The following is a 57,671-nucleotide window of genomic DNA, read 5'->3' as shown; positions in this document are numbered from 1 at the left end:
AGTTTGGACAAATTCATCGGTCCGTTCGACAGGAGTCGATTTAAGTTCCGGCAGGGAGGAGTAGAACTTAGCGACGATCGATGAAGCGTCGCGCCCCCCGGGAGGACTATCTTGCTCTTTGCCGTCCACTGTCTCGACCATGCCGATGCGCTTGCGCGCCGGCTTGCCAATTACGATGCCCACAAGGCCTATCTTGCCGCCGGATCGGTCGCGACCGTAATCTCCGGGCCGCTGGTCGCTGCGGACGGTGCGACCATGATCGGCTCGCTCTTCGTGTTTTTCGCGGACAGCATCGAAGATGTGAAGGCGTTCAACGCCGCCGACCCGTTCAATGCCGCCAATGTCTGGCAAAGCGTCAGCATCAATCCCTTCCTGCTGCGTGTCGACAATCGCGGCTGACGGGGAGAGGCTCGATGAAAAGCTTCGTCTATAATGGCCAGCCAGCGCGCGTCGTCTTCGGATCTGGCACCATTGCAAGGCTGCCGGAGGAGATCGACCGTCTGGGGCTGAAGCGTGTGCTCGTGTTGGCAACGCCGCCGCAGGAGGCGGACGCGCGGCGTCTGGCCGGATCGCTTGGCGGCACCGCGGCCGGGGTCTATGCCGGGGCGACGATGCATACGCCCGTGTCCGTGACCGAGGACGCGCTGCGGGTCGTGGCGGAACTCGAGGCCGACGGGCTGGTCGCGGTCGGCGGCGGCTCCACGACGGGCCTCGCCAAGGCGATCGCGCTGCGCACCGACCTGCCGCAGATCGTGATGCCGACGACCTATGCCGGCTCGGAAATGACACCCATCCTCGGCGAGACGAAGGATGGCGCGAAGGTCACCCAATCGAGCCCGCGCGTGCTGCCGGAAGTGGTCATCTACGACGTCGACCTGACGATGACGCTTCCTGCCGCGTTGTCGGGGACAAGCGGCATGAACGCCATCGCCCATGCGGTCGAGGCGCTCTACGCGAGGGAAAGCAATCCGGTGATAGATCTGATGGCGGCCGAGGCCATCGGCGCATTGGTGAGCGCGTTGCCGGTCATCGCCGAGAAGCCGCATGACCGCGATGCGCGCTCCAAGGCGCTTTACGGCGCCTGGCTCTGCGGCATCTGCCTCGGCTCGGTCGGCATGGCGCTGCACCACAAACTTTGCCACACGCTGGGCGGCAGTTTCGATCTGCCGCATGCGGAGACCCATACGATCGCGCTGCCGCATGCGCTGGCCTATAACGCCCCCGCCGTTCCGGCCGTCATGGAAACCCTGCGGGCCGTGCTGAAGACGAACGACCCGGCGACGGCCCTCTACGATCTTGCGGGCCGGATAGGCGCAAGGCGCGCCCTGTCTGAGATAGGCATGCCGCCCGACGGGATCGACACCGCGACGGACCGCGCGCTGGCCAATCCCTACTGGAACCCGCGGGCGCTGGAGCGGGAACCGATCCGGGCTCTTATCGCGCGCGCCTATGCCGGCGAGCCGCCGCAGGCCTGAGAACCCGAACGTCCCTCGAGGAGTTATCGCCATGACAGGCACCGCAGACGCCGCTCGACCGAAATATCCCTATTTCGAGGAAGAGACCTCGGTCGACGTGGTCAACGCGCGCATGGGGCCGGATGTCGACCCGCGCCTGCGGCAGGTGATGGGCGTGCTGGTGAAGCACCTGCACGCCGCCATCAAGGAGATCGAGCCGACGCATGAGGAGTGGCTGCAAGGCATCAAGTTCCTCACCGATGTCGGCAGGATGTGCTCCGACTGGCGGCAGGAATTCATCCTTCTTTCCGATACGCTCGGCGTTTCGATGCTTGTCGACGCGATCAATCACCGGCGTCCGAACGGCGCCACGGAAAACACCATCCTCGGCCCGTTCTATGTGCCGGAGGCCCCGCGCTACGAGCACGGCGCTAACATCTGCCTCGACGGCAAAGGCGAGCCGATGGTGGTGCGCGGTCGCGTGCTCGACACGCAAGGCAAGCCGATCGCCGGCGCGCTGATCGACGTCTGGCAGACCAATGACGACGGCTTCTACGACGTCCAGCAGAAGGACGTCCAGCCCGACTGGAATCTGCGCGGGGTCTTCACCGCCGACGAGAAGGGCGAGTACTGGTATCGTTCGGTCAAGCCGCGCTACTATCCGATCCCGGACGACGGACCGGTCGGAAAGATGCTCGCCGCGCTCGGGCGTCATCCGAACCGCGCGGCGCATGTGCACTACATCGTCAGCGCGCCGGGTTACGATCCCGTCATCACCCACATCTTCGCGCCCGATTGCCGCTACCTCGCCGAGGACGCCGTCTTTGGCGTGAAGGATTCGCTGATCGCGGATTTCACCAAAGTCACCAACCCGGAAAAGGCGCGCGAGCTCGGTTTCGACGCTCCGTTCTGGTCCGTCGAATGGGATTTCGTCCTGGCTCCCAAGACCGCCGGAACTTGAGGCTGGGCAGTTTCGTCCAAATTGGACAAAAGCTGGCGTCGAGCCGCCTGATCGGCTTATCCTTCCGCGCTGGAAGGAGAATGTTGGGATGAACGATCACGAGTTCCTGCGCGTCTATGATTTCGTGGATCGCCTGCGCAGGCCTTTCCTCGGCGTCACGGATGTCGAGGACGAGGCCGCCTGGCGCATCATCCACTACCTCATGCGCTCGGAGCTCGAGGGCTATCCGGTGACGATCAGCAAGCTCGCGCTGGTCTCCAATCTCCCTCACGGCACCGCGATCCGGCGCATCCAGGGCATGATCGACGGCGGATTGATCGAAAGGCGGGCGGCTTCCGAAACGGCCAAGCGCTTCACGCTTCACCCGACGGCACGCCTCTCGAACCTCGCCATCAATTATGCGGCGGAGACAAAAGCCCTGATCGCCGAGATCGTCGGCGGCCGCAACAATGAGGAGCACGAGGCTGACTATTATTTCGGCGCGCCGCAGCGCGGCAGTCCGATCATCCCGCCGATCAACCTTTTGACCCACAGGATCACGAAAGGCGTCGAGCTGCAGTTCCTGCTGAACGACGACAATTACTTCGCCGCCATGCGCAACACGTGGTCGGACTTCCGCAACAATCTGGCGAGCGCCAAGAGCTTCAAGCTGGTGCACCAGAACGATCTTTACCGGGAGGGCCTGGCGAACGGCGCGCGCACCATCTCGGCCTACGACATGATCGCGATCGACATGCCTTGGCTCGGAGAATTCGCGAGCAAGGGACTTGTCCTGCCGATCGGCGAGACGATCCGCGAATCCGGCATCAACCCGATGGATTTCCATCCGTCGATCTGGTCGACGACGACCTGGCAGCGCGTCGAATACGGTGTGCCGATCTATTGCACGATAGAGGTGCTGGCCTGCCGGTCGGATCTCTTCGAAAGCGAGGGGCTGTCGCTGCCGCGCACCTTCGACGACGTCATCAGCGCCGGGCGCGCATTCCACAATCCGGCCGCGGAACGCTACGGCATCGCCTGGAACGCGGCGCACCGGCCGCTGGCATCGAGCTTCATGTTCTTCCTCGGCTGCTGCGGCCAGACCGTGCTGTCGATCCGCCGCACGCCGACGGGCTATTCCACCGAAAACCTCGATGCGCAGCATATGCGGCCGCAGATCGACAGCGAAGCCGGCCTGCTGGCGCTCGACTACATGCATCGCATGCTGGAGATCGCCCAGCCCGGCGCGCTCGAGGCGCATTGGGACGATTCCTGCGCGGTTTTCCTGCGCGGCCAGAGCGCGATGGGCTATGTCTGGACGATGCGCGCCGCCCAGTTCGAGGCCGAAGTCCGCTCCGCCGTCAAGCGCCGCGTGGCCTACGTTCCGCAGCCTTCAGGACCGGGCGGCACCAACACCTCGCCGATCGGCGGGTTCCTGTTGTGCATTCCTTCCAACATCGACCCGAAGCGTCTGCCGCTGGCGGCCGAAGCGCTGGCCTGGATGGCATCGCGCGAGGCCATGAAGGAGCATGTGAAGAACGGTTTTCCCGTCGCGCCGCGTTTCTCGGTCAGCGCGGATCCGGAGGCGATCGGCAGCTCGCAGCTCGTGCGCTTCGTCGGAAGCCTCGCCAACCGCAATCTGCTGCGCAACTGGCAGCGCCCGCCGGTGCCGTTCTACACCGGCATGGAGCGCATCATCGGCGAGGAGGTTCACGACGCGCTTTCCGGCCGCAAATCCGACCGAGCGGCCCTGAAGGACGCCCAGGACCGCATCGAGCGGATCGTCGACCGCGTCGGCTGAATCCGTTTCCTTGCGGCGCGCCTTGAAGCAGTTCAGCGTTTGATGGAATCGCCTGCTGCAACTCCTTGTTTTTGCGCAATTCCAAAGGAAAACCGCAGTGCGGTGCTCCTGAAATCTCTTGTTTTGACGCAATTCCGGACGGAAAACCGCTCACACTTTTCCGGGAATTGCTTTAGGCGATCGCTCGTATCGAGCCGCCATCCACGCCCCAGACGGAGGAGGTGACGAAGGAGGCAAGATCGGAGGCCAGGAAGACGATGACGTTGGCCACTTCCTCCGGCTTGCCGAGGCGGCCGAGCGGCAGCTGGCGCAGCGACATCTCATGCTCGACGGCCTTCTGCGGCTCCATATTGTGGAACTTGCCCATGGTTTCGGCAAAGCCGCCGGGCTGGGTCCAGAACGGCGTCCAGATCGGGCCGGGAGCCACGGCGTTGATGCGGACGTTGTTGGCGCCTTCGGTGCGCGCCAGCCCCTTGGTCAGGGCGAGCACCGCCGCCTTGGACGCCGAGTAATCGATCGGAACGCCTTCCGGTTGGCGCGCAAGATCCGAGCCGTTGTTGACGATCGCGCCGTGTCCCTGCTTGCGCATGACCGGCAGGACGACGCGCGTCGTGCGGACATAGCTCATGAAGTTGAGCGAGAAGGTCTTGTCCCACTCGGCGTCGGTCAGTTGGTCGAACGTCCGCACCGCGCCGGCGCCGACATTGTTGACGAGGACGTCGACCGTGCCGCCGAAATGGGCGATCGCGGCGGTGACCTTCTTCTCGATATCATCTGCCGAGGAAAGGTCGGCCTTGAACGTCGCGGCCGTGCCGCCGGCAGCCGTGACCGCGGCCGACGTCTCGGCGAGGGCCGCTTCGTCGATGTCGAAAAGCGCCACGCGGCTTGCCTCGCGGCCGAACGCTATCGCCGTTTCGCGGCCGATGCCCTTCGCCGCCCCGGTGATCAGCACCACCTTGCCCTTGAGATTGGTTTCCATTTTTGATCCTCCCTATCTTGCGGCGAATTGCGCCATGGTTGTTTCGAACGAGCGTCGCGCCGCCTCTTCGAGCGGCAGCACGCGATGCCTCTTTGAGATCACTTCGACCGAGTAGAAGCCGTCGAAGCCGGTCTTGCGGATCGCGTCGATGAAGGCGGGGGGATTGAGCACGCCCTCGCCACAGAGCCGGCGTTCGTAGATCGTGTCTTCCCAAAGCGTGCCGACGACCTTCTCATCCGCGTCGTCGAGCTCGACCGAGACGACATATTGCTTCGGCACGGCGGCCACGGCTTCGTAGGGGATGCCGCCGCGGCCGATATGCCAGATGTCGAGCAGCAGGCCGCCATTGGCCTTCGCCGCGCCTTCGACGATGGCGCGCGCGGTTTCCAGGGTGCGCACGTTGGAGAACGGCATCACCTCCAGCGCGATCCTGGTTCCGTAACGGGCGGCGTCGTCGCAGATCGCGGCGAAGCTGTCCGTGACCTGCCCAAGGTCGATCGTGTCGGCATCGAATTCCGGCGCGATCTTGACGTCGCGGGCGCCGAGCGCCTCCGCTGCCTCGAAGAGCTCGCGCCGAACCTTGTCCGATGCGGCGCGCAGGGCGCCGGACGCGAACCAGTGGGTGATGAACTCCAGCTCGACATGCGGCATGCCATTGGCCTCGAGGATGCGGCGCATCTCCTTCAGGCCGATCTTCTCGCGCGTCGCCTGCAGATCGGCATGGATCAGGCCGACGCCCTTGTACCCGGCCCGGGCCGCCGCCTCGACACGCCGGGCGAACGGAAAGGGGCTGATCTCGTTCGGCGCGAACGGATAGACGTCGCCGGAGATGGTCCAATAGGCGGCGACGAGTTCAATGGGTTTGCTCATCATCTTCTCCTCAGACCGAAGCGCCTTCCGACCCGGTGCGGAAATCGAAGCTGGTCGTCAGGCCGCCGTCGGCGATGATCTCGGCGCCATTGAGCGCAGTGGAGGCATCGGAAAGCAGGAAGAGGCCGGCGCGGGCGACCTCGGCCGGATCGAGGATGCGGCCGGCCGGCTGGCGGTTGGCGCGCGCGGCGAGGAAGCGGTCCGGATCGTTGGCGGATTTCATGTGCCGCTCGAAGAGGCCGGCGAGCATCGGCCCGGGGCTCAGCACGTTCGCGCGTATGCCCTGGCGCGCATGGTCCATCGCAACGGTGCGGGTAAGCTGGCGGACCGCGCCCTTCGAGGCGGCGTAGACGGCAAGCTGCTGCTCGGCGAAGGTCGCGTCGATGCTGGCGACCGCCACGATCGGGCCGCCGCCGCGCGCGGTCATCAACGGCAGCATGGCGCGAAAGGCGAGCGCCGTGCCGATGAAATTGACCGACATGGTCCTTTCCATCGCCGCTTTGTCGAATTCGAGGATGGTGCCGACATTCAGCATGGCCGCCGACGTCACGAGGCCAAGCGTTCCAGGATTTTCCCTGGTGATCATGTCCGTGATGCCGGCCCAGGTCGCCTCGTCGGTAACGTCGCCCCGGACATGCGAATAGCGTTCGCTTGCAAGGCTCTCGGGCGCCGGCGCGAGATCGACGCCGATCGTGCGCACGCCGCTTTCGGTCAGCAGCCGGGCAATGTTAGTACCAAGACCAGAAGCCGTTCCGGAGACCACGACAAGGTCCGGCAAGGCGTTGCTAAAGACTGGCTCCGTGGCCATGGGGTATTCCTCTTTTCTGACGTCGGGAAGGGTGAGGCACGGCGGCGGGCCGCCGTGCCTCGGATGCGGATAATCAGCGGCCGAGCGCGGCGTTGCAGTCGGCGACGTTGGCCTTGGTGATGATCTCGTGCGGCAGGAAGATCTGCTTCTCCACATTCTTGCCGTCGAGGAGATCGGCGACGGCCTGCGCGGCATATTTGCCGTCGTCGATCGGTGACTGCAGGACGGTGGCGTATTGCGTGCCGTCATTGATCTGGTTGACGCCTTCGATCGAACAGTTGGAGCCGACCAGGACCAGGCTTGCCGGATCGATGCCGGCGCGCTTGGCGGCGACGATCACGCCGGACATCATGTTGTCGGCCTGCGCATAGACTCCCTTCACGCTTGAGCCGAGTTGGGTGAAGAGGGCGGCGGCGGCATCCGTCGCCTTGGTCTGGTCCCAGTTGCCATTCTGCTTGCCGGCCACCTGAATGCCGCTCGCCTTCTTGCCCAGGACATCCTCGAAGCCCTGCGAGCGCTGGATCTGAGGCGGTGTTCCGGGAACGCCCTCGACGATGAAGACCTTGCCGTCGCTGCCGAGCTTCTTGTCGGCGAAACCCTTGATCATGGCCTCGCCGGCGGACTCGCCGTTGCCGATGTCCGACGGGCCGGTGAAGACGTCCCAGAATTGCGAATATTTCTCGTCCGGCCGCGAGTTGGTGATCACCAGCGGGATGCCGGCCTGCTTGATCTTGCGCAGCGACGGCACGATGGCGCTTGCATCCGCGGGCCAGAGCACGATCGCGTCCGGCTTCTGGGCAATCGCCTGGTCGACCTGCGAGGCCTGCTCGGCGGCGTCGTAGTTGTTGATCTTGACCTCGAGATCGATGCCCGCGGCGGCCGCGACCTCCTTGAAGGCGCGCTGATGGAGCGCGCAATATTCGCATTCTTCCGTGACCGTCAGCAGGATCACCTTCGCGCCCTTGGCCGCGGCGAAGGCCATTCCCGGCGCCATCAGTCCTCCGACGACCGTGGTCGCCAGCAAAAGTTTGGTGAGTTTTGCGAAGTTCATTTTGGTTACTCCTCCCGTTTCAAGGTTGCACGTTCCCCCGCACCGCCGATCGGCTCGGCGGCGTTGCAAGGATCCGTCGGTTGTTTCCGCTAGGCGGAATGCACAGCCCGCGACATTGCGAGCCGTTCGCTCATCCATGCGCCCAACTGTCCGTCGAGCAGCACGATCCCCATCAGCACGAGGCCGTTGGCGAAGAGAATCCCCGTCGCCCCCATGCCGATCAGACTCAGTCCATTGTTCATCACCGTCAGGATCAGCGATCCGAGCAGGACATGCGCGGGTGTGCCGGAGCCGCCGCTGAGGGCGACGCCGCCGACGATCGCGGCCGAGACGGCCTGCAGCATCAGCGTGCTGCCGGTGGTCGCCGCGGCGCTGGCGAGGCTCATCGACAGCAGGCTTCCCGCGAGCGCGGCCGTGGCGGCGGAAAGCACGAAGACGATCACCAGCGAGCGGCCGACCCTGGCGCCGCTCGCCGCCGCGACCTGGGGCTTGCTGCCGACGACGCGGATGTCGCGTCCCATCAGCGTGTAGTGCATGAACAGGCCGACGAGCAGGAAGGCGGCAAGCGTCACGACGCTGCGCCAGGAAAGGATGGTCAGCAGCGGATCGTCCAGGGCCATGCCGAGGTCGAAATTGTCGGTGCTGATGACCTTGCCGCCGGCGAGCCAGAAGGCGAAGCCGGAGAGCGCCATCATCGAGCCGACCGAGACGACGAGCGACGACACCTTGAAGCGGCTGATCACGAAGGCATTGGCCAAGCCGACAAGCACGGCGAACGCCAGCGCGGCGAACATGCCATGGACGAGATTGCCGGCGCCGATGACGAGCGTGATCAGGCCGCCCACAGCGACCATCGAGCCGACGCTCAGATCGAACTCGCCGGCAATCATCGTCAACGACAGGCCAAGCGCGACCATGCCGAGCAGCGCGAAGGATTGCATGAGGGCATAGAGATTGCGGCCGCTGATAAAAGCCGGATTCCAGATCGCGAAGGCGGCGACGAGAGCGGCGAGAAGGACAAGGCGCAGCAGCGTCGCGCCGGAGATCATCTTCGACTTGCGGATCGCGGCCATGGTCTTACCTCCTGAAGCCGAGCGCCAGCGCGCCGAGGATCACCGAGCCGATCACCACCAGGCCCTTGACGATGAGCTGGATCTCCAGCGACAGGCCCTTGAGCAAAAGGATGTTGGAGATCATCGCCAGGAACACGGCGCCGATCGCCGCGTCGAGGATCCGGCCCTGGCCGCCCTTGATCGCCACGCCACCGACCAGCACGGCGGCGATCGCGTCGAAGTCCAGCCCCGCGCCGAGCTTGAGGTTGCCCTGCGCCGCCTGCGAGCCATAGAGCGCGCCGGCAAAGGCCGCAGCCATGGCTGCAAACATGTAGGCGAGCACCAAAGTACGCCCGACGCGCAGGCCGGTGAAGCTGGCGGCCTTCGGGTTCAGCCCGATCAGGCGAAGCTCCCGACCGAAGCGGGTCCGCTCGACGATGAAGCTCAGCACGATCGCCGCCAACAGGAAGAGCAGGATCTGATTGGGCAGGCCGAGGGTCCGTCCGACCCCGAGCCAGCTCGCGTCTCCCTGGCCCACGACCGTCAGGCCGCCGGAATAGAACGAGCCGGCGCCGGTGATGATCGAAGCCATCGCTATCGTGGTGATGATCGGATTGGTGCGGAACAGGCCGACGGCGATACCCTGGGCCAACCCGAACAGCCCGCCGATCAGGACCACCAGGATCACGCTCGCGAAGAGGCCGAAATGCAGGAAGGATGCAAAAAGAATGGTGGAGACGGCGGCCGTCGCGCCCATCGACAGCATGAAGAGATTGCCGGAAAGCGTGATCAGAGCCATGCCGACCGCGGCGATGCCGACCGCGGCCGTGGAGTACATGATCGCCGACACATTGGCGCCCGTGGAAAAGCCGGGAATGGTGAATGTTGCCCACAAGGCGAACAGCACCGTGGCTGCCCACACTGCGGTGGACTGGATGCGCTCCGGCCGCATCAGGCTGGCGCCGAGCGCCGCCGCGTCGAATCCGACCAAGGCCCTGCCTCCGCTCCTTATATTGCCGTTGATGCTCATGCCGCCCTCCCGATGTCCGGACCGCGAACGACATCGCCCAGGATGGAATCCATGGTCGTCTCCTCGACCGGCAGGTCGCGGACGATCTCGCCGCGGAAGACTGTGATCACGCGCTGCGACAGTTCCCGGATCTCTTCCAGGTCCGTCGAAAAGAACAGGACGACCAACCCCTCGCGGGCGAGCGCCTGGATTTCGCGATAGATCTCGGTGCGGGCGCCGACATCGACGCCGCGTGTCGGCTCGTTGAGCACCAGGATCCTGGGCGAGAGCGCGACCGACTTGGCGATCGCCACTTTCTGCTGGTTGCCACCCGAAAGCGTCGACGCCGCAGCCGGCAGCCGGCGGGCGTCGATCTGGAACCGGCGGGCAAGCTCGCTCGCCTGCCTGCGCGCATCGGCAAGCGTCAGCACGCCGAAGCGGTTGAGGCGGTCGAGGATCGCCGCTGTGAGGTTGACCTCGATGGGGGCTCCGAGGAAGAGGCTCTTGCCGGCGCGGTCCTCAGAGACATAGGCGATACCGGCACGGCTCGCCGCCGCAATCGAGGTGACCTCGACCGGAGAGCCGCCGACCCTGATCGTGCCGGCGTAGTGTCGCTCCAGGCCCGCCAGCGTTTCGACCAGCGCACTGGCGCCCGAGCCCAGCTGACCGATGACGCCGACGATCTCGCCGGCGCGGAAGGCAAGATCGACAGGGCGGTATTTTCCCGCGACGCCAAGTCCCGCAAGCTCGATCACCGTCGCCGCCGCAGGCCCGGCCCGATCGCGCGTTGCATGCGCCGAGGTCACCCCGCGGCCGATCATCTCGGCGACGAGTTCGTCATTGGTCCGTTGCGCGGTCGGTTTCGTCAGGATGCGCTGTCCGTTGCGGAACACGGTCGTGCGATCGGTGAGGGCGAAGATCTCCGGCAGGCGATGGCTGATATAGACGACGGCCGTTCCCTTGGCGCGCAGCCAGCGCACCGTCGCGAAGACCCGCTGGATCTCGGCGTCGGAAAGGCTTGCGGTCGGTTCGTCGAGGATGAGCACGCGCGCTCCGCGCATCACGGCGCGGCAGATTTCGAGGAGCTGCTGCTCGGCGATCGACAGGATTCCGGCCTCGAGGTTGAGCGGAATATCGGACAGCCCGAGCTGATCCAGCGTCTCGCGTGCACGCGCCCTGTAGCGGGCGCGGATGTAGAGCTGGGAGATATCGGGATCGCCGAGAAGCACATTGTCCAGCACGGACAGATGCGGAATGATCGACAGCTCCTGATAGACGACGGAAACGAGCTTCGGGTTGGTAAGCTCGCCGGGCCGCAGCAAATGCCCGCCGACGCGGATCTCGCCCTCGTCAGGCGGCATGAGGCCGGCAATCATACGCACCAACGTGCTCTTGCCGGCGCCGTTCTCGCCGCAAAGAGCATGGATCTCGCCGGCGTGAAGATCGAAGTCGATGCCTTTCAGCGCATGGATCCCGCCGAACGACTTGCGCAAGTTCGTGACCGTGAGAACGGCTTGCATAGCTCGTGAAACCTCCCAACACCGCGCCTCCGAGCGGTGCCAAAAGGCTTAAACGACAAGTTCGCCGGGGGTCGGGGGTAAATGGTCCATATTGGACTTTCTGTCCTGCCGGCGCATCGTTACCGCGCGGGCTATGTGCAGCACTCCTTCTCGGAGCAACTGATGAACCTGATCCGCACCAATCTGCGCGAGCTGGCGAGCAGGTTTACGGAGCGTCTTCTTTAGTCGGTCTGGATCCAGACCGCTTTCGTTTCGAGATACTCGTGCAGATGCTCGACGCCGCCCTCGCGCCCGTAGCCGGACATCTTCATGCCGCCGAACGGCACGGCCGGGTCGATGGCGTGATACATGTTGACCCAGACCGAGCCGGCCTTGACGCGGCGCGCGAGCTTGTGCGCGGTGCCGAGATTGGTGGTGAATATGCCGGCCGCGAGACCGTAAGGCGTCGCGTTGGCGCGTACGACAACCTCATCCAGCGTGTCGAAGGGCATCGCCGAGATGACCGGTCCGAAGATTTCTTCCCGCGCGATGGTCATCTTGTCCGACACCGCGCCGAAGACGGTCGGCGCGATGAAGTTGCCGCCGTCATAGAGCTCGCCCGTCAGCCTTGAGCCGCCGGCGACCAGCCGGGCGCCTTCGTCGTTGCCGGCCTTGATGTAGCCTTCGACCTTGCCTGCCTGCCTCGCATTGATCAGCGGCCCGATCTCGGTTTCCGCCTCGATGCCGTGGCCGATGCGCAGCTTGCCGGCGAACTCGGCGACCCGGCGCACGAATTCGTCATGGATCTCGCGCGCCACGAACAGGCGCGAGCCGGCAATGCAGATCTGGCCGGAATGCACGAACACCGCCATCGCCGCGACCGGCACGGCCTTGTCGATATCGGCGTCGCGGCAGACGATGATCGGCGACTTGCCGCCAAGCTCCAGCGAAACCCGCTTGAGGTTGGCGACGCCGGCGCGGGCGATGGCCTGGCCGGTCAGCGTCGAGCCGGTGAAGACGATCTTGTTGACGTCGGGATGTTCGGCAAGCCGCGCGCCGGCCTCGGCGCCGGTTCCGGTGACGATGTTGACGACACCGTCGGGCACGCCGGCTTCCTGCATCAACCGTGCGATCAGGAGCGGCGTCAGCGATGCATCCTCCGACGGCTTCAGCACGATGGTGCAGCCGGTCGCCAGGGCCGGCGCGATCTTCCAGATCGAGGCGGCGGTCGGGGCATTCCAGGGGATGATCGCGCCGACGACGCCGACCGGCTCGCGCCGGGTGAAGGTGACGATCTCGCCGGGGATCGAATTGTCGATCGCCTCGCCATGCAGGGCGGTCGCCATGCCGCCATAGAAGCGCAGCATGCCGATGACCCGGCGCCGGTTGGCCAGCGTGCGGGTGATCGGCAACCCCATGTCGAGCGTGTCGGAGACGCTGAGCTCTTCCCAATGTTTCTCGAACAGGTCGGCGATCCGCAAAAGCACGCATTGCCGCTCGTAAGGCGAGAATTTCGACCAGGGACCTTCGAAGGCCGCGCGCGCCGCGGCCACCGCCGCGTCGATGTCGGCGGCCGACCCGCGCGGCACGGTTGCCAGCACTTCGCCCGTCGCCGGGTTCAGCGCCTGCATCTCCTCACCGGATTGCGCCGCGACCCATTTGCCGCCAATGAACATCGGCCGGAATTCGCCATGGTAGAGCGTGGTGGCCTTCGCCCTCGGGTCGAAGTTCAGGGTCATCGTCTCCTCCTCACGAATTCCGACGCGACTATTACTCCGGCTGCCGGCGACCTCAAACAAGGAAAGCTAAAGGGCGTTCAGATAATCGGACAACGCGCGTCTTCTCCGTCGGCAATGCATCACAATGGAGAGCTTTGCGGCGAAGCCCGATCTGGCCCCAGTCGGTATTGGGCGGCTGCCGGTGGCACAGGCCGGCAGGCTAACCGGCGCCGGCCTCTTCCATCGCCCGACAGTTTTGCAAGGTGCAAGGTTGCGCCAGGCCCGGCCGGCGGTTATGCCGGTCGATATTTCCAGACGAAAGGCAGAACCGATGAAGGTCGTTTCCACCTCCAAATCGCATGGCGGCATCCAGGGCGTCTATTCCCACGCTTCCGAGGTCTGCGCCTGCGACATGACCTTCGCCGTCTTCGTGCCGCCCCAGGCCAAGGACGGGCCGCTCCCGGTCCTGTGGTACCTGTCGGGCCTCACCTGCACGCATGCCAACGTCATGGACAAGGGCGAGTACCGGCGGATGGCATCCGAGCTTGGGCTCGTCGTCGTGTGTCCCGACACCAGCCCGCGTGGACCTGACGTTCCCGACGAGAAGGACAATTGGCAGTTCGGCTGCGGCGCCGGTTTCTACCTCGATGCAACGCAGGAGCCCTATGCGAAGAACTATCGCATGTATTCCTACATCACCGAGGAACTGCCGGCGCTGATTGCCGCCAACTTCTCGGTCGACATGGCACGCCAGGCCATCTTCGGCCATTCGATGGGCGGACATGGCGCGCTGACGATCGCGCTCAAGAATCCGCAACGCTACCGGAGCTGCTCGGCTTTCGCGCCGATCGTGCAACCGTCGACGGCCGGCTGGTCGCGGCCGGCCTTCGAAAAATATCTCGGGCCGGGCGAGAAGAGCTGGCGCGCCTACGACATGACGCTTCTGATCGAGGACGGCAAGCGCTATCCTGAGTTTCTCGTCGACCAGGGCACGACCGACGGCTTCCTTGAGGATGGTCTTCGGCCATGGCTGCTCGACGAAGCGTGCAAGAAGGCAGGGATCGACCTCACCCTGCGCATGCAGGACGGCTACGACCATTCCTACAATTTCATCTCGACTTTCATGGACGATCACCTGAAGTGGCATGCCGCGCGGCTTGCGTGATTGTCGTCCGTAAAATGCGCGCCCGGCCGCCCTGGAACGGTCTATTCCGCCTCAGCCATGGCTGACAATCGGGCATTCACCTTCTGGTGAGCGCAAGAATTTCCGGCGGAACATTCGTCTTTTCGCGCTGTTACATCCAAGCAGCAGCGCGGAAAGGAGCTTCCGCTATGGACAACCCGCGATCCACGGCAAGCATAGCCGGTCATCCCATCCACCCCATGCTCGTCACCATCCCGATCGCCTGTTTCGTCGGGACCTTGCTCACCGATATCGTCTATTGGCAGACAGCCGAAATGACCTGGGCCAATTTTTCGGCCTGGCTTGTAACCGTCGGTGTCATCGTCGGTATTCTGGCCGCCATCGCGGGGCTTACCGACTTTCTTGGCGACCGCAAGATACGTGCTCAGCCGACGGCATGGCTGCATATGGCCGGCAATCTCGTCGCGCTTGTCTTGTCTTTCTTCAACATGCTCATCCACACCCGCGATGCCTGGACGTCCGTCGTGCCAACCGGGCTGATCCTGTCGGCGCTGGTGGTGATCATCCTGATCTTCACCGGCTGGCTCGGCTGGGGGCTGGTCTATCGCCATCATGTAGGAGTGGCCGATGAGACGGTCTGACAGCGCGATCAAATGGACGACCGCGGCGCTTTGCTGCGCAATGGCCGTGGGCGTTGCCGGCTGCAGCGACGACAACACCGACCCGAACACGCAGATCGGCCCGAATCCGAAACTGCCGGAGATAAACCAGTACCTGTTCCCGCCGATGCATCTGGCCTCGGTGGTCGGGTGGAAAAACGACGAAAAGCCGACCGTCGCGCAGGGCCTGCAGATCGAGGCGATGGCTAAGGGACTTCAGCATCCGCGCTCGCTTTACGTGCTGCCAAATGGCGACATATTGGTGGTGGAATCGACGGCGCCGACCGAAGCATCGGTCAAGCGGCCCAAGGACATCGTCATGGGCTGGGTCGAGAACTGGGTCACTTCCGGCGGCGACACCGGGCCGAGCAACCGCATCACGCTGTTGCGCGACACCAATGGCGACGGTAAGCCGGACTACCAGGGCGTGTTCCTCGACCATCTCAACTCGCCCTTCGGCGTGGCGCTGGTCGGCAACGACCTTTATGTCGCCAATACGGACGCGATCGTGCGCTATCCCTATCAGCCGGGCGACACCAAGATCACGGCGCCGGGCAAGGTGCTGACGCAACTGCCGGGCGGGCCGATCGATCACCACTGGACGAAGAGCCTGGTGGCGAGTCCCGACGGTGCGCTGCTCTATGTCGGCGTCGGCTCGAACTCCAACATTACCGAGAACGGCATCCAGGCCGAGAAGGACCGCGCCGCGATCTGGGAGGTCGACCGCGCCACCGGCCGCTCCCGCATCTTCGCCAGCGGGCTGCGCAATCCCAACGGGCTGTCGTTCGAACCTGAAAGCAAGGCGCTTTGGACGGTGGTCAACGAGCGCGACGAACTCGGGCCCAACCTCGTGCCAGACTACATGACGTCGGTGAAGGACGGCGCCTTTTATGGCTGGCCATACAGCTATTACGGCCAGCACGTCGATCCGCGCGTGATGCCGCAGCGGCCGGACATGGTGGCGAAGGCCATCCCACCGGACTACGCGCTGAGCTCGCATGTCGCGCCGCTCGGGCTTGCCTTCTACACCGCAAGCAACCTGCCGCAATCCTATCGCGGCGGTGCCTTTGTCGGCGAGCATGGCAGTTGGGACCGCTCCCGCTTCAACGGCTACAAGGTCGTCTTCGTGCCGTTCAGCGGCGGGCATCCTAACGGCATGGCGCAGGACGTAGTCACCGGCTTCCTCAACGACAAGGGCGAGGCGAGGGGTCGTCCGGTCGGCGTTGCCGTCGACAAATCCGGCGCCCTGCTGATTGCCGACGATGTCGGCAACACGGTGTGGCGGGTCACCGCCGCGGCGCCCGGATCCACGTAGGAACCAGGCTCAATCCCCCGACATCGAGCGGGCCATGTCGAGGAAGGCGCGCACGAGCTTGCCGCCGCTGCGCTCGCGCAGGCAGATCAGCGCTTCGTCCATCAGCGTCTCCGGCGCGTCGATTGTGATCGGCACCAGCCGCGAGTCGTGGCCGAACTCGGCCGCCGAGACGAAACCGACGCCGGCTCCGGAGGCGACGATCTCGCGCACGGCCTCACGGCCTTCCGCTTCGATGGCGGGCTTCAGCTCGACATTCGAAGCCGCGGCAAGATCTTCCAGCTTCTTGCGCGTTTTCGAGCCGCGTTCGCGCATCACGAGCGGTTCCTGTGCGAGCTGTTCCAGTGTCAGCGATTTCCTGTCCGACAACGGGTGTTCGGCGGAGACGAAGGCGGTGATCGGCGTCGAGTTGAGTTTGAGCATCTCGAAATCGCGTCCCGCCGGCATTTCGCCGAGAACGCCTATATCGGCTTCATAACTGTAAAGGCTGCTGATCACGGTTTCCGTGTTGCCGGAGCGCACGGACACCTGGACGCCGGGGTAGCGGGCGCGAAAGGCGCCAAGGATATGCAGCAGATGGTGCGCCGCGTCGGCAACGATGCGCAACGTGCCGGAGCGCAACGCGCGCGATTCGGTCAAAAGTTCGAGCGCCTGCTGCTCGGTCTCGAACATGCGGTGGGTGATCTCGAGCAGCCTCTGGCCCTGAGTGGTCAGCGTGACCTGCTTCTTGTTCCGGTTGAACAGGAGCACGTCATATTCTTCCTCCAGCTTGCGCACCTGGTCCGAAATCGCCGGCTGGGTCAGGAAAAGCGCCTCCGCCGCACGCGAGAAGCCGCCGGAAATGGCCACCTGATGAAATGCTCTGAGTTGGACATAACGCATCCGCGTGGTTCCCGTATTGGCGCCTGAGCGTCAGGCTGTTATCATCAATCAGATCGATACATCAATACAAAATAACGATTTTACAAATATGTCCTACCCGCCGAGAATGACTGTCATATTCCGATGACAGGATCGAAGTGGGAGGGCAGCATGCTCGCTGGGATGAAACTTGCGGCGGCCAAGCCGCTGGATGGGCCGGCACTGGGCGAACCTTATCTGCTGACGCCCGGCCCGCTCACCACGGCTTACGCGGTCAAGCAGGCGATGCTGCGCGACTGGGGCTCCTGGGACGGCGATTTCCGCGCCATGACCGCCGAGCTTCGCCGCCGCCTGCTGGCGCTCACCGGCGACAGCCGTGACGAGTTCGACTGTGTGCCGATGCAGGGCAGCGGATCGTTCTGCGTCGAAGCCATGCTCGGTTCATTCGTTCCCAGGGATGGCAAGGTCCTGGTTTTAGCCAACGGCGCCTACGGTCTGCGCGCGGCGCAAACCATGCAGTATATCGGCCGCGCCTACACGCTGATCGACAAGGGCGACTATCTGCCGCCGCGCGGCGAAGAGGTCGCGGCGGCTCTCGAGGCCGACCCCGCCATCACCCATGTCATCGCCATCCATTGCGAAACCAGTTCCGGCATCCTCAACCCGGTCGCCGAGATATCGGAGGCTGTCTATGCCAACGGCCGCAAGCTGCTGGTCGATTCCATGAGCGCGTTCGGCGCCATCCCGCTCGACGTCAACGAGATCCGATACGAGGCGATGGTGTCGTCGGCCAACAAATGCATCGAGGGCGTGCCGGGTTTCGGCTTCGTCATCGCCCGCAAGGGCGAGCTCGAGGCCGCGAAGGGACGCAGCCATTCGCTGTCGCTCGACGTCCATGCGCAATGGGCGAACATGAACAAGACCGGGCAGTGGCGCTACACGCCGCCGACGCATGTCGTCGCGGCCTTCCTCGAGGCGCTGCGCCTGCACGAGGCGGAAGGCGGCGTCGCCGGCCGCGGCGCGCGCTATACGCTGAACCGCGACGTCATGGTGGCCGGCATGCGCGCGCTCGGCTTCGAGACGTTGCTCAAGGATCGCTGGCTGTCGCCGATCATCGTCACCTTCTTCAACCCTGCGCATCCGAACTTCGCCTTCGACAGGTTCTACGAACTGATGAAGGACAAGGGCTTCATCATCTATCCGGGCAAGCTCACGGTCGTGGACTCCTTCCGCATCGGCTGCATCGGCCAGATGGACGAGCATGTCATGCGCCGTGTGGTCGAAGCAGCCTCGCAATCGCTGAACGAAATGGGCGTCGACACCGCCGCCCCGTCCCCCGCCGCTATCGCCGAGCGCGCCAAGCTCGCCGCCTGAAGGTCTTTTGAGGATTTCCGATGAACCAGATGTCTCCCGTCAACGTCACGGCCAACGGCCGTTCCTATGCCTGGCCGCGCGTGCCGGCCATCGCCATCTGCCTCGACGGCTGCGAGCCGGCCTATCTCGACGAGGCTATTCATGCCGGACTGATGCCAGCGCTCGAAAAGATCAAGAAGAAGGGCACGGTGCGCTTCGCCCATTCGGTGATCCCGAGCTTCACCAACCCCAACAATCTGTCGATCGCCACCGGCCGGCCGCCAGCTGTGCACGGCATCTGCGGCAACTACCTCTACAACCCGGAGACGGGCGAGGAGGTGATGATGAACGACCCGAAGTTCCTGCGCGCGCCGACGGTGTTCCAGGCCTTCTACGATGCAGGCGCCAAGGTGGCGGTGGTGACGGCCAAGGACAAGCTCAGGGCGCTGCTCGGCAAGGGACTGAAGTTCGACGACGGCCGGGCGATGTGCTTCTCGGCCGAGAGGTCCGACACCACGACGAAAATCGAGCACGGCATCGACAACGCGTCGAAGCATTTCGGCCTGCCCGTGCCCGAGGTCTATTCCGCGGAGCTTTCGGAATTCGTCTTCGCCGCCGGCGTGCAACTCCTGAAGGAGTTCCGGCCGGACGTGATGTATCTCACCACCACCGACTACGTGCAGCACAAATACGCGCCGGGCGTGCCCCAGGCCAACGCCTTCTACGAGATGTTCGACAAATATCTGGCGCAGTTGGATGCGCTGGGCGCGGCGATCGTCGTCACGGCCGACCACGGCATGAAGCCGAAGCACCATGCCGACGGCTCGCCCAACGTGGTCTATGTGCAAGACCTTCTCGACGAATGGCTGGGCAAGGACGCCGCCCGTGTCATCCTGCCGATCACCGACCCCTATGTCGTGCATCATGGGGCGCTGGGCTCCTTCGCCACTGCCTACCTTCCCAAAGGCGCGGACCGCGAGGCGGTGATGGAAAAGCTGCGTAAGGTCGAGAATATCATCCTGGTGCTCGGCCGCGAGGAAGGCTGCGCCCGCTTCGAACTGCCCGAGGACCGCATGGGCGACATCATCCTGATCTCGGGCGAGAACAAGACGATCGGCACGTCCGAACACCGGCACAATCTGGCCGCGCTCGACGAGCCGCTGCGCTCGCATGGCGGGCTGACCGAGCAGGAGGTGCCCTTCATCGTCAACCGCGTGCTGCCGGACCTGCCGAACGAGCCGGTTCTGCGCAACTTCGACGCCTTCTACTACGCGACGATGGCGGCCGCGCTGGGTTGAGTTGGGCGTGGCGGTCGACCCCCACTCCGCCGAGCTTCGCTCGGCATCTCTCCCCCGATCGACGGGGGAGAGGAAAGGCGCCCAGTCGATTAGGCTGCGCTTTGGGCTGGAGGGTTTGGACTGCCAAGGATCAAGCGCCGACGCCGACTAATTTCCTCTCCCCCGTCGATCGGGGGAGAGGTGGCCCGAAAGGCCGGAGTGGGGGTCGACCCCGCGACGTATCCAAGACTGGAACCAACCCATGACCCAACTCGATCCCTCCATCAAAGTCCGCCACGAACCGATGCGCATCGCCGGCGAGAAGGTCGACGCCGAGCAGAGGCTGGAAGTGCGCTTCCCCTGGAACGATACCGTCATCGGCACGGTGCCCGCGGGCGGGGCGGAGCATGCCAGGCGCGCCTTCGAGATCGCGGCTGCCTACCAGCCGAAGCTGACGCGCTACGAGCGGCAGAGGATCCTGCTCAGGACCGCCGAACTGCTCAATGCCCACAAAGACGAGCTGTCGGATCTCATCACGCTGGAGCTTGGCATCTCCAAGCAGGACTCGCTCTACGAGGTCGGTCGCGCGTTCGACGTTTTTACGCTCAGCGGTCAGTTGGCCATCCAGGACGACGGGCAGATATTTTCCTGCGATCTCACCCCGCATGGCAAGCAGCGCAAGATCTTCACCATCCGCGAGCCGCTCAACGCGATCTCGGCGATCACCCCGTTCAACCATCCGCTCAACATGGTGTCGCACAAGGTGGCGCCGGCGATCGCCACCAACAATTGCGTGGTGGTCAAGCCGACCGAGCTGACGCCGATCACCGCGCTGATGCTGGCCGACATCCTCTACGAGGCCGGGCTGCCGCCCGAAATGCTTTCGGTCGTCACGGGCTGGCCCGCCGATATCGGCGACGAGATGATCGCCAACCCCAACATCGACCTCATCACCTTCACCGGCGGCGTGCCGGTCGGCAAGATGATCGCGTCGAAGGCCGGCTACAAGCGCCAGGTGCTGGAGCTCGGCGGCAACGATCCGCTGATCATCCTCAACGATCTTTCGGACGAGGATCTGGCGAAGGCCGCCGATCTGGCTGTCGCGGGCGCCACCAAGAATTCCGGCCAGCGCTGCACGGCAGTGAAGCGCATCCTGGTGCAGGAAAAGGTTGCCGATCGTTTCGTGCCGATGGTGCTGGAGCGTGCCAAGGCGATCCGCTTCGGCGATCCGCGCGACCCGGCAACGCAGCTCGGCACGGTGGTGCACGAGAAGGCTGCCGCGCTGTTCGAAAGCCGTGTCCACATGGCGGCCGAGCAAGGCGCCGAAGTGCTCTACAATCCCGGCCGCAAGGGCGCGTTGCTGCCGCCGATCGTCGTCGATCGCGTGCCGCACCAGTCCGAGCTGGTGATGGAAGAGACTTTCGGTCCGATCGTGCCGATCGTGCGCGCGCCCGACGATGACGAGGCGCTGATCGCGTTGTCGAACTCCACGGCCTTCGGCCTGTCGTCGGGCGTCTGCACCAACGACTTCCGCCGCATGCAGAAATACATAACCGGCCTCAAGGTCGGCACCGTCAACATCTGGGAAGTGCCGGGATACCGCATCGAGATGAGCCCGTTCGGCGGCATCAAGGATTCGGGCAACGGCTACAAGGAAGGCGTCATCGAGGCGATGAAGAGCTACACCAACGTCAAGACCTTCTCCTTGCCTTGGTAAGCGTCGTGAAGGACAGTTTCGACCTTGCCGTGGTCGGCTCCGGCATTCTTGGGCTGGCTCATGCTCTTGCGGCGGCGCGCCGCGGCTTGCGCGTCATCGTCATCGATCGCGACCAGAAAGCGAATGGCGCCTCAATCCGCAATTTCGGCCTCGTCGTCGTCACGGGACAGGAGTCGGGCCCGTCGCGCCGGCTGGCGGAACGCAGCCGCGAGATCTGGCTCGAGCTGTCGAATGAGGCGGGCATTGAGATCCTGCACCGTGGCAAGCTGATCGTGGCGCAGCGGCCGGAAGCACTGGCCCTGCTCGAGACGTTCAAGTCTGGCGAGCATGGCAGCGCGTGCGGGCTTCTGACCGCGCGAGAAGTGGTCGCGCAGCAGGCTGGCCTTGACGAGAAAGCAACCATCGGCGGGCTCTACAGCCCGTTCGAGTTGCGCGTGGAGTCACGCGAGGCGCTGCCGCGGCTGGCATCGTTCCTGGCTGAGAAGCATGGCGTCGTGTTCCGCACCGGCGTGTCGGTGACGGAGATCGCGCCGCCCTTCGTCGAAACCAGCGCGGGACGTGTCCATGCGCAAAAGGTCGTCGTCTGTCCCGGCGACGATTTCAGCTCGCTTTATCCGGAACTGATCGGCAAGCACGACGTGCAGCGCTGCAAGCTGCAGATGCTGCGGCTGGCCGCGCCCGGTTTCCGGCTCCAGTCGGCGCTGATGTCCGATCTCAGCCTGTTGCGCTATGGCGGTTTCGCCGGCCTTCCTGAGGCCGTCGTGTTGCGAAGCAAGCTGGGTGAGCAGCGCGGAGCCGCGCTGGCCAACGGCGTTCACCTGATCGTCGTGCAGAGCGCGGACGGTTCGCTGGTCGTCGGCGACTCCCATCATTACGGGCTCACGCTCGATCCGTTCGGATCGGAAGCCGTCGACCAATTGATCCTCGATGAATTCAAGACATTGTTCGGCACGGTGCCGAACGTGCTTGCGCGCTGGACGGGATATTACGCTTCAGCGAAGAATGCCGTGTTGCGCGACACCCCGCATGAAGACGTGCGGCTGGTGATCGTCACCAGCGGCACCGGCGCCAGCACCGGCTTCGGGCTTGGCGAGGAGACCATAACGGAGTTGTTCGGCCAATGACGCTCATCCATACCGAAGGCGAATCCAACAAGGCCGCCGCCCGACAGGAATGGAGCGCGAGGCAGAGCCACGCGCCTTCGCAGGAGCTTTTGCGTCGCGACGCCGACGCCTTCCTGCACCAGAGCCTTTCCAGCCCCTGCGTCTCTGCCATCGCCAAGGCGGAAGGCATCTGGATCGAGGACACGGCCGGACGCCGTTACATGGATTTCCACGGCAACAGCGTCCACCATATCGGCTACGGCCATCCGCGGCTCAAGGAAGCGATCGCCAAGCAGATGGATGAATTGCCCTTCTCTCCGCGCCGCTTCACTTGCGAGCCGGCGGTCGAGCTTGCCGAGACGCTTGGCAAGCTGGCGCCGGGGGACCTCGGCAAGGTGCTGTTCACGACCGGCGGGTCGGACGCGATCGAGGTCTCGCTGAAGCTGGCGCGCGCCGCCACCGGCCGGTTCAAGACACTGTCGTTCTGGGACGCGTTTCACGGCGCCGGCTTCGGCGCTTCCAGCGTCGGCGGCGAGGCGACATTCCGCTCCGGCATCGCCGGGCCGCTTTTGCCCGGCGCCGAGCATGTCGCGCCCTGGGCGCCGCACAATTGCGCCTATGGGACTAAGTCGCTGGAGGATTCCGCCCGCGCGTGCGCCAGCATGATCGCTTACGTGCTGGGGCGCGAGGGCGATTTCGCCGCCTTCATCGCCGAGCCGATGCGCGCGACGCCGCTGGTGCCGGCGCCTGGCTTCTGGAAGGCAGTGCGCGAGGCCTGCGACCGGCACGGCACGCTGTTGATCTTCGACGAAATCCCGACCGGCCTCGGCAAGACCGGAAAATTCTTCGCCTCCGAGCATGACGGCGTGACGCCCGACATCATCGTGCTCGGCAAATCGCTCGGCGGCGGCATCCTGCCGATCGCCTCGGTGATCGCGCGGCGCGATCTCGACGTCGCCGGCGACTATGCGATCGGCCACTATACGCATGAGAAGAACCCGGTGACGGCGCGCGCCGCGCTCACCACCATCGCCATTGTCCGCGAGGAAGGCCTGGTCGAGCGCTCGGCCGAACTTGGCGCCCATGCGCTGGCGCGTATGAACGACCTCATGCGGCGCTCGCCATTCGTCGGCGACGTCAGGGGCAGGGGGCTGATGTTCGGCGTCGAGATGGTCGAGGACAAGGCAAGCCGTGCTCCGGCGCGGGCCCTTGCCGAGCGGATCTATTATCGCTGCCTCGACCAGGGGCTGAGCTTCAAGATCAGCCAGGGCAATGTGCTGACGCTGTCGCCGCCGCTGGTGGTTGCGCGCGCCGATCTCGACCGGGCGCTCGACATCGTCGAGGCCGCCGTGCTGGCGGCGTGAACCCGATGAAGGCTGTCCGGACCGACAGGGAGCTCGAATGCCCGGGGATCGACGCGGGCCTGAAGGCGCGCGGTGTCGAACTGGTGACGTTGCCGGATGGAATTCCGGAAGCCGAGCTGATGGCGGCGGTCGCCGACGTCGACCTTATCCTGATGTGCTACACGCCGATCACCGCGCGGGTCATCGAGGCGGCGCCCAGACTCAAGGGCATCGTCAAATACGGCGTCGGCATCGACGCCATCGATATCCAGGCGGCGACGCGGCGCGGCATTCCGGTCGTCAATGTTCCCGAATATGCCGAGGAGACGGTGGCCGAGGGCGCCTTCGCGTTGATGATCGCGCTGGCGAAACGGCTGCCGGCGATTACGGCCGCTGTCTCGCGCGACGGCTGGATCTGGCCCGAGCAGCGCTGGCTCGGACGCGACATTGCCGGATCGACGCTAGGCCTGGTGGGCTGCGGCAAGATCGGCCGCAGCATGGCGCGCATGGCGGGGCAGGGGTTTCGGGCGCGGGTGCTCGGCTTCGATCCGGGCATCGACGCTGCGACGATGCAAGATGCAGGGATCGAGAAGATCGACGATTTGCATGCCATGCTCGGCGCCTGCGATTTCGTGTCGATCCACTGCGTCCTGAACGAGCAGACACGCGGCCTGATCGGCGGCCGAGAACTCGCCTGTATGAAGCCTTCGGCCATCCTCATCAACGTCTCGCGCGGGGCGCTGATCGACGAGGCAGCGCTTGTCGAAACGATCGTTGCCGGACGCATCGCCGGAACCGGGCTTGACGTCTACTCGCTGGAGCCGCTGGCCAGGTCCGGTCATCCGATGAGCGCGCTTTTCGATCGCGACAATGTGATCCTGTTTCCGCACCTCTCCTTCTTCACGCATGAGGCGATGCGCCGGCTTGAGGATGACACTTTGGCCCGCTGTTTCGAGCTGCTCGAAGGTCGGCCGGTAACGATCCGCTCGCGCGACCCGCGCTTGCGCGCGCAAACGATGGGCGTCGAATTTCGCTGAAGAATCCGCCATTTCCGTGAGGTATCGCAACCAGGAGTGCAGGAGAACACGCCTGCAACGGCCCATGCGACAGTTCCGTGACAAATATCAGCAGAGACTTGCCTGTCATAAAATAAATAGATTTTACTTATCGATCGGCGACCCTCAAAGTTGACACAACGACGACATGCACCAGCGCTACTGAGCCCTTGGCGGGCCGACCAACGCCATCACGAGTGCGTCGCAGATTGTGCCTTTCAATCAAAGGGGAACTGACCATGAAATCGCGAAATCTCACCGTAGCTCTGGCCTTTACCGCGGCACTGTTGGGCTCGTCGGCGCTCATCGCGCCGGCCTTCGCCGACGGCGTCGTCACCATCTACTCGGCCGATGGCCTGCATGACGGCAATGGCAGCTGGTACGAGACCGAATTCGCCGCCTTCACCAAGGCCACCGGCATCACCGTGCAGTATATCGAGGGCGGTTCGGGCGGCGTCGTCGAACGCGTGGCCAAGGAGAAGTCGAACCCGCAGGCCGACGTTCTCGTCACGCTGCCGCCCTTCATCCAGCGTGCCGCAGCCGACGGCTTGCTGCAGGATTTCAAGCCCGAAGGCTCCGACCAGATCGATGGCGGCACCGACAAGTACCGGCCGCTGGTCAACAACTACATGAACTTCATCTACAACAGCGCCGTGCTGTCGGAAGCGCCGAAGAGCTACAACGACCTGCTCGATCCGAAATTCAAGGGCAAGATCCAGTATTCGACGCCCGGCCAGGCCGGCGACGGCACCGCTGTCATGCTTGAGATCATCCACGCCTTCGGCGGCGAGAACGCCGGCTTCGAATTCATGAAGAAGCTGCAGGACAACAATGTCGGCCCGTCTGCCTCGACCGGCAAGCTGACCGCGTTGGTCAACAAGGGCGAACTGCATGTGGCCAATGGCGACCTGCAGATGAACATGTCGCAGATGGCCGACAATCCGAACATCAAGGTGTTCTGGCCCGCGGGTCCGGACGGCACCCGCTCCACCTTCGCGCTGCCCTATGAAATCGGCCTGGTCACCGGCGCGCCCAACAGCGACAACGGCAAGAAGCTGATCGAGTTCCTGCTGTCCAAGGAAGCGCAGTCGACGGTAAGCTCGGTCGCGCTCGGCATGCCGGCCCGCAAAGACGTGAAGCCGGACGACACCAATTTCGCCAAGGCGCAGGAGGCGATGAAGGGCGTGACCATCTGGGCGCCGAACTGGGACGATGCGCTCACCAAGCTGCCCGACTATGTCAAGAAGTGGAACGAAGCGACGGGAAGTTGATCTCCTGGTGGGCAAATCCGGAGGAGCAGCCATGTCGGTGCCCGCTTTCACGGGAAGCAATGTCATGGACGTCGACGCCGCGAAAATTCGCGGCGCCGGCTCCAATGTCCACTTCGACAAGGTCAGCGTCGCCTATGGCACGCATGTCGTGCTGCATCCGCTGACGCTCGACATCGCGCCTGGCGAGATCCTGGCGATGATCGGACCCTCCGGCTCCGGCAAGACGACGGCGCTCAGGGCCGTTGCCGGTTTCGTCCGGCCGGCAAGCGGCCGCATCCGCATCGGCGCCACCGACGTGACCGATCTTCCGCCCTATGAGCGCGGGCTCGGCATGGTGGTGCAGAACTACGCGTTGTTTCCGCATATGCGGGTCGAAGACAACGTCGCCTTTGGTCTGAGAGCCCAAGGCGCCGACAAGGCGCTGGTTGCCGAGCGCGTCAAGGACTCACTTGCGACCGTCGGCATGTCGGGCTTTTCCAAACGCTATCCGCGCGAGCTTTCCGGCGGCCAGCAGCAGCGTGTCGCCATCGCGCGGGCGCTTGCGGTCAGGCCGCGCGTGCTCCTGCTCGACGAGCCGCTTTCGGCGCTCGACGCGCAGATCAGGCGCAACATGGTCGAGGAGATCGCCAAGCTGCATCGCGACCTGCCTGGACTGACGATTCTCTATGTCACCCACGACCAGACCGAAGCGCTGACGCTTGCCGACAAGATCGCCATCATGCGCGACGGAAGGGTGTCCTCGCACGGGCCGACGGGGGAGCTTTACCGCCGGCCGCCGAACCGCTTCACGGCCGAGTTCCTCGGTCGCGCGAATCTTTTGCCGGTGACCGTCGCGGAAGGCGCCGGGCCGAAGGGACTGGCCAAGGCGAAGCTCGGCGATGTCTTGCTTGCGGGCGCCGCGCGCGGCGAAAAGCCCGGCGACAAGACCTTGCTCTGCATCAGGCCGCAGCATCTCAGCCTCACCGGCGACGAGGAACACACCAACCGGATCGTCGGCACGCTGAAGGAAGTGCACTGGCAGGGCGAACTCACCCATCTGGTGCTCGATGTCGACGGCACGCCGGTGCGCGTCTCGGCGACCAGGCTGCCGGTGAGCCTGCCGGAGCGCGGCTCGGCGATGCCGCTGTTCTTCACGCCCGGCGACACCTCGCTCGTTCCGGAAGACGTCCGTGGCTGACGCGGCCATCCTTCCCGCGCAGATAACCAGAAAGGTGTCCGGCCGGTTCTGGATTGTGCCGCCGGCGGCGCTGCTGGCGCTGCTGTTCTTCTATCCGCTGGTGCTGATCGTCCAGCAGGCTTTTACCGACGATAGCGGCATGGCCAATGTCGCCGAATTCGTGCGTGTGCTGCATGCGCGCTTCTTCCTCAACGCGCTCATCAACACCATCACCATTTCGGTCGCCGCGACCGCCGGATGCCTTATCGTCGGGCTGGTGTTGGGACTGATCCTCGCCTTCGTGCCGTTTCCCGGCAGCGGAGTGATCGCCCGGCTGATCGACACCTTCATCGCCTTGCCGACCTTCCTGGTGACGCTTGCCTTCACCTTCCTCTACGGCTCGGCCGGCATGCTCAACGCCGGGCTGATGGATGTGTTCTCGCTGCAGGCGCCGCCCGTCAACTTCCTCTACTCGACCTGGGGCGTGGTCCTGGCCGAGGTCACCGTCTACTCGCCCTTCGTGCTGCGCCCGCTGCTCGCTGCGTTTTCGCTGGTCGATCGCGGCCAGATCGAAGCGGCGAGCGTGCTTGGCGCACGGCCGTTCCGCATCGTTCGCCAGGTCATTCTGCCCGCCGCCGTTCCGGCGCTGATTGCCGGCGGCAGCCTCTGTCTTTTGTTGACGGTCAACGAATTCGGCATCGTGCTGTTCATCGGCGCCAAGGGCGTCATCACTTTGCCGCTGCTCATCTACAGCAAGGCCATCCAGGAATCGGCCTATCAGGTCGCCTGCATCATCGCCGTCATCAACATCGCGCTGTCGCTCGGGCTGTTCGGCCTCTACCGGTTCGCCGCCGGCCGGCTGGGAGCATAAAGATGCTGGTCTGGTCGCGCCCCGGTCGCATGCTGATCTGGACAGTCTTCGCGCTGTTGTTCGGCGTCTTGTTCCTGGCTCCGCTCGCCGTCATCCTGCTCTCCAGCCTGGCCGACCAGTGGAACGGCGTGCTGCCGAGCGGACTGACGGTCGAACACTATAGCGATGTCATGCAGGGCGCCGCGTGGAAAGCGATGCAGGCCAGTCTGATCACCGGCTGTCTTGCCAGCGCGCTGGCCCTGGTCAGCGGCACTTGGGCGGCGCTCGCGCTGCGTGTCCAGGACGCCACGCTGGCGAGAGTGCTCGGGCTTTTGTTCTTCATCCCAAGCGCGGTGCCTTCGGTGTCCGTGGGTCTCGGCCTGCTGGTTGCCTTCAGCCATCCGCCGCTGCTGCTCAACGGTACGATCGCCATCGTCATGATCGCGCATTTCGTGCTGATCTCGGCCTTCACCTTCGGCAATGTCTCGGCCGGACTGGCGCGGCTTTCGCCGGACTTCGAGCAAGTGGCGTCGAGCCTCGGGGCGCGTCCTGCGTACCGACTCTGGCATGTCACACTGCCATTGCTCACGCCTTACCTGGTCGCCGCCTTCGGCTTGAGCTTCGCGCTGTCGATGGGCGAGCTCGGCGCGACGGTGATGGTTTATCCGCCGGGTTGGGTGACGCTGCCGGTATCGATCTTCAGCCTGACCGATCGCGGCGACGTCTTCGCGGGCGCGGCGCTGACCATGGTGCTCGTCGCCGTGACGCTGTTGCTGCTGCTCGGGCTTGAGCGGCTGACCGGACGCCAGACGCGATAGTGCCTTGTTTCGACGCAATTCCGGACGGAAGGCTACGGCGAAGCCGCCGAGCCTGACCGCGTCATACTTTTCCTGGAATTGCTTTAGCCCACCGGCTTCTGCAGCACGTCGAACTGCGGATTGGTTTCCGAAAAGATCGGCAAGGCCGCGGCGCCGAGGACGGAGGTATCCTTTCCTGCGGCGCCCACCACGACGCGTGGCGCGACGCGGGCTCTGGTCGAGCTCACCGAGAGATGGAGCGGTTCGAGCCGGCCGGCCAGCGCCTCGATCACAGGCAGCGGCATGAAGCCGCCGAGCACGACGGTCTCGGGATCGAGCGCCATTTCCAGGATATCGATCGCCTGCCGCAGCGGATCGACCGCCTCGGCGAGCCAGGCTTCGAACCGGCTGTCGCCCTTTGCCAAAAGCTCTTCCAGCAGGTCGGGAGAGGCATGGTCAGGATCCGGCAGGTCGAGCTTGTCATAGGCAGCGCGCAGCGAGACGTAGCGCTCGAGGCAGCCGCGCTTGCCGCAATCGCAGGGCAGGCCGCCTGGCTTGACGATGATGTGGCCGATCTCGCCGGCATTGTGGCGAGAGCCCTTGTAGAGATGGCCGTCGAGGAAAAGGCCGGCGCCGAGGCCCGTCCCGATGAAGAGATAGACAAAGCTGCCGAGCTTGCGTGCAACGCCATAAAGCCGCTCGCCGATGGCCGCCGCCGTGGCGTCGTTCTCGACGGTGACGGTGATGCCCGTGAGCCGTTCCAGTTCGTCGGCTACCGGAAAGTCGTGCCAGCCGGGAAGGGCCGTCGGGCCGACCGAAGTCATGCCTTCGACGCCGAACGGCCCGGGCATCGCCATGCCGGCGCCAAGCAGTCTTGTCCGGTCCAGTCGGCAGGTTGCGATCAGGTCGCTTGAGACCGCGGCAAGCAGGGGCATGGCCTCAGTGGGAGTCGGCCGGTCGACATGTCTCTCGATGCGCGCGCGCACGGCGCCGGAAAGATCTGTGACGACGCCAACGGCTAGCTGGTGGTCGAGCTGCAGGCCGATCGAATAACCGCCATCCGGGTTGATGGAGTAGGGAACGGCAGGCTGGCCGCGCGCGCCTTTCAGCGTTGCTTCAGGACGCAGCAGCCCGGCCGCTTCCAATTCCTCGACGATGTTGGAGATAGTCTGCGACGACAGCGCTGTCAGCCTGGCGATCGCGGCCCGCGACAGCGCGCCGTTGACGCGGATCGCTTCGATCACAACGCGCCGATTGTGCGATTTCGCCTGCTCGAGATTTGTGCCGGAGATGGCTTTTTTGAGGGTCATGCGGTCGTTACCAGTCACGGAAACTGTAGATTGCTACTTTAGAAAATCAAGTTGATTTAATTATATCGACCACCAGTAGCTGGCCAAAAGCCTGGGCCAGCCCGCGGGCTCGCAGTCGAAATATCGGAATTTGGTGGTGGTGAACATGCTGGCGCGGCGTGGTCGTAAGTCCTGAGCTTAGATTGTTTTACGCAATTCCGGACGGAAAACCGCTTCGCACTTTTCCTGGAATTGCTTTGACCCGCGACCAATTGGGCAGGAACGATCTCGCGGCTGACGCATTTTGCTTCGCGTCAGCAGTCGAGGGACCCGATGCGCATAGCCCATGTCGCGCCACTCTACGAATCCGTGCCGCCGAAACTATATGGCGGCACCGAGCGGATCGTCTTCTACATCACCGAAGCACTCGTCGAGCTCGGGCATGACGTCACGCTGTTCGCGAGCGGCGACAGCGAGACATCGGCCCGACTGATGCCAGGTCGCGACCAGGCGATCCGCCTCGATCCGCGGCCGAAGAAATCGGAAATCGCCGCGCATCTGGCGATGCTCGCCGATGTGCGCGAACGCGCCGGCGAATTCGATGTCATCCATTTCCATCTCAGCCACTTCCTGCATTTTCCGTTCTTCGAGCAGATCGCGGGTCGCACGGTAACGACGCCGCATGGCCGGCTCGACTATGTCGACCTGGCGCCGGCCTACCAACGTTTTCCGCGTTTCCCGATGATCTCGATTTCGCAGAGCCAGAGGCGCGGTTTGCCCGATGCGAATTGGCTCGCCACGATCCATCACGGATTGCCGCTCGATGCCTATCAGCCGACTTATCAGCCGCAAGCGGAAGAGCCGTATCTGGCCTTCCTCGGACGCCTGTCCCGCGACAAGCGGCCGGACCGCGCCATCGAGATTGCGCGGCGGTCCGGGTTGAAGTTGAAGCTGGCGGCCAAGATCGGCGACGACGACCGCGCTTATTTCCGCGACAACATCGAGGCGCTCATCGATGGCGACCGCATCGACTATGTCGGCGAGATCACGGAAGACGAGAAGGCCGAATTCCTGGGCAACGCGGCAGGCCTGCTGTTCCCAATCGACTGGCCGGAACCGTTCGGCCTCGTCGCGATCGAGGCCATGGCCTGCGGCACACCGGTGATCGCCTGGAACAACGGCGCCCTGCCGGAGATCGTCGACAATGGCGTCACCGGCTTCGTCGTGGCCAATGTCGAGGATGCGGTCGCATCTATGCCCGCGCTTCTCGAACTCGACCGACGGCAGGTGAGGGCAGTCTTCGAGAAAAGGTTCTCGGCGACAAGAATGGCGCGCGACTACCTTTCTGCCTATATGCGTCTGACCGGCATGCCGGAGGCCAAGGCCTCCTGACCTTGGATGATTTCAGGTCTGTTCGACCTGAAATCTGAATCCGGCACTAAATCAAAGAGATAGAGCATGATGTCGTCCGAAAACCGCTTCACACTTTTCGGCATCATGCTCTAGGGTGGGGCAACCGAAAGAGGTGACGAATGACGGAGCTCGACGAGCGCAAGCTCGATCCTGCCGTGGCCCTTTCCTCGCTCGACGAGACGGCGCCGCGAGAACCGCACCGGCTTTTTGCTCTCAAGCAGGGCGACTGCTTCGCCGTCGCCGACGCCTATGGCGACATCAGGGGCGCCGGCGACGGCTTCTTCCGCGATGACACGCGCGTGCTGTCCGAATTCCGGCTGACCATCGGCGGCAGGCCGATGTCGCTGCTCGGCGCATCGCTCAGCCAGGACAATGTGCTGTTCACGTCCAACCTGACCAACCTGCCTATTCAAAGCGCTGCCGGCCGCGATATGCCGCAGGGCGCGATCCATATCGAGCGCGTCAGGCTGATCTGGCAGGACAGGCTGTTCGAGCGCATCACGCTTTCCAACTACAGCCGCGAGCATTCCACCATCACCGCCTCGCTGCATTTCGCCGCCGACTTTCGCGACATGTTCGAGGTGCGCGGCTCCACCCGGGTGAAGCGGGGCACCACGCATATCGCCAAGACCGACAAGACCTCGGTCCTGCTCGGCTATGATGGCCTGGACGGTTTGCCGCGACTTTCGGCAATCTCCTTTTCGCAGGCGCCAGACCAGTTGAGCGACAACCGCGCCGATTTCCTCATCGCCGTGACCAAGCGCAGTCAAAAGGTGCTTTACGTCGAGGTCGGCCCCGCGGTCGCCGACGCGCCCGATCGCGACCGCTTCCGCGCCGCGGCGGCGCGCGCGCGGTTCGGCATGCGCGCCAAGCGCAGGCACGGCGCCACGGTGCACAGCTCGGGGCGCGTGTTCAACGATTGGGTCGAGCGCGCCCGCGCCGATGTGGCGCTGCTTACCACCGAGCTTTCGACCGGGCCTTATCCCTATGCCGGCATCCCGTGGTTTTCTACCGCGTTCGGCCGCGACGGCGTGATCTCGAGCCTGCAGATGCTTTGGCTCAATCCCGGACTGGCGCGCGGCGTGCTGGCTTTTCTGGCCGAGCACCAGGCGACGGAGACTTCGCCCTTCAGCGATTCCCAGCCCGGCAAGATCATGCATGAGACACGCAAGGGCGAGATGGCGGCGCTGCGCGAGCTTCCCTTCGGCCGCTACTACGGCGGTGTCGACACCACGCCGCTCTATATCCATCTGGCTTCCGCCTATGCCGACCGCACCGGCGACATGGCCTTCATCGACAAGCTTTGGCCCTCGCTGAAGGCCGCCGCCGAATGGACGGAGGAGGCGAGCCGCGCCACCGGCTTCGTCACCTACCAGCGCGCCGCCGAGTCCGGCCTCGCCAACCAGGGGTGGAAGGACAGCTTCGATTCGGTCTTCCACGCCGACGGCCGCATCCCCAAGGGGCCGATCGCACTGGTCGAGGTGCAAGGCTATGTCTTTGCCGCCTTCCGCGGCCTGGCGGCGCTCGCGCGCCGCCGCGGCGAATTCGCGGATGCCGAGCACTGGGAAAACCGCGCCGAGGAAATGCGGGTCGCCGTGGAACGCGATTTCTGGCTGGACGACCTGAATTTCTACGCCTTGGCCATCGATGGCGAAGGCCAGCCCTGCAAGGTTCGAACGACAAATGCCGGGCACCTGCTTTTCGTCGGGCTGCCGCAGCCCGAGCGCGCCAGGCTGGTCGCCGACCAGTTGCTGTCGGCCGCCTTCCATTCCGGCTGGGGACTGCGGACGCTCGCCGACGACGCGGTGTTCTTCAACCCGATGTCCTACCACAACGGCTCGATCTGGCCGCACGATACCGCGCTTTGCGGCGTGGGCCTGGCGCGCTACGGCGAACGCGACAGCGTGGTGCGGCTGATGAGCGGCACGTTCGAATCGGCCGTGCATTTCAATATGCGGCTGCCGGAACTGTTCTGCGGCTTCGCCCGGGCGCCGGGCGAAGCGCCAATCGCCTATCCGGTGGCCTGCCTGCCGCAAGCCTGGTCGGCGGGCTCCACCTTCATGTTGATGCAGGCCTGTCTGGGCCTGGAAATCGATGGCTGGGAAGGCGAATTGCATGTCACGCGCCCAAGGCTGCCGATCGGTATCGACACTCTCATGCTCCGGCATCTGAGCGTCGGGGACAAGGTCGTCGACTTGACCTTCCAGCGGGTAGGCGACCGTGTCGCCGCCTTCCTTTCCGATCGTCATGAAGGCCAGGTGCCGCTTATCGTGCGGACTTAGAAGAAGGCGTCGCAAGCCCGCGTTCAACAATCGAAAAATGTCGGAACCCCTGGCCGGTTCGTGCGTTGCACAGCTGGACCGGTCTGCCGTCCGCAGCCGGCAAGAACGAAAAACAAAAGAGCGGACAGCCGGAGGCAGCCTGGCATTTCAATGACACAATATAGCGTTCTGTTACTGGTCCTCATTCTCGCAAGCCTTGGACTTTCCGCATTCGCGATTTTCATTTCGATATCCCGATACCGCCGCAATCACCCGAGGGCCGCGGCTTCGTCGGCTTCCGGCGACGACTTTGCCACCGAGGCCGCGCGCAAGGTGCTGCGCGAGTTCGAGAAGAACGGGCAATCGGTCGACGCGGCGCTGGTCACATGGTCGCCGGAGACGTTGCGCAAGATCCTCGCGGACGAGTTGCCGGATGCGCAGGTCATCATCGTCTCCAATCGCGAGCCTTATATCCACAACGAAACCAGGGACGGCGACGTCGAGCTTGTCGTGCCGGCGAGCGGGCTGGTCTCGGCGCTGGAACCGATCACGCGCGCTTGCGCCGGCACCTGGATCGCCTATGGCGGCGGCAGCGCGGACCGGACGGTGGTGGACAGGAACGACCGTATGCAAGTGCCGCCCGGCAATCCTTCCTACACGCTGCGCCGCGTCTGGCTGAGCGACGACGAATATCAAGGCTATTATCTTGGCTTCGCCAATGAGGGGCTGTGGCCGCTCTGCCACATCGCGTTCACGCGTCCGATCTTCCGCGAATCGGACTGGGAGGCCTATGAGGCCGTCAACCGCAAATTCGCCGAGACGGTGGTTGCCGAGGCGCGCAACGAGCGGCCGATCGTGCTGGTCCAGGACTATCACTTCGCGCTTCTGCCGCGCATGATCCGCGAGCGCCTGCCGGAGGCGATCGTCATCACCTTCTGGCACATACCGTGGCCGAACTCGGAAGTGTTCAGCATCTGCCCGTGGCGCGAGCGCATCCTCGACGGCCTGCTCGGCAGCTCGATCGTGGGCTTCCACACCCAGTTCCACGCCAACAACTTCACCGAAAGCGTCGACCGTTTCATGGAAAGCCGGATCGAGCGAGCCGACGCTGCCATTTCCTATGGCGGCCAGGTGACGCTGGTGCATTCCTATCCGATCTCGATCGAGTGGCCGGTCGAGCTGCTGAAAACCCTTCCGAGCGTCGAGGAGTGCAGGGCGCGCGTGCGCAAGCGGTTCAGAATTCCAGCGGGCGCCAAGCTCTGCGTCGGCGTCGAGCGTCTCGATTACACCAAAGGCATCCTCGATCGCTTCCATGCGCTTGAGGAACTGTTCATCCGTCATCCAGAAACGGTCGGCAACGTGGTATTCCTGCAGATCGCTGCACCAAGCCGGGGCACGCTGCCTGCCTACAAGCAGCTTCACGACGAATGCCTGCGCTATGCCGACGAGCTCAACCAGCGCTACGGCAGCAAATCCTATCAGCCGGTCGTCATGGTGGCCGAGCACCATGCGCAAGCCTCGGTCTATGAGCTTTATCGCGCCGCCGATATCTGCCTCGTCACCAGTCTGCATGACGGCATGAATCTCGTCGCCAAGGAGTTCGTGGCGTCGCGCGACGACGAGCAGGGCGTGCTGCTGCTCAGCACCTTCGCCGGCGCCTCGCGCGAATTGCTGGAGGCGCTGATCGTCAATCCTTACGACGCGGCGATGATGAGCGAGACGATGCTGCAGGCGCTGACCATGGGAACGGACGAGCAGCACGAGCGCATGCGGCGCATGCGCGACATCGTGCGCGACAACAATGTCTACCGCTGGGCCGGCAGCATGCTGCTCGACGCGGCGCGGCTGAGAAAGCGTGGCGACCTCGACCGGGTCACCGCCTTATACGACCGGCCGACCGGCCCCACCGGGGACAATGTCGTCTCCATGTTCGAACGCAAACAGGCAGTCGGATTCCGATGACCATTCAAGCAGACCTTACCCCGCCGCTGCCCGAAGGCCGGTGGGCGCTTTTCCTCGATATCGACGGCACCTTGCTGGAGCATGCGGCGCATCCCGACGCCGTCTCGGTCAGCGAGGAGTTGCGCATTCTCCTGGCGATGATCGAGCGGCGGCTCAACGGTGCGCTCGCCTTCATCACAGGGCGCTCGATAGCAGCCGTCGACCATCTGTTCGACCCGTTGAAACTGCGAATCGCCGGCCTCTACGGGCTGGAACACAGGCTCGCGCCGGACGGAAAGATCGAAGCCGCCGACGAGCCGGCGGATATGGCGGCGCTCGCCGACGAGATCGAACTCGAGCTGGCAAGCAAGGCCGTCTATGTCGAGCGCAAGGGGCCGGTGCTCGCCATCCACACGAGAGCCGCCCCGCAGCTTCTGGCGCGGGCGACGGAATTGGTCGAGGCAGCGCTTGCGCGCTTGCCGCAAGGCTACCGCGTGATCGCCGGCAATGCCGGCGTCGAGCTGATGCCGCTCGAAGCGGCCAAGGGCGCCGCGATCCGGCGCTTCATGCAGCTCGATCCGTTCACCGGCAGGCGTCCGGTGTTCCTCGGCGACGATACGTCCGACGAGAACGGCTTCGACACGGTCAACGCCGCGGGTGGGATCTCGATCCGCGTCAAGCCGCAAGGCGAGACCGCGGCGCGCTTCGCCATCGAAGATGTCGCGAGCGCCATTGCCTGGCTCGAAGCCAATTTCGGGAAGCCGGCCACGCCAGCGGCCAGCCGCAATCTCGTTGCCTAAGGCCGCCCAAGCGCTACGCCGCTATTGCTGCTGCAGGCCGGTGATCATGGCGATGATCTCGTTCTTGTCGGTCTTCTTCGTCTCGCGCACGCCGATCTGCTTGCCGCGCCTCAAGACGCAGATGCGGTCCGACAGCTTGAACACCTGGTCGAGGCTGTGGCTGATGATCAGGATGCCGACATTGCGCTGCTTCAGCGACAGAACGATTTCTTCCACCTTGGCGGTCTCAGCGACGCCAAGGGCGGCCGTCGGCTCGTCGAGCAGGATCAGCTTGCTCGCCCAGTGCGTCGCCCTGGCGATCGCGACGCCCTGGCGCTGGCCGCCGGAGAGGTCGCGGATGGTGGCATGCGCGGAAGGGATGCGTACGTCGAGCTCCTTCACCAGCTTTTCCGTCTCGGCGATCATGCGGCGGCGGTCGAGCAGGCCGAAGCGGTTCAGCGGCTCGCGGCCGAGGAACATGTTCATGTAGACGGTCTGCTGGTCGGCTAAAGCGAGATCCTGGTAGACCACCTCGATGCCGTGCGCGCGCCCCATGGTGGCGTTCGACATCGTCACCGGCTTGCCCTCGATGGCTATCGTGCCGGAGGAAGGCGGATGCACGCCCGAGACGATCTTGACCAGCGTCGACTTGCCGGCTCCGTTGTCGCCGACAAGCGCCACGATCTCGCCCGGAAAGACTTCGAGCGAGAAGCTCTCGATCGCGGTGATGCCGCCGAAATTCTTGCGGATATCCTGAAGCTGCAGAATGGGCGCGTTCATCGTCATCTCCTAGACAGGCCAGGCATAGGGTTCGCCAAAGCCGTTCTCGATGGTTTCGACCTTCGGATCGCCCTTCGAGATACCTGAGACGCCGACGACATAGGCGCGGGTGACGAAGGCCTGGCCGCGGAAGCCGAAGATGGCGCTGTCGCCGGGTTTGGGGGCGTTCACGCCGGAGGCGTCGATCATAGCGTAGTAGTCGATCGCCGAGGGGGGCGGCACCTCGACGCTTTTGAGCGCCGAGGCTGCGGTGGTTGGCTCGGCCGAGACGATCGCCTTGACGTCATAGTCCGGGAAGATCGGGTCGATATAGAAGCCGCCGCCGAAGCAGTAGGCCTTGCCGCCCGACAGATGCGAGACCTCGGTTAGGTAGAGCACCGCAGGCAATTCCGGCAGGTCTTCCATCACATGCAGCGCCGTGGTGCCATGCAGGCCGTTGCCGGGTTCGCACTGCGTGGCGCCGGCTTCCGCCAGCGCGGCCAGCATGACGCTCGACGTCGTGCCAGGCGCATTGATTTCGATCTCCCTGCGCCCCGCCTTGGCGAGCGCCTCGGCGGCCTTGCTCAGCGTTGCAAGATTGGGCGTCGGCAACACCTTTCGCGCGGCATGATCGAAGAGCAGGGCAGGGAAGGTGGTGATACCGGCAAAGCGGCCGCCCGGAACGGCATCGAGCCGGTCGGCGACGCCGACGACCTCGCCGGCGTCGAAGCCGCCTTCATGGCCGCGGTAGAAAATGTCGCCTTCGGCCGCGATGCGGGCGAGCAGGTCCTGGACATGGCCGGCGGCCTTGGCGCCCTTGCCTGCTTCCTCGGCCTTGGTGTCGTTGAAGACGGTCCAGTAATCCGGCTGGAAGGTGCTCGCCGCCGCCTCCGCTTCGAATTTCGCGATCTGCTGCAAATGGCCGAGATGTCCGAGCTTCATCCCGGCCTTGTGCGTGGCGCGCGCGCAGGCCATGTCGACCGCCACGGCGCGTTCGATGCCGCCGCGCATCACCGCCTTGCAGAATGAGCTCGAGCGCCCGACCTGCTTGGTCATGGCGAAAATCTTCAGGCCGAGCCGGTCGGCCTCCTGCTTGAGGATCGCCGCATTGTGCTCGATCGTGTCGAGATCGAGCACATAGGCATTGGCCGGCAGCTTGCCTTGCTGATGAAGGCTTGTCGCAGCCTCGATGAAAGCGGGATTGCGGCGGCGCAGAACGTCGAGAAACATGGAAAAGGTTCCTTCAGCGGGATTTGTCGCGCAGCGACACAGCGACCGCGGTGAGGATGATCAGGCCGCGCACGATCATCTGGTCGGAGACCGAGAGGCCCATCAGGATCAGCCCGTTGTTCAGCATGCCCATCATCAGCGAGCCGACGAGAGCGCCGACGATCGAGCCCTTGCCGCCGTTGAGCAGCGTGCCGCCGACGATGACGGCAGCGATCACCGTCATCAGATCGGTCTCGCCGAGCGTGTATTTCGCCGCTTGCAGGCGCCCGGCGTAGAGCAGTCCGGCAAGCCCCGCGAGCCCTCCGCTGATGGTGAGTACGGCGAGCCTGATCTTGGGCACGCTGATGCCCGAGACGCTCGCCGCGCGGGCGTTGTCGCCGGTCGCCAGCACATGGGCGCCGAAACGCGTCTCACGGTAGACGAGGTGGCCGATGGCGATGGCAATGACCGTCCACCAGATCAGCGACGGCACGGCGAGCAGCGACCCCGAGCCGAAGAAATCGGTGAAGGTCTCGTTGGTGACCGAGATCGAACGCAGATCGGTCATCGAGCGCGAGACACCGGCGAACAGGCCCATCGTCGCCAGCGTCACCAGGAAGGACGGCAGCCTTACATAGGCGACCAGCGCGCCGTTGATGAGGCCGATCAGGATTCCGGCACCCAGGCCGGCGACGATGCCCGCCGCCATCCCGTAGGAGGCGATGGTGACGGCGGCGGCGAGCGCCGCCACCGCGACGATCGAGCCGATCGAAAGGTCGATCTCGCCGGCCGACATGACGAAGACGAGGCCTATCGCCATGATCGTCACCGGCGCCGTCTGCAGCACGATGTTGGAGAGGTTGCGGACGGTGAGGAAGCCGCTGTCCCGCAGCATGATAGCGAAGAACAGGAAGATCGCCAGGAAGCCGAGATAGACGACATATTGCTGCAGATTGAAGCGGCTAGCGAGGCTGCCCACCTCGGTACTGGTGTTGGCACTGGACATGTTCGATCTCCGATGATGCGTGCTTCGCAGCCTGCCACCGCGTTTACTTCATGGCGTCCGCGATGGTCGCGGGCACATCCTTGTTGAGCGACTTCTTCCAGCCTTCCTTCACCGTCTCCTTGGTGACGGCAATGGAATCGACGGCATAGAAAGGCTCGGCCTTCAGGCCGACCAGGGAACCTGCCGAGGCACGCGCCAGCGTCACGCCGATCGAGTAGGCCTCGTCGGCGACAAGGGCCGCGATGTTGCCGCCTTTGACCATATCGAGCGCGGCCGGTTCGTTGAGGTCGAGCGTGACGATCTTGGTGTGCTTGTTGCCGGCGGCGCGCAATGCGGAGAGCACGCTGAGAGCCGGCTCGGCCCAGGTGACATAGATGCCGTCGAGGTCCGGGTGCTGGGTGATCATCGCCTGCGCGATGTCCTCGCTGCGCGCCGGGTCGGCCATGCCCGCCTCGGCGGCGATTTTCATGTCGGGATAATCCTGTTCGATCGTCTTCTTGAAGGCGCCGTCGCGCTGGTTGGTGACGTAGAAGTCGGCGTCATGGAAGATGTAGCCAACCTTGCCCTTCTTGCCGAGCGCCTCGGCCATGGCGATGCCAGCCTTGTTGCCCATCTGGAAGAGGTCGTCCGAAACGATGGCGACATAATCCGTGCCCTGCTTGTAGCCGGCCGGGCAATTGTCGACGAAGCCGAGCTTGACGCCGGCCTGTCGGGCCGGGTCGTAGACCGAGGCGGCGGTCGCCGGATCGACCGGCAGCGACAGGATGATCGACGGTTTCTTGGCCATCACCGTCTCGACATCGGCTTTCTGGCGCGCGGCGTCGAAGCCGGCGTCGGTCTGCGCCACCACTTCGACGCCGAGACGCTTGAACTCGTCGCGCGCGCCGGCGTTGACGGCGTTGGTGTACTCGCTCATCTCGTGCCAGACGAGAGCCGCGGTGAACTTGCCGTCCTTGATCTGCTGCTCCTGCGCCTCTGTCAGCGTCAGCGAGGCCGCCGGAACCGGCTTCTCGCCGTTCGGGCCGGTGGTGACGCCTTCGGCGGCGAAGGCGTGAGCGGCGAACAGGTTCGCCAATACAGTCATGATACTCAATACTTTGCGCATATCGGGTTCCCCTTTTTGTTCAGGAAGAGAGCTCCGGCTCGGCTTACCGGACCGGAGCGTGGGCTTCACTTGGCCGCGTCGAGCACCGACTGCGGTGCATCGCGGTTCAGCGAATCCTTCCAGCCCTGGGAGACATTTTCCTTAGTTACGGTCAGCGCCGGCGCTACGACGAAGGCGGGCGTCTGCTGGCCGAGCAGGGACTTCATGCCGGAGGCGGCCATGGCGCGGCCGAGTTCATAGGCCTTATCGGCGACGAGTGCCGCGACATTGCCGCCCTTGACCATGTCGAGGGCGACCGGCTCGGCAAGATCGAGCGTGACGATCTTGGTGTGCGTGTTGCCGGCGCCGCGCAGCGCCGAAAGCACGCCGTCGGCGGGTTCGGCCCAGGTTACATAGATGCCGTCGAGATCGGGATGCTGCAGCAGCATTGCATTGGCCAATTCCTCGGCACGGGCCGGGTCGGAAATGCCCTGTTCGGCGACGATCTTGATGTCGGGATAATCCTTCTCGATGGTCTTCTTGAAGGACTGGTCGCGCTGGTTGGTGACGTAATAATTGGCGTCGTGGAAGATATAACCGACCTTGCCCTTGCCGCCGATGGCCTTGGCCATGGCATCGGCCGCCTGCTTGCCCATCTGGTAGAGATCGTCGGTGACGATCGAGGCGTAGTCGGTGCCTTGCTTGTAATCCTTGGGCAGGTTGGACAGGAACACCAGCTTGACGCCATCCTTGACCGCCTGGCGGAAGGCTTCGGCGGAAGTGACAGGGTCTAGAGGCAACGCCAGGATGACGTTCGGCTTGGCGGCGAGCGCGGTCTCGATGTCGCTGCGCTGGCGGGCGGCGTCGAACTGCGCGTCGGTCTTGACCGCGATCGAGATGCCGGCCCGGGCGAACTCGTCCGTGGCGCCCGCGGTCACCGCGTTGGTGAAGTCGGAAGAGGTGTGCCACAGAAGGGCTGCCTTGTAGCCCTTGTCCTTCAGCGCCGCGATGTCGGCATCGCTCAGCGTCAGGCTGGAACTCGGGGTGGCGGTCTCGCCCTGCGGTCCGACCGTCTGCGCGTGAGCCGCGCCGGCGGCGAGCATCAATCCGCCGGCCAGGGCGGCGGCAATCCATTTCTTCATCAGCATGTTTCAGTCTCCCATTTTCTGCTTCGTTGGTCGTTCAGTCGGCCACGCCACAATAGCGGGTCATGAAGGCTGCGAAGCCGACGATACCGGCGAGGTATTCCTCGACATCGACGTGCTCCTCGAAAGTGTGGCAGTTGCGGATGTCGCCCGGCGCGCAATAGACGGCGGGAATGCCCAGCCGATTGACGAAGAACGAGGATTCCGACCAGAAGGGCGCGCCCTCCATCATGCCGCGTCCGCCCAGGGCGCCTGCCATCGAGTCCGAAAGCAGGGCGACTTCGGCGCGCGTCTCGTCGATCTCGGCGGCGGTGCCGCCCAGCCTGTGGTCGCGACCGGCCGGATAGGCGAACTCCACGGTGATCTCGGGATCGGTGATCGCGCCGCGCACCGCGGCCTCTATCTCGGCGGCGGCCGTGTCGAGGTCCTCGCCCGGCAGGAGCTTGCGGATCAGCGACAGCGTGCATCGCTCGGGCACGGCGATATAGCCGCCGCCGGTGAGGCCGGTGATCAGCAGGAAGCCGCGCCCGGTGAGCTTGTGCTCGGCGCGGGCAGCCACCGCGTCCGAATGCTTCCAGAGCGCCGTCATTGCGGCATGCGCGGCGCGCAGCGCATCCTTGCCGAGCTCCGGCACGCCGAAATAGGCCGACTTGCCGGTGATCGTGATGTCGGTGATGAAGAAGCCGATCTGCGCGGCGTAGACGGCAAGCCGCGTCGGCTCGACATAGCAGGTGAAGTCGGGCGCCGCGACCTCGCCGGCCTCGATGCGCTCGACGAAATGCTTGATGCCGGCGGAGACGCCGGTGCCGGGCTGGCCGCTTTCCTCATCGCCGACGAAGGCGAAGGCGACATCGCCCTTGAGGCAGATGCCGGCCTTGTCGAGCAGCGAGAGCGCCGCCAGCGAGGCGGTGATGCCGGCCTTGAGATCGCCCGAGCCGCGGCCCCAGACCGCGTTGTCGACGATGGGCGCGCCGAACGGGTCCTCGCGCTCGGTGCCGGCCCAATGCTCGCGCCAGCCGTCGACATGGACGGTGTCAGTATGGCCGATGAACAGCAGGCGCTTGCCCTGGCCAGTTCCCTTGCGCTCGCCCCAGATGTTCGGCCTGCCGGGCAGGAAATCCGCGCGGCTCAAGCCGCTCAGTCCCAGCTCGCGCATTTTCGCTTCGAGGAAGTCGACGAAATTCGCTTCATTGCCGGTGATGCTGTCGCGGCCGATCGCGCCCCTGAACAGCGTCAGCGCCTGGTCGGAATCGAGAGCGGCGCGCAGCCGGGTTGTGATGTCGCTGGTCACAGCACGACCTCCTTCAGGGCAGCCGCCTGGGCGGTGGGAAGTGAAATCCGGCCGTCCGGCGCGTCGACGCCGAAGAGCGTGTTGTGCAGCTGGCCAAGGCCGATCGCGGCGGCGCCGATCAGCGCCGCCCGCGCGCCCAGCTCGCCCGCCTCGACGATGACAGGGTAGGGGAAGCAGAGCGGTATCAAGGCTTTGACGCGTGAGAGGATTTCCGGCCTGAGGCCGATCGAGCCGCCCAGTATTACCTTTTCCGGATTGGCGACGGCGGCGATCGCGGCGATGCCTTGCGCCAGATAGCGCGCCGTCTCGTCGAGCACTGTGAGCGCTGCCTTGTCGCCTGTTGCGGCATTCTCGAAGATCGCGGGGACCGCGACCTGGGTGCCGGTCAGGGATCTGTAGCGCTCGGTCATTGCGTGCGTCGCCACCGCCCGCTCGAAAGCGCCGGTGCGCAGCGATTCCGCGGCGAACGGATCGGCGCCGATCGGCATGAAACCGATTTCGCCCGCCGCATGGGTGGCGCCGCGCACCAGATGGCCGCCCAGCATCAGGCCGCTACCGACGCCGGTGCCAAGCGCGATATAGGCGAGATTGTCGATACCCTGGCCCTGGCCCAGCCAATTCTCGCCAAGCACGGCGAGATTGACGTCGTTCTCGATCATCACCGCGACGCCGAGCGCCTTCTCGGAAGCGTCAAGCACATTCATGGCGTCGAAGCCGGCGATGTTCGGCGCGAGCAGGATGCGGCCGGTCGCGGGGTCCGGCGCGCCCGGCGCGCCGATGACGGCAAGGCGGATTTTCTTGCGGGGGATCCGCTCCCTGGCCGCGGCCTGGAAGGCGAGCGCCGCGATCTGGTCGATGATGAACTGGCCGCCGCGCGGATCGGTCGGCGTCGCCGCTTCGGCGAAGATCTGGCAGGCGAGGTCGGTCAGCGCCACGCGCACCTTGGTGCCGCCCAGGTCGACAGCGATGATGTAGGCGGCGTCGTGGACAAGCTCATAGGTGACGGCGGAGCGCCCGACATGGCCGCTGGTGCGTCCGGTCTCCTGTACCCAGCCTTCCTGCTCGAGGCCACGTACGATTTCCGAGATCGTCTGCTTCGAAAGGCCGGTGAGCTTGGAAATCGAGGCCCGCGATATCGGCCCGCCTTGGACGATCGCCTCCATGACGGAGCGTTGCGAGAACTGGCGGGAAATACGCGGCAGATCGCTCACGGCGGGCCTCGGATTAATTCGTTCTGTAACCGAACTTATTATTCAAGCATTTGCTTGTCAACGACCTTGTTGCGTCGCCCGAGAACGGTGGATGCTGACGGAGCTCCGCCGACAATTCAGCCGGACAACCGCTGTCGCGATCAATGGCTTACGAAAGAACGTTGCTGGCTTCTGGGGATGCCTGCCGCTACTCGGCCGCCAGCTTGCGTCGGGCAAGGCTGATCTCGTCCAACGGGAGTTCCGGCTCGTCATGGCTTTCTTCGTGACCGCGGAACGAGCTCAGCCAATGCGAAAGATCGTCGAGGTAGAGATAGATCACCGGTGTGGTGAAGAGCGTCAGCGCCTGACTGACGAGCAATCCGCCGAACATCGTGTAGCCGAGGGGCTGGCGGATCTCCGCCCCGGTGCCGTTCCCCAGCATCAGCGGCAGTGCGCCGAGCATCGAGACCATGGTGGTCATCATGATGGGGCGGAACCTGAGCAGGCAGGCCTGGCGGATCGACTCCAGCGAACTGAGATGCTGGTCCCGTTCCGCCGCGATGGCGAAGTCGACCATCATGATGCCATTCTTCTTCACGATGCCGATGAGCAGGATGACGCCGATCAGGCCGATCAGGTTGAACTCCATGTGGAAGACGAGCAGCGTGCCCAGCGCGCCAAGCCCGGCCGAGGGCAGGGTGGAGAGAATGGTCAGCGGGTGGATGTAGCTTTCGTAGAGGATGCCGAGGATCAAATAGACCACGACCAATGCGCCGAGGATGAGCACCGGCACGGATGACAGCGACTGCTGGAAGGCTTGGGCCGTACCCGTGTAGCTGGTCTGGATGGTGGCGGGCAGCCGCATCTCGGCGGCGGTCCTGTCGATCGCGGCGGTGGCCTGTCCCAGCGCTACATTGGGCGCCAGGTTGAAGCTGATCGTCACCGACGGGAACTGGCCTTCATGGTTGATGACCAGCGGCTGCACCGGCTTCGTTGTCCACTTGGCGATGGCCGAGAGCGGCACCTGCGAACCGCTCGACGTCGTCAGATAGATCTGGTCGAGCGCCTTGAGGTTGCCGCGCAGCGACGGCAGCACCTCCATGATCACGTCATAGGTCGAAAGCTGGGTGAAATATTGGGCGATCTGGCGCTGGCCAAAAGCGTCGTTGAGCGTGTTGTCGACGTCGTTGGCCGTCAGGCCGTAGCGGGCAGCCTGGTCGCGATCGACCTGCAGCGTGAGCGTGGTGCCGGAACTCATCTGGTCGGTCGAGACGTCCCGCAATTCGGGCAGTCGCTGCAAGGCCGTCAACAGCTTGGGCGCCCAGCTGTCCAGCGTGTCGAGATCGCTGCTTTCCAGCACATACTGGTATTGCGACGCGGACAGCTTGCCGCCGACACGCACGTCCTGCGAGGCCTGCATGAACAGGCGCGCGCCCTGAACGGCCGCGAGCTTCGGCTGCAACCGGCGGATGATCTGGTCGGCCGAAGCGTCGCGCTCGTCGCGCGGCTTCAACTGGATGAACATGCGGCCGGTGTTCTGCGTGTTGCCGCTGCCGCCCGTCGATGCCGCGAAATGCGCCACCGCCGGATCCTTGGAGACGATCCCGGCAAACTGCGCCATATAGGACTGCATCTGGCCGGCGGAGACATCCTGGCCGGCGATCACCTGGCCGAAAATCAGGCCGGTATCCTGCTGCGGAAAGAAGCCGCTCGGAACAAGGGTGAAGAAATAGCCGGTCAGCGCCACGCAGCCTAGGAACACTAGAAGGGTGATGAAACGATGCGCAAGCGCCCGGTCGAGGCCGCGCTCATAGGCGCGCAGCATGCCGTCGAAGACGCTTTCGCTCCAGCGGTAGAGTCTGCCGTGGTGTTCCTCTGCCGCCGGCTTGATGAAGCGTGAGGCGAGCATCGGGGTAAGCGTCAGCGAAACGCAGGCCGAAACCAGAATGGTCATGGCCAGCGTCACCGCGAACTCCTTGAACAGGCGGCCGATGATGCCGCTCATCAGGAGCAATGGGATCAGCACCGCCACCAGCGAGATCGAGATCGACATGATGGTGAAGCCGATCTCGCTGGCGCCGCGGATCGCTGCCTGCATCGGCTTCTCGCCATGCTCGATGTAGCGGACGATGTTCTCCAGCATCACGATGGCGTCGTCGACGACGAAGCCTATGGAGATGGTCAAGGCCATCAGCGACAGATTGTCGATCGAATAGCCGGCGGACCACATCAGGCCGCAGGCGCCGAGCAGCGCCAGCGGGACGGTGAAGGCTGGGATGGCCGTCGCCCAGACATTGCGCAGGAACAGGAAGATCACCATCACGACCAGCCCGATGGTGAGCATCAGCGTGAACTGCACGTCCGCTACCGAAGCGCGGATGGTCTGGGTGCGATCCGAAAGCACCTGCAATTTGAGCGAGGCCGGCATCTGGGCGGTCAGCATCGGCAGCTCCGCCTTGATCTTGTCGACCGTGTCGATGATGTTGGCGCCTGGCTCCTTGAAGATGACGAGGACGACGCCGCGCGTCGTGTCGGCCCAGCCGGCCTGGGTGTAGTCTTGCGCGTCGAGCACCGCCCGGCCGACATCCTTGACCCGCACCGGCGCGCCGTTGCGATAGGCGATGATGGCGTTGTTCCAGTCGCCGGCAGCGGTCATCTGGTCGTTGGAGAAGATGGTGAAGGAGCGCACCTCGCCCTGGATGTTGCCTTTGGGCAGGTCCACGGTGCCGATCGAGAGCGGGGTGCGCACCGCTTCGAGCGACAGGCCCCTTGCCGCCAGCTTGGCCGGATCGAGCTGGACCCGGATCGACGGCGTCTGCTGGCCGCCGACCAGCACCTGGCCGACGCCGTCGACATGGCTGATCACCTGCGCAAGCTTGGTGTAGACGTCGTCGCTCAACGTCGTCAGCGGCAAGTCCGTCGAGCTCGCCCCGATCAGCATGATCGGCGAGTCGGTCGGATTGACCTCCCTATAGGTGGGCGGATTGGGGAGGTTCTTCGGCAATTGTCCGCCGGCGGCGTTGATGGCCGACTGCACCAGCCCGGCGGCCGATGCGATGTCGACGTTGAGAGCGAATTGCAGCGTGACCTGGCTGGAGCCTGACAGGCTGCTCGACGTCATTTCGGCAATGCCGGGGATTTGCGCGAACTGCGTCTCGAGCGGCTGGGTCACCGACGACGCCATGGTGATCGGGTCGGCGCCCGGCAGGCTGGTTGACACCTGGATCGTCGGGAAGTCGACGTTGGGCATCGGCGCGACCGGCAGGTTGAGATAGGCGACGACGCCGACGAACAGCACGCCGACCATCAGGAGCGAGGTAGCGACCGGGTAGCGGATGAAAGGCGTGGAAACACCGATCGCAGCCATCAGCTTGCACCTCCGGGCTGCGCGGTGCCAGCCTGCGTCTGGCCGGCACCGGGTGGGGGCGTGGCGTCGACACTTGCGCCGTCAACCACGCGGTATTGGCCGGCGATCACGACACGCTGCCCTTGGCTCAGACCATCGGTCACGACCGTCTCGCCGCCATCCGAAGGACCTGTCTTGACGGTCTGCCGATGGACCTTGCCGTCGTCGCCGACGACATAGGCGAAGAGCCCGTCAGGGCCATGCTGGACGGCTTCGTCCGGCACCACGATCGCGCCTGACATCGTGCCGATGCGCATGCGCGTGTTGACCGAAAGACCCGGCCACAAAGCATTGTCCTGGTTGGCGAATGTCGCCTTGAGCGAAATCGTGCCGGAGGCCTGGTCGACCTGGTTCTGGATCGCTTCCAGCTTACCGCTGGCCAGCACCGTCTTCATATCCGCGCCAAGCGTGTCGATCGGCATGGGGCCGGCCGTGAAGACTTTGTTGATGGTCGCGACCTCATCCTGCGGCTGCGTGAACGACACGTAGATGGGCTGAAGCTGCACGAGAGTGAAAAGCCCGGGGCTCTGGCCGGCCTGCACGATGTTGCCCGGATCGATGGTGCGGAAGCTCGTCTTACCGGACAGCGGCGCCGTGATCCTGGTGAAGTCGAGGTTGAGCTGCGCCGCCTCGATGGCCGCCTTGTCGCCCTCGATCGTGGCGGCGGTGGTCGTGACCACCGCCTGCTGGTTGTCGACATCCTGCTGGGTTTCGAAGGTCTTTTGCAGGAGCGTGGAGAGGCGTTTGAGGACCACTTGCGCATTCTTGAGCGTCGCTTCGTCCTCCGCCTCCTTGGCCTTTGCCTGGTCGAGTGCGGCCTGATAGGGGCGAGGGTCGATCTCGGCAAGCAAGTCGCCTTGCTTGACCATCTGCCCCTGCTCGACCGGGACCTGGTCGACGACACCGGCGACACGGCTCGAGATGCTGACGCTGTTCAGCGGCGTCACCGTGCCGAGCCCGTATAGATAAAGTGGGAAATCGGCCTTCCGCACCGTGGCGACAGTGACCGGAACCTTGGGCGCGGGCTGCGCCGACGCCGCGCTCGCGGCAGCCTTTGCCTGGGCGTGGTTGCGCCATAGGCCATAGCCGCCGCCAAGCAGAATGAGTACGGCCAAAAGCACGATGCTCGGAGAGCGATGCTGCCGTTTGCGACTGGCTTGCTGCGTTGATGAAATGCTCATGACGCCGTCCACCTACGGGCCAGAATACCTAGCCTTTTCAGGATGGTTGGAGGTTGGGATCGACCTCGTCGATCGGCGGGACAGTAGTCCTGTCGACGCTGCGCTGTCAGCTTACAGATCGGTCATGTTGCGCTGCGGCATTCAACGATGCGTGAGGCCGCCTTGACCGGACCATCGCGGCAAAATCAAATTTTGTTCATAGCCGGGGCTCGATCCGGAGCGACAATCAACTGCTCAAGCGGGAAACAGGAAAGCCGCGCCCGGATCGAAAAACACCGGGCGACGAGACGATGCAAACCGCCGCGAGCCGGCGATCGCCGAAATGCACGCGATCATGGATGCTATCCGCTTACGCAAGCCGGAAGCGGCGGAGGCCGCGGCCCGGCGGCATGTGGAGACGGCTTGGCAAATCGCCCGCGGCGCGCTTCGGCTCGGCACGCTTTAGGCGGCTTGTTTCAGCTCAATTCCGGTCGACGGGCTTGGAGCGCATGCGCGAAACCGTCTCGCGCTCGGCGCGCTTGGAGCGCAGTGGCGGCAAGCCGCGGTCGATGAGGTCCATGTCCTCAAGCACCATGTCGCCCATCCGCTTGAAGGCGATGTCGAGCGCCCCGGCGCGGTGCGCCGAGCGCAGGAAGCCGGGGAGGGCGCGGACAGGATGGTCCTGCGCCAGCGGCTCCTCCGGGAAGACGTCGCTTGCGGCAATGATATGGCCGCTCTTCACCGCCGCCATGAGTGCCGCGAAATCGACGACGCCGGCGCGGCTGAGCAGGATGAAGGCCGCGCCCTTGCGCATTTTGGCAAATGCGTCCGCGCCGAGGAAACCCTGGTTCTCGCTGGTGACCGAAGCGACGACGAAGACGAAATCGCTTTGCGACAACACCTCATCCAGCGAGGCCGGCTCGACGCCATTGTCGATCAGGATCGACGGCGGCAGCCACGGATCGTAGACCTTGGTGCGGGTGCGGAAGCCGGTCAGCAACCGGTTGAGCGCGCGGCCGAGATCGCCGAAGCCGATGATGCCGACATCGGCGCCGGAGAGAAGCCGCGCGGTCTGGTTGCCGTCGCCGCCCCAGATCTCCTTGCCTTGCCGGAAGGCGAGATCGGCGTCGACGATGTTTCTGGCGAGATTCAGCGCCATGGCAAGGCCGAGCTCCGCGACCGGCTCGGCAAAGACCAGGCCCGTGGTGACGACATGGATGCCGCGCGCAAACAGCGTCTCATAGGGCATGTTGTTGAGCAGGTTCGTCTCGACATTGAAGATGCAGCGCAGCGTCTTCAGCTTCTCCAGCGTCTCAGCTGAAATCGGCGGCTGGCCGATGATAAAACGCGCCTCGGCCAGAGTATCGGCGGGCAAGGCGGCAACGCCTTCCGGGGTGGTCTCGACAATGCGATAGTGTTTGCGCAGGCGCGCCAGCTGTGGCGGCGTGAAGATGAGCTCCAATGTGCGCGGTTCGGGCGCGCTGATGACCAGCGGCAAGGCTTTGTCGGGCATGTTTTTCCTCCGGGCGCGATTGGATCGCGTCAATCACGCATTCAAGTCTTACTCCCGATGAAACGATTTACAAGAACGAAAAATCGATTTATCGATTACAGTAGCGAGGCAGAAAATCGGCTGCCTGCCCTCGGGAGGAGGTCAATGGCACAACACCAAATCCGGCAGCGGCGTCCGTCGATCCACGACGTGGCAAGTCATGCCGGCGTGTCCGCGGCCACTGTCTCCAAGGTGCTGGCCGGCGTCACCACGGTCAAGCCGGAAAACGCGCAGCGTGTGTTCGACGCCGTCGAGCGTCTGGGCTATCGCGTCGATCCACTAGCCTCCGACATGCGTCGCGCCAAGCGCCGCATCATCGGCGCCATCATGCCCGAGTTCGAGAGCGAGTTCTTCGGCCAGATGGTCACCGAGCTCGAAGGCCTTGCCGAACAGCGCGGCTACACGTTGGTCGCCGCATCGAGCCGTGAATCCGAGGCGCGCGAGAAGGAAATCCTTGCCCGCATGCATGACTGGCGTGTTGCCGGCGTCGTGCTGGCGCCGGTGCGCAACGAGCATGGTCCGGCGGCCGCCTTCATGAAAGCCCACGGCATGACCGGCGTGCTGATCGACCGCGTCTTATCCGACGACGCCTTCGATACGGTATCGGCCGACAGCGCCTCCGCCAGCGCCGAGGTGGCGCGGATGCTGGTCGGCAAGGGCCACAGCCATATCCTCGTCATCGGCCTTGCCGAGCAGGCGGCGACAGTGCGCGCCCGCCTCGAGGGTTTTCGCGCGCAAGCGCTGGCGCTCAACCCATCGGTGCGCATCGACGTCATCACCTCGGAAGTCAGCGTCGAGCCGTTGAGGGCTTCGCTGCGAGATTACTTTGCCAGGGGAGAGCGGCCGACCGCCGTCTATTCGCTGCTTTTGAAGGGCACGCTCGTCGCGCTGTCCGAGTTCCGCCGGCGTGACTGGCATTGCCCGAACGACATCTCGCTGGTCGGCTTCGACGATGCGGAATGGATGCAGGTGACATGGCCGGCGATCGCCGCAGTGGTGCAGCCGGTGCGCCAGATCGCCAGCGAGGCGATGAACCTTTTGTTTCGCAGGATCGAGGGCGCCGTGGGACCACCCACGGCGCGGCTCGAGCCCTGCCAGGTGTTGATGCGGGAATCCGTTGGCTCGCCAGGCAGCGGTCCGCATTCCGGGGGAGGAGACCGACAACAGCCCCCATTGTCGTGAACGGAAGCTAGCGCCGGCCCTGGCCGAGGCATCCGGCGCCAAGGATCAACGGAGGATCGAATGACATCGCATTTTTTGAAGATAAATCGATTTACCCTTGCCGTGGGTATCGCGCTTGCATTTTGCGCCGTCGGTACCGCCAAGGCCGAGGACGGCGAATATGGTGTGCTGATGAAGACGCTGGCCAACCCGTTCTGGGGCGCGATGGCGCAGGGCGTCGCGGACGGCGCCAAGGAAGCCGGCGTGAAATACTTCCAGCAAGCGGCCGAGAGCGACCAGGCGGCCGAGCCGCAGCTCAACCTTTGCAACACGATGCTCGAGCGCAAGCCGGTGGCGATGATCACCGCCGCGATCAACTCGACCAACCTTCTGCCTTGCCTGAAGTCGGCGCAGGACGCCGGCATCAAGATCGTCGACCTCGACAACAATCTCGACCAGGCGGTGCTGGACAAGGAAGGCGTCAAGGTGACCTTCCATATCGGCTCCGACAACATCGCCGCCGGCGCGCAGGGCGCCGAATACCTCGCCAACAAGCTCGGCAAGGACGCCAAAGGTCCGGTGCTGGTGATCGAAGGACTCTCCGGCAACATCACCGGCGAAAAGCGCGCCAAGGGCTTTGCCGACAAGCTGAAGGAACTGGCGCCAGGGCTCGAAATCGTCGCCTCGCTGCCGGGCGACTGGGATCGCGGCAAGGCCGCCTCGATCGCCACCGACACGCTGACCGCGCATCCGGATCTCGTCGCCATCTTCTGCGCCAATGACGGCATGGCGCTGGGCGCCGTGGAATCCGTCTACGCCGCCGGCAAGGGCCCGCAGGTGACGATCATCGGCGTCGACGGCAATTCGGACGCGGTGAAGTCGATCAAGGAAGGCCGCCTCAACGCCTCGGTTGCGCAGCTTCCCTATCTGGTCGGCAAGCAGGCGGTCGAGAACGTCAAGAAGGCGCTGGCCGGCGAGAAGGTCGAGGACAGCATCGCCGTGCCCACGCTGGTGCTGACCAAGGACGTGATCGACGCCGGCAAGGAGCCGATGCTGCAATATGTGAAGTGAGGAAGGAAGGGAGTAGGGGAGTAAGGCAGTAGGGGAATAGGGGAGCGCGGTTTGTGCTTCGCCCATCTTTCCCTACTCCCCTACTAACCTACTCCCCTACTCCCTTACCCGAAGGGTAGAAAAAATGGCTTCTGAACAGCCCGGCTTCTGGGCTCGGGTGCAGCGCGCATCCGTCGAAAGGCTCCACATCAGACTTGAGTCGCTGGTGGTGCTTCTGGCCCTGAGCACGGTGATGGCGCTGCTGTCGCCCTATTTCCTGTCGCTCAGCAATTTCCTCAACATCCTGCTCGCGACCTCGACGATCGGCGTGCTGGCGATCGCCGCCACTTTCGTCATCGGCTCGGGCGGGCTCGATCTGTCGCTCGGCTCGGTGATGGGTCTTGCGGGCGTGGCCGGCGCCTTCGTCGCCGTCAATCTCGGCTGGCCTTCGGTGCTGGCGGTGATTGCCTGTATCCTTGCCGGCGGCATTGCCGGCTATATCAACGGGCAATTGGTGACCCGCGCCTTCGTGCCGGCGTTCATCGTCACGCTTGGGATGCTTGGCCTTGCGCGCGGCCTGGCGCTGGTGATCTCTCAGGGCAGGGCGATCTACGGCTTGCCGCCGGAGATCGTCTATATCGGGCAGGGCAGGCCGTTCGGCATTCCCATGCCGGTGATCATACTGGTGCTGACGGCGATCGTCGCGCATGCGGTGCTTGCCTATACCCGCTTCGGCCGCCACACGCTGGCGCTGGGCGACAGCGAGGGCGCGGCGCGCGCCGCAGGCATACGCGTCGAGCACCACCGCCGCATCATCTATACGCTGTCCGGCGCGCTGGCCGGCCTAGCCGGCCTGCTGTTCACCGCCCGCGTCAATGCCGGCGACCCGACCGCCGGTATCAACTACGAGCTCACCGCGATCACCGCGGCGATCATCGGCGGCACCAATCTGTTCGGAGGCCGCGCCTCGATCCTCGGCACGATGATCGGCGCGCTGATCATGGGCGTGCTGCAGAACGGGCTGACGCTGCTTGCCGTGCAATCCTACTACCAGCAGATGGCGATCGGCGCGGTGCTGATCCTCGCCGTCTTCATCGACCAGTACCAGGTGCGGAAGGAGTCGCGCGTATGACACTGCTTTCGCTTCGCGGCATCCGCAAGAGCTTCGGCGCGGTCGATGTGCTGCACGGCGTCGACCTTTCGGTCGCGGCCGGGGAGGTGGTTGGGCTGGTTGGCGACAATGGCGCCGGCAAGTCGACGCTGATGAAGACGATCACCGGCATCTACCGCGCCGACAGCGGCTCGATCGAGTTCGACGGCAAGGACATCCTGGCGCTGGACCCCGGCCAGCGCCGCCGCCTCGGCATCGAAATGATCTACCAGGATCTTTCTCTCGCCAAACAGCAGGACGTGGCCTCGAACATTTTTCTCGGCCGCGAGCCAACGAAAAGGCTGTTCGGCCTGTTCCCCGGTTTTGTGGACAAAAACGAGATGGACCGCCAGGCCGCGAAAATGATTGAGCGGCTGGGCGCGCATCTGCCGTCAATAAACCGGTCGGTCGGTTCCTTCTCCGGCGGCCAGCAGCAGACGGTGGCGATCGCGCGTGCGCTCACCTTCAATCCGAAGCTCGTCATCATGGACGAGCCGACGGCGGCTCTCGCGGTGCGCGAGGTGCAGAGCGTGCTCGACCTCATCCGGCGGCTGAAGTCGGAAGGCATCGCCGTCATCCTGATCTCGCACCGGCTGAACGACGTGCTGTCGGTCACCGATCGCATCGTCGTGCTGCGCCACGGCAGGGCGGATGCCGATCTCGTCACCGCCAACACCAACATGAACGAAGTCGTCAGCCGCATCGTCGGCGGCGGCGATACGGCCGCAGCGGCGGCGCATGAGCAACGAGGCTGACATGAACACCTTCGGACTGCACACTTTCGCCATCGCGCCGGTCTGGGACCTCGCCCGCATCGAGCCGCAGATGGACCGGCTCAAGGAATACGGCATCGGCTTGATGGAGATTCCTTTGCTTCGGCCTGAGGAGATCGACACCAAGCGGACGCGTAGCTTTGCCAATCACTACGGTGTTGAACTGGTCCCCTCGCTCGGCCTGCCGCGCGCGCTCGATGTGGTCGAACGGCCGGACGAGGCGCTGGATTTCCTCGAGCCGGCTTTCCGGGTCTGCAACGAGGTCGGCGCCGAGGCGCTCGGCGGCGTCACCTACGGCACAATCGGCAAGACCACCGGCCGCGCGCCGACGCAGCGCGAGATCGACGGCATGTGCCGTTTCCTCGAACGCGCGGCGAAGGCGGCGAAGTCGCGCGGCTTGAAGCTCGGCATCGAGCCCTGCAACCGCTACGAGACGCATCTGATCAACCGCGGCGTCGACGCGGCGCGCATCATCGAGCGCGTCGGCGCCGACAACATCTTCATCCATCTCGACACCTACCACATGCATATCGAGGAGGAGAGCTTCGCCTCCGGTTTCGAGGCGGCGGCGCCTTATCTCGGCTATGTGCATGTGTCGGAGGCAAATCGCGGCGTGCCGGGTCGCGGCATGCTCAACTGGGCGGCCTGCATGAAGGCCATCGCCGACATCGGCTATCAGGGCGCGATCACGCTCGAAAGCATGAACCATGTCGATGTCGACATCGCCGGCGGGCTCGCGGTGTGGCGGCCGGTGGCGGAAGATCCGCGCGACGTCATCGAGGTCGGCCTGCCGTTCTTGCGCGAGGAGGCGAGGAAGGCCGGATTGACGCTGGGGTGAGCTCATATCTTCCTTCCCCCACACAAGGGGAGAAGGGAAAAAGCAGGCGCCTCTCAGAACGGATAGTGCTGTCCGGGATCCTCGATCGTCACCCAGCGCAGGTCGGTGAATTCGGCGATCGAGGCCTTGCCGCCGAAGCGGCCGTAACCCGAGCCCTTGACGCCGCCGAACGGCATCTGCGCCTCGTCGCCGACGGTCGGGCCGTTGATGTGGCAGATGCCGGCCTGGATGCACGCGGCTATCGCCATGGCGCGGCGGATGTCGCGGCTGAAGACGGCGGACGACAGGCCGTATTCGGTGTCGTTGGCGACGCGCACGGCCTCGTCCTCGCCTTTGACGCGAATGACCGGCTTCACCGGACCGAAGGATTCTTCCGAATAGACGCGCATCGCGGGCGTCACGTGATCGAGAAGTGTGGCTTCCACGACCGTGCCGGTGCGCTTGCCGCCAGCCGCCAATTTCGCGCCCTTCGCGGTCGCATCGGCGATCAGTTCTTCCATCTTGTCAGCGGCCTGGCTGCTGATCAGCGAGCCGAGCACGACATGGCCGCGCGGGTCGCCGGCCGGCAATTGCGAAGCGCGGGCGGCTAGCTTGGAGACGAATTCGTCTGCGATCTTCTCATCGACGATCAGCCGTTCGGTCGACATGCAGATCTGGCCCTGATGCATGAAGGCGCCGAAGGTTGCGGCATTGACCGCGGCGTCGATGTCGGCGTCGTCCAGCACGACCAGCGGCGCCTTGCCGCCGAGCTCGAGCAGGGCCGGCTTAAGATGCCGCCCGGAGAGCTCGGCGATGATGCGGCCGACCTTGGTCGAGCCGGTGAAGTTGACGCGCTTCACCGCCGGGTGTGCGATCAGCGCCTCGACGATTGCCGCCGCGTCCTTCGGGTCGTTGGTGAGGACATTGACCACGCCCTTGGGCAGGCCAGCCTCGACCAGCACCTGGCCGATCAGGCGGTGCGTGCCGGGGCACATTTCGGAGGCCTTCAGCACGACCGTGTTGCCGCAGGCGAGCGGCATGGCGAGCGCGCGCGTGCCGAGAATGACCGGCGCGTTCCACGGCGCGATGCCGAGGCACACGCCCGCCGGCTGGCGGATCGCCATGGCAAGCGTGCCGGGCTTGTCGGACGGAATAACCTCGCCGGAGATCTGCGTGGTCATCGCCGCCGCTTCGCGCAGCATGTTCGATGCCAGCATGACGTTGAAGCCGGCCCAGGGGCCAGTGGCGCCGGTCTCTTCCATCATCAGCTTGGTGAACTCGCCAATCTTGGAGGCCATGACGTCGGCTGCCTTGGAAAGCAGGGCACGGCGTTCGCCAGGCCCGGTCTTCGACCAGGCATCGAAGGCAGCGGCCGCGGCATCGGCGGCCGCGTTGGCGTCGGCGACGCTTGCGGCAGCGGCGCGGGTCGCGAGCTTGCCGGTGAACGGGTCCAGGCGCTCATAGGAGGCTTTGCCGGTTGCCGCCCGCTCGTCGCCGTCAATCAGAAGTCCGATGTCCATGGGTCTCTCCTCGCTCGCGATCGGGCGTTGCAGATTGTCTCAGAAGCCGAGCACCTCGGCGTTTATTGATGCTTCGAGGCCGCCGTCGACCGGCACATTGGCGCCGTTGATCCAGCGTGCTCCATCCGAGCACAGGAACAGCACCACAGGCGCGATGTCGCCCGATGTGCCGGCGCGGCCGACCCGCGCGATATCGCTGTCGACGCGGGCATCGCCAAGCACGCTGCGGAATTGCTTGAGGATCGGCGTCTCCACTGGGCCGGGACTGACCGCGTTGACGCGGATGCCACGGCTCTTGAACAGTTCCTGATGCGCGGCGCGGAAGGTCCACAGGAGCAAAAGCTCCTTCGAGACAGGATAGCCTTCCTCGTTCTTCACCGCATGGTCGGCGATCGCCTTGGCGACATCGGGAAAGCCTTCGATGCTGACCATCGAGGCGGCGCGGTTCAGATTGGCGCGCCAGCCATAACCGGCGATGGAGGCGACGTTGACGATGGCGCCGCCTTCGCGAAGCCTTGGCGCCAGCGCCTCGGAAAGCGCGCGCAGGCCGTAGAAATTGACGGCAAGCGTCGGCGCGGCGCCGGTGTTGCCGGAGAGGCCGGCGATGTTGCAGAGCGCGTCGAGGCGCTGCGGCAG

49 protein-coding genes and 1 pseudogene (1 of these 50 only partly in view) are annotated in these 57,671 nt (G+C 64.6%); 28 read left to right on the top strand and 22 right to left on the bottom strand.

Annotated elements, in window-relative coordinates; all coding sequences use genetic code 11:
• Nucleotides 1-111: 111 nt before the first annotated feature.
• The 4 genes from FJ414_RS00520 to FJ414_RS00505 all read left to right on the top strand — a co-directional run bounded on the left by FJ414_RS00520 (nt 112) and on the right by FJ414_RS00505 (nt 4,195).
• Entirely contained in the window at nt 112-399 is a 288-nt protein-coding gene (locus FJ414_RS00520; protein WP_140640221.1) for a YciI family protein, read from the top strand.
• A gap of 14 nt (nt 400-413) precedes the next feature.
• Nucleotides 414-1,475: a maleylacetate reductase gene (locus tag FJ414_RS00515; RefSeq protein ID WP_140640219.1), complete on the top strand. Its 1,062-nt coding sequence runs from the start codon at nt 414-416 to the stop codon at nt 1,473-1,475.
• Between the two features lie 31 nt (nt 1,476-1,506).
• Nucleotides 1,507-2,415 (top strand): intradiol ring-cleavage dioxygenase, encoded by a 909-nt coding sequence (locus FJ414_RS00510; RefSeq protein ID WP_140640217.1) that lies wholly within the window; start codon nt 1,507-1,509, stop codon nt 2,413-2,415.
• A gap of 88 nt (nt 2,416-2,503) precedes the next feature.
• On the top strand, nt 2,504-4,195 hold the full coding sequence (locus FJ414_RS00505) for an extracellular solute-binding protein (protein ID WP_140640215.1): 1,692 nt from the start codon (nt 2,504-2,506) through the stop codon (nt 4,193-4,195).
• A 172-nt stretch (nt 4,196-4,367) separates the two neighbouring features.
• Here FJ414_RS00505 and FJ414_RS00500 read toward each other — a convergent pair whose 3' ends face one another.
• From FJ414_RS00500 to FJ414_RS00470, 7 genes are all read right to left on the bottom strand, one after another.
• Nucleotides 4,368-5,174 carry an SDR family oxidoreductase gene (locus tag FJ414_RS00500; protein ID WP_140640213.1) on the bottom strand — a complete coding sequence of 269 codons (807 nt, stop codon included), beginning with the start codon at nt 5,172-5,174 and terminating at the stop codon, nt 4,368-4,370.
• Between the two features lie 12 nt (nt 5,175-5,186).
• Nucleotides 5,187-6,044: a sugar phosphate isomerase/epimerase family protein gene (locus FJ414_RS00495; protein ID WP_210239620.1), complete on the bottom strand. Its 858-nt coding sequence runs from the start codon at nt 6,042-6,044 to the stop codon at nt 5,187-5,189.
• A gap of 10 nt (nt 6,045-6,054) precedes the next feature.
• Nucleotides 6,055-6,852: an SDR family oxidoreductase gene (locus FJ414_RS00490; protein ID WP_181177470.1), complete on the bottom strand. Its 798-nt coding sequence runs from the start codon at nt 6,850-6,852 to the stop codon at nt 6,055-6,057.
• A 73-nt stretch (nt 6,853-6,925) separates the two neighbouring features.
• Nucleotides 6,926-7,903, bottom strand: coding sequence for a sugar ABC transporter substrate-binding protein (locus tag FJ414_RS00485; RefSeq protein ID WP_140640207.1), 978 nt, complete (start codon nt 7,901-7,903; stop codon nt 6,926-6,928).
• Nucleotides 7,904-7,992: 89 nt separating this feature from the next.
• The gene (locus FJ414_RS00480; RefSeq protein WP_140640205.1) at nt 7,993-8,976 is read right to left on the bottom strand and encodes an ABC transporter permease; all 984 of its coding nucleotides are present in this window, start codon (nt 8,974-8,976) and stop codon (nt 7,993-7,995) included.
• Between the two features lie 4 nt (nt 8,977-8,980).
• Nucleotides 8,981-9,946 carry an ABC transporter permease gene (locus FJ414_RS00475; RefSeq protein WP_246672255.1) on the bottom strand — a complete coding sequence of 322 codons (966 nt, stop codon included), beginning with the start codon at nt 9,944-9,946 and terminating at the stop codon, nt 8,981-8,983.
• A gap of 35 nt (nt 9,947-9,981) precedes the next feature.
• Entirely contained in the window at nt 9,982-11,484 is a 1,503-nt protein-coding gene (locus FJ414_RS00470; RefSeq protein WP_140640203.1) for a sugar ABC transporter ATP-binding protein, read from the bottom strand.
• Between the two features lie 81 nt (nt 11,485-11,565).
• On the opposite strand from FJ414_RS00470, the gene FJ414_RS31285 reads away from it, so the two are divergent.
• A complete protein-coding gene (locus FJ414_RS31285) occupies nt 11,566-11,709 on the top strand; it encodes a hypothetical protein (protein WP_181181476.1) in 144 nt (47 codons plus the stop codon).
• Here FJ414_RS31285 and FJ414_RS00465 read toward each other — a convergent pair.
• Nucleotides 11,706-13,202: an aldehyde dehydrogenase family protein gene (locus FJ414_RS00465; protein WP_140640201.1), complete on the bottom strand. Its 1,497-nt coding sequence runs from the start codon at nt 13,200-13,202 to the stop codon at nt 11,706-11,708. The two genes, FJ414_RS31285 and FJ414_RS00465, sit on opposite strands and share 4 nt — an antisense overlap.
• 310 nt (nt 13,203-13,512) lie before the next feature.
• Between FJ414_RS00465 and fghA the strand changes: the two genes are divergently transcribed.
• The 3 genes from fghA to FJ414_RS00450 all read left to right on the top strand — a co-directional run bounded on the left by fghA (nt 13,513) and on the right by FJ414_RS00450 (nt 16,299).
• Nucleotides 13,513-14,346 (top strand): S-formylglutathione hydrolase, encoded by an 834-nt coding sequence (gene fghA, locus FJ414_RS00460; protein WP_140640199.1) that lies wholly within the window; start codon nt 13,513-13,515, stop codon nt 14,344-14,346.
• A 167-nt stretch (nt 14,347-14,513) separates the two neighbouring features.
• Nucleotides 14,514-14,966: a DUF2231 domain-containing protein gene (locus FJ414_RS00455; RefSeq protein ID WP_140640197.1), complete on the top strand. Its 453-nt coding sequence runs from the start codon at nt 14,514-14,516 to the stop codon at nt 14,964-14,966.
• Nucleotides 14,967-15,006: 40 nt separating this feature from the next.
• On the top strand, nt 15,007-16,299 hold the full coding sequence (locus FJ414_RS00450) for a sorbosone dehydrogenase family protein (protein WP_246672273.1): 1,293 nt from the start codon (nt 15,007-15,009) through the stop codon (nt 16,297-16,299).
• Nucleotides 16,300-16,308: 9 nt separating this feature from the next.
• On the opposite strand, the gene FJ414_RS00445 is transcribed toward FJ414_RS00450, so the two are convergent.
• Nucleotides 16,309-17,178 carry a LysR substrate-binding domain-containing protein gene (locus FJ414_RS00445; RefSeq protein WP_140640166.1) on the bottom strand — a complete coding sequence of 290 codons (870 nt, stop codon included), beginning with the start codon at nt 17,176-17,178 and terminating at the stop codon, nt 16,309-16,311.
• Between the two features lie 150 nt (nt 17,179-17,328).
• Between FJ414_RS00445 and FJ414_RS00440 the strand changes: the two genes are divergently transcribed.
• The 10 genes from FJ414_RS00440 (at nt 17,329) to FJ414_RS00395 (ending at nt 29,100) form a co-directional block, all read left to right on the top strand.
• Nucleotides 17,329-18,531, top strand: a complete 1,203-nt coding sequence (locus FJ414_RS00440) for a 2-aminoethylphosphonate--pyruvate transaminase (protein WP_140640164.1) — start codon at nt 17,329-17,331, stop codon at nt 18,529-18,531.
• A 20-nt stretch (nt 18,532-18,551) separates the two neighbouring features.
• A complete protein-coding gene (gene phnA, locus FJ414_RS00435; RefSeq protein ID WP_140640162.1) occupies nt 18,552-19,808 on the top strand; it encodes a phosphonoacetate hydrolase in 1,257 nt (418 codons plus the stop codon).
• Nucleotides 19,809-20,049: 241 nt separating this feature from the next.
• Entirely contained in the window at nt 20,050-21,504 is a 1,455-nt protein-coding gene (phnY, locus tag FJ414_RS00430) for a phosphonoacetaldehyde dehydrogenase (protein WP_140640160.1), read from the top strand.
• 5 nt (nt 21,505-21,509) lie between these two features.
• Nucleotides 21,510-22,628, top strand: coding sequence for a TIGR03364 family FAD-dependent oxidoreductase (locus FJ414_RS00425; protein ID WP_210239619.1), 1,119 nt, complete (start codon nt 21,510-21,512; stop codon nt 22,626-22,628).
• Nucleotides 22,625-23,971 carry an aspartate aminotransferase family protein gene (locus FJ414_RS00420; RefSeq protein ID WP_140640156.1) on the top strand — a complete coding sequence of 449 codons (1,347 nt, stop codon included), beginning with the start codon at nt 22,625-22,627 and terminating at the stop codon, nt 23,969-23,971. Before FJ414_RS00425 ends, FJ414_RS00420 begins: the two co-directional genes overlap by 4 nt.
• 5 nt (nt 23,972-23,976) lie before the next feature.
• Nucleotides 23,977-24,987, top strand: coding sequence for an NAD(P)-dependent oxidoreductase (locus tag FJ414_RS00415; protein WP_140640154.1), 1,011 nt, complete (start codon nt 23,977-23,979; stop codon nt 24,985-24,987).
• A gap of 257 nt (nt 24,988-25,244) precedes the next feature.
• Entirely contained in the window at nt 25,245-26,276 is a 1,032-nt protein-coding gene (locus FJ414_RS00410) for a 2-aminoethylphosphonate ABC transporter substrate-binding protein (protein WP_140640152.1), read from the top strand.
• Nucleotides 26,277-26,307: 31 nt separating this feature from the next.
• On the top strand, nt 26,308-27,453 hold the full coding sequence (locus tag FJ414_RS00405) for an ATP-binding cassette domain-containing protein (protein ID WP_140640150.1): 1,146 nt from the start codon (nt 26,308-26,310) through the stop codon (nt 27,451-27,453).
• Nucleotides 27,446-28,303, top strand: a complete 858-nt coding sequence (locus FJ414_RS00400; RefSeq protein WP_140640148.1) for a 2-aminoethylphosphonate ABC transporter permease subunit — start codon at nt 27,446-27,448, stop codon at nt 28,301-28,303. Before FJ414_RS00405 ends, FJ414_RS00400 begins: the two co-directional genes overlap by 8 nt.
• Nucleotides 28,304-28,305: 2 nt before the next feature.
• Entirely contained in the window at nt 28,306-29,100 is a 795-nt protein-coding gene (locus tag FJ414_RS00395) for an ABC transporter permease subunit (protein ID WP_140640146.1), read from the top strand.
• An 83-nt stretch (nt 29,101-29,183) separates the two neighbouring features.
• On the opposite strand, the gene FJ414_RS00390 is transcribed toward FJ414_RS00395, so the two are convergent.
• Nucleotides 29,184-30,389 carry an ROK family transcriptional regulator gene (locus tag FJ414_RS00390; RefSeq protein ID WP_140640144.1) on the bottom strand — a complete coding sequence of 402 codons (1,206 nt, stop codon included), beginning with the start codon at nt 30,387-30,389 and terminating at the stop codon, nt 29,184-29,186.
• A gap of 312 nt (nt 30,390-30,701) precedes the next feature.
• Here FJ414_RS00390 and FJ414_RS00385 point away from each other — a divergent pair, with 312 nt between their 5' ends.
• The 4 genes from FJ414_RS00385 to otsB all read left to right on the top strand — a co-directional run bounded on the left by FJ414_RS00385 (nt 30,702) and on the right by otsB (nt 36,783).
• Nucleotides 30,702-31,760 carry a glycosyltransferase family 4 protein gene (locus tag FJ414_RS00385; protein ID WP_140640142.1) on the top strand — a complete coding sequence of 353 codons (1,059 nt, stop codon included), beginning with the start codon at nt 30,702-30,704 and terminating at the stop codon, nt 31,758-31,760.
• Between the two features lie 140 nt (nt 31,761-31,900).
• The gene (locus FJ414_RS00380; RefSeq protein WP_140640140.1) at nt 31,901-34,063 is read left to right on the top strand and encodes an amylo-alpha-1,6-glucosidase; all 2,163 of its coding nucleotides are present in this window, start codon (nt 31,901-31,903) and stop codon (nt 34,061-34,063) included.
• Between the two features lie 150 nt (nt 34,064-34,213).
• Nucleotides 34,214-36,004, top strand: a complete 1,791-nt coding sequence (locus tag FJ414_RS00375; protein ID WP_140640138.1) for a trehalose-6-phosphate synthase — start codon at nt 34,214-34,216, stop codon at nt 36,002-36,004.
• Nucleotides 36,001-36,783 carry a trehalose-phosphatase gene (gene otsB, locus FJ414_RS00370; protein ID WP_140640136.1) on the top strand — a complete coding sequence of 261 codons (783 nt, stop codon included), beginning with the start codon at nt 36,001-36,003 and terminating at the stop codon, nt 36,781-36,783. The genes FJ414_RS00375 and otsB overlap by 4 nt, the downstream gene beginning before the upstream one ends.
• Before the next feature lie 21 nt (nt 36,784-36,804).
• Here the strand turns inward: otsB and FJ414_RS00365 are convergent, their stop codons facing one another.
• The 9 genes from FJ414_RS00365 to FJ414_RS00325 all read right to left on the bottom strand — a co-directional run bounded on the left by FJ414_RS00365 (nt 36,805) and on the right by FJ414_RS00325 (nt 49,033).
• A complete protein-coding gene (locus tag FJ414_RS00365) occupies nt 36,805-37,542 on the bottom strand; it encodes an ATP-binding cassette domain-containing protein (RefSeq protein WP_140656571.1) in 738 nt (245 codons plus the stop codon).
• A 9-nt stretch (nt 37,543-37,551) separates the two neighbouring features.
• Nucleotides 37,552-38,751 carry an alanine racemase gene (locus FJ414_RS00360; RefSeq protein ID WP_140640132.1) on the bottom strand — a complete coding sequence of 400 codons (1,200 nt, stop codon included), beginning with the start codon at nt 38,749-38,751 and terminating at the stop codon, nt 37,552-37,554.
• A gap of 13 nt (nt 38,752-38,764) precedes the next feature.
• A complete protein-coding gene (locus FJ414_RS00355) occupies nt 38,765-39,736 on the bottom strand; it encodes an ABC transporter permease (RefSeq protein ID WP_140640130.1) in 972 nt (323 codons plus the stop codon).
• Between the two features lie 43 nt (nt 39,737-39,779).
• Nucleotides 39,780-40,841: a substrate-binding domain-containing protein gene (locus FJ414_RS00350; protein ID WP_140640128.1), complete on the bottom strand. Its 1,062-nt coding sequence runs from the start codon at nt 40,839-40,841 to the stop codon at nt 39,780-39,782.
• A 65-nt stretch (nt 40,842-40,906) separates the two neighbouring features.
• Nucleotides 40,907-41,968, bottom strand: a complete 1,062-nt coding sequence (locus FJ414_RS00345; RefSeq protein WP_140640126.1) for a substrate-binding domain-containing protein — start codon at nt 41,966-41,968, stop codon at nt 40,907-40,909.
• Nucleotides 41,969-42,002: 34 nt separating this feature from the next.
• On the bottom strand, nt 42,003-43,256 hold the full coding sequence (locus FJ414_RS00340; protein ID WP_140640124.1) for a M20 family metallopeptidase: 1,254 nt from the start codon (nt 43,254-43,256) through the stop codon (nt 42,003-42,005).
• Nucleotides 43,253-44,467: an ROK family transcriptional regulator gene (locus FJ414_RS00335; RefSeq protein ID WP_140640122.1), complete on the bottom strand. Its 1,215-nt coding sequence runs from the start codon at nt 44,465-44,467 to the stop codon at nt 43,253-43,255. The genes FJ414_RS00340 and FJ414_RS00335 overlap by 4 nt, the downstream gene beginning before the upstream one ends.
• Before the next feature lie 187 nt (nt 44,468-44,654).
• Nucleotides 44,655-47,813, bottom strand: coding sequence for an efflux RND transporter permease subunit (locus tag FJ414_RS00330; RefSeq protein ID WP_140640120.1), 3,159 nt, complete (start codon nt 47,811-47,813; stop codon nt 44,655-44,657).
• Nucleotides 47,813-49,033 carry an efflux RND transporter periplasmic adaptor subunit gene (locus FJ414_RS00325; protein ID WP_140640118.1) on the bottom strand — a complete coding sequence of 407 codons (1,221 nt, stop codon included), beginning with the start codon at nt 49,031-49,033 and terminating at the stop codon, nt 47,813-47,815. Before FJ414_RS00325 ends, FJ414_RS00330 begins: the two co-directional genes overlap by 1 nt.
• Nucleotides 49,034-49,328: 295 nt before the next feature.
• On the opposite strand from FJ414_RS00325, the pseudogene FJ414_RS00320 reads away from it, so the two are divergent.
• Nucleotides 49,329-49,478: pseudogene (locus tag FJ414_RS00320) on the top strand (FCD domain-containing protein); the annotation flags it as partial.
• Nucleotides 49,479-49,493: 15 nt separating this feature from the next.
• On the opposite strand, the gene FJ414_RS00315 reads toward FJ414_RS00320, so the two are convergent.
• Nucleotides 49,494-50,525: a hydroxyacid dehydrogenase gene (locus tag FJ414_RS00315; protein ID WP_140640116.1), complete on the bottom strand. Its 1,032-nt coding sequence runs from the start codon at nt 50,523-50,525 to the stop codon at nt 49,494-49,496.
• Nucleotides 50,526-50,669: 144 nt separating this feature from the next.
• On the opposite strand from FJ414_RS00315, the gene FJ414_RS00310 reads away from it, so the two are divergent.
• From FJ414_RS00310 to FJ414_RS00290, 5 genes are all read left to right on the top strand, one after another.
• Nucleotides 50,670-51,746 (top strand): LacI family DNA-binding transcriptional regulator, encoded by a 1,077-nt coding sequence (locus tag FJ414_RS00310; protein WP_140640114.1) that lies wholly within the window; start codon nt 50,670-50,672, stop codon nt 51,744-51,746.
• 60 nt (nt 51,747-51,806) lie between these two features.
• Nucleotides 51,807-52,796 carry a substrate-binding domain-containing protein gene (locus FJ414_RS00305; protein ID WP_226892202.1) on the top strand — a complete coding sequence of 330 codons (990 nt, stop codon included), beginning with the start codon at nt 51,807-51,809 and terminating at the stop codon, nt 52,794-52,796.
• Nucleotides 52,797-52,920: 124 nt separating this feature from the next.
• Nucleotides 52,921-53,907, top strand: coding sequence for an ABC transporter permease (locus FJ414_RS00300; protein ID WP_140640112.1), 987 nt, complete (start codon nt 52,921-52,923; stop codon nt 53,905-53,907).
• Nucleotides 53,904-54,680 (top strand): ATP-binding cassette domain-containing protein, encoded by a 777-nt coding sequence (locus FJ414_RS00295; RefSeq protein ID WP_140640110.1) that lies wholly within the window; start codon nt 53,904-53,906, stop codon nt 54,678-54,680. Before FJ414_RS00300 ends, FJ414_RS00295 begins: the two co-directional genes overlap by 4 nt.
• Before the next feature lies 1 nt (nt 54,681).
• Nucleotides 54,682-55,536, top strand: a complete 855-nt coding sequence (locus FJ414_RS00290; RefSeq protein ID WP_140640107.1) for a sugar phosphate isomerase/epimerase family protein — start codon at nt 54,682-54,684, stop codon at nt 55,534-55,536.
• A gap of 53 nt (nt 55,537-55,589) precedes the next feature.
• Here the strand turns inward: FJ414_RS00290 and FJ414_RS00285 are convergent, their stop codons facing one another.
• The gene (locus FJ414_RS00285; RefSeq protein WP_140640105.1) at nt 55,590-57,035 is read right to left on the bottom strand and encodes an aldehyde dehydrogenase; all 1,446 of its coding nucleotides are present in this window, start codon (nt 57,033-57,035) and stop codon (nt 55,590-55,592) included.
• 39 nt (nt 57,036-57,074) lie between these two features.
• Nucleotides 57,075-57,671: the 3' portion of a coniferyl-alcohol dehydrogenase gene (locus FJ414_RS00280; RefSeq protein WP_140640814.1), read on the bottom strand. Its footprint extends 189 nt past the window's final position; the window shows 597 of its 786 coding nt (coding positions 190-786); the start codon falls outside the window, past its right edge; its stop codon occupies nt 57,075-57,077.

It is taken from the genome of Mesorhizobium sp. B3-1-6 (genome assembly GCF_006439555.1).
In the GTDB taxonomy this organism is placed as follows: Bacteria; Pseudomonadota; Alphaproteobacteria; order Rhizobiales; family Rhizobiaceae; genus Mesorhizobium.
This window is presented reverse-complemented; position numbering and strand designations above follow the sequence as displayed.

Coding starts and splice junctions, on each gene's coding strand:
- FJ414_RS00515 (WP_140640219.1), top strand. CDS start 414: ATGAAAAGCTTCGTCTATAATGGCCAGCCAGCGCGCGTCGTCTTCGGA.
- FJ414_RS00510 (WP_140640217.1), top strand. CDS start 1,507: ATGACAGGCACCGCAGACGCCGCTCGACCGAAATATCCCTATTTCGAG.
- FJ414_RS00505 (WP_140640215.1), top strand. CDS start 2,504: ATGAACGATCACGAGTTCCTGCGCGTCTATGATTTCGTGGATCGCCTG.
- FJ414_RS00500 (WP_140640213.1), bottom strand. CDS start 5,174: ATGGAAACCAATCTCAAGGGCAAGGTGGTGCTGATCACCGGGGCGGCG.
- FJ414_RS00495 (WP_210239620.1), bottom strand. CDS start 6,044: ATGAGCAAACCCATTGAACTCGTCGCCGCCTATTGGACCATCTCCGGC.
- FJ414_RS00490 (WP_181177470.1), bottom strand. CDS start 6,852: ATGGCCACGGAGCCAGTCTTTAGCAACGCCTTGCCGGACCTTGTCGTG.
- FJ414_RS00485 (WP_140640207.1), bottom strand. CDS start 7,903: ATGAACTTCGCAAAACTCACCAAACTTTTGCTGGCGACCACGGTCGTC.
- FJ414_RS00480 (WP_140640205.1), bottom strand. CDS start 8,976: ATGGCCGCGATCCGCAAGTCGAAGATGATCTCCGGCGCGACGCTGCTG.
- FJ414_RS00470 (WP_140640203.1), bottom strand. CDS start 11,484: ATGCAAGCCGTTCTCACGGTCACGAACTTGCGCAAGTCGTTCGGCGGG.
- FJ414_RS31285 (WP_181181476.1), top strand. CDS start 11,566: ATGGTCCATATTGGACTTTCTGTCCTGCCGGCGCATCGTTACCGCGCG.
- FJ414_RS00465 (WP_140640201.1), bottom strand. CDS start 13,202: ATGACCCTGAACTTCGACCCGAGGGCGAAGGCCACCACGCTCTACCAT.
- fghA (WP_140640199.1), top strand. CDS start 13,513: ATGAAGGTCGTTTCCACCTCCAAATCGCATGGCGGCATCCAGGGCGTC.
- FJ414_RS00455 (WP_140640197.1), top strand. CDS start 14,514: ATGGACAACCCGCGATCCACGGCAAGCATAGCCGGTCATCCCATCCAC.
- FJ414_RS00450 (WP_246672273.1), top strand. CDS start 15,007: ATGGCCGTGGGCGTTGCCGGCTGCAGCGACGACAACACCGACCCGAAC.
- FJ414_RS00445 (WP_140640166.1), bottom strand. CDS start 17,178: ATGCGTTATGTCCAACTCAGAGCATTTCATCAGGTGGCCATTTCCGGC.
- FJ414_RS00440 (WP_140640164.1), top strand. CDS start 17,329: ATGCTCGCTGGGATGAAACTTGCGGCGGCCAAGCCGCTGGATGGGCCG.
- phnA (WP_140640162.1), top strand. CDS start 18,552: ATGAACCAGATGTCTCCCGTCAACGTCACGGCCAACGGCCGTTCCTAT.
- phnY (WP_140640160.1), top strand. CDS start 20,050: ATGACCCAACTCGATCCCTCCATCAAAGTCCGCCACGAACCGATGCGC.
- FJ414_RS00420 (WP_140640156.1), top strand. CDS start 22,625: ATGACGCTCATCCATACCGAAGGCGAATCCAACAAGGCCGCCGCCCGA.
- FJ414_RS00415 (WP_140640154.1), top strand. CDS start 23,977: ATGAAGGCTGTCCGGACCGACAGGGAGCTCGAATGCCCGGGGATCGAC.
- FJ414_RS00410 (WP_140640152.1), top strand. CDS start 25,245: ATGAAATCGCGAAATCTCACCGTAGCTCTGGCCTTTACCGCGGCACTG.
- FJ414_RS00405 (WP_140640150.1), top strand. CDS start 26,308: ATGTCGGTGCCCGCTTTCACGGGAAGCAATGTCATGGACGTCGACGCC.
- FJ414_RS00395 (WP_140640146.1), top strand. CDS start 28,306: ATGCTGGTCTGGTCGCGCCCCGGTCGCATGCTGATCTGGACAGTCTTC.
- FJ414_RS00390 (WP_140640144.1), bottom strand. CDS start 30,389: ATGACCCTCAAAAAAGCCATCTCCGGCACAAATCTCGAGCAGGCGAAA.
- FJ414_RS00385 (WP_140640142.1), top strand. CDS start 30,702: ATGCGCATAGCCCATGTCGCGCCACTCTACGAATCCGTGCCGCCGAAA.
- FJ414_RS00380 (WP_140640140.1), top strand. CDS start 31,901: ATGACGGAGCTCGACGAGCGCAAGCTCGATCCTGCCGTGGCCCTTTCC.
- FJ414_RS00375 (WP_140640138.1), top strand. CDS start 34,214: ATGACACAATATAGCGTTCTGTTACTGGTCCTCATTCTCGCAAGCCTT.
- otsB (WP_140640136.1), top strand. CDS start 36,001: ATGACCATTCAAGCAGACCTTACCCCGCCGCTGCCCGAAGGCCGGTGG.
- FJ414_RS00365 (WP_140656571.1), bottom strand. CDS start 37,542: ATGAACGCGCCCATTCTGCAGCTTCAGGATATCCGCAAGAATTTCGGC.
- FJ414_RS00360 (WP_140640132.1), bottom strand. CDS start 38,751: ATGTTTCTCGACGTTCTGCGCCGCCGCAATCCCGCTTTCATCGAGGCT.
- FJ414_RS00355 (WP_140640130.1), bottom strand. CDS start 39,736: ATGTCCAGTGCCAACACCAGTACCGAGGTGGGCAGCCTCGCTAGCCGC.
- FJ414_RS00350 (WP_140640128.1), bottom strand. CDS start 40,841: ATGCGCAAAGTATTGAGTATCATGACTGTATTGGCGAACCTGTTCGCC.
- FJ414_RS00345 (WP_140640126.1), bottom strand. CDS start 41,968: ATGCTGATGAAGAAATGGATTGCCGCCGCCCTGGCCGGCGGATTGATG.
- FJ414_RS00330 (WP_140640120.1), bottom strand. CDS start 47,813: ATGGCTGCGATCGGTGTTTCCACGCCTTTCATCCGCTACCCGGTCGCT.
- FJ414_RS00325 (WP_140640118.1), bottom strand. CDS start 49,033: ATGAGCATTTCATCAACGCAGCAAGCCAGTCGCAAACGGCAGCATCGC.
- FJ414_RS00315 (WP_140640116.1), bottom strand. CDS start 50,525: ATGCCCGACAAAGCCTTGCCGCTGGTCATCAGCGCGCCCGAACCGCGC.
- FJ414_RS00310 (WP_140640114.1), top strand. CDS start 50,670: ATGGCACAACACCAAATCCGGCAGCGGCGTCCGTCGATCCACGACGTG.
- FJ414_RS00305 (WP_226892202.1), top strand. CDS start 51,807: ATGACATCGCATTTTTTGAAGATAAATCGATTTACCCTTGCCGTGGGT.
- FJ414_RS00300 (WP_140640112.1), top strand. CDS start 52,921: ATGGCTTCTGAACAGCCCGGCTTCTGGGCTCGGGTGCAGCGCGCATCC.
- FJ414_RS00295 (WP_140640110.1), top strand. CDS start 53,904: ATGACACTGCTTTCGCTTCGCGGCATCCGCAAGAGCTTCGGCGCGGTC.
- FJ414_RS00290 (WP_140640107.1), top strand. CDS start 54,682: ATGAACACCTTCGGACTGCACACTTTCGCCATCGCGCCGGTCTGGGAC.
- FJ414_RS00285 (WP_140640105.1), bottom strand. CDS start 57,035: ATGGACATCGGACTTCTGATTGACGGCGACGAGCGGGCGGCAACCGGC.